At 71.3% G+C, this 57,671-nt stretch carries 47 protein-coding genes (1 of these 47 running past the window's edge); 27 read left to right on the top strand and 20 right to left on the bottom strand.

Features of this window, described 5'->3' with window-relative positions; translation table 11 throughout:
- The 3 genes from NYZ98_RS28785 to NYZ98_RS28775 form a co-directional block, all read left to right on the top strand.
- On the top strand, positions 1-499 hold the 3' portion of the coding sequence (locus NYZ98_RS28785) for a DUF3068 domain-containing protein (protein ID WP_262846700.1). 434 nt of this gene lie to the left of the window's left edge; the window shows 499 of its 933 coding nt (coding positions 435-933); the start codon falls outside the window, past its left edge; its stop codon occupies positions 497-499.
- A 242-nt stretch (positions 500-741) separates the two neighbouring features.
- Positions 742-1,857, top strand: a complete 1,116-nt coding sequence (locus NYZ98_RS28780; protein WP_262846699.1) for an NAD(P)H-dependent flavin oxidoreductase — start codon at positions 742-744, stop codon at positions 1,855-1,857.
- A 70-nt stretch (positions 1,858-1,927) separates the two neighbouring features.
- Complete coding sequence (locus NYZ98_RS28775) at positions 1,928-3,082, top strand: damage-control phosphatase ARMT1 family protein (protein ID WP_262846698.1); 1,155 nt, start codon at positions 1,928-1,930, stop codon at positions 3,080-3,082.
- A gap of 37 nt (positions 3,083-3,119) precedes the next feature.
- Here NYZ98_RS28775 and NYZ98_RS28770 read toward each other — a convergent pair whose 3' ends face one another.
- Positions 3,120-3,935, bottom strand: coding sequence for a crotonase/enoyl-CoA hydratase family protein (locus NYZ98_RS28770; RefSeq protein ID WP_262846697.1), 816 nt, complete (start codon positions 3,933-3,935; stop codon positions 3,120-3,122).
- 231 nt (positions 3,936-4,166) lie between these two features.
- Here NYZ98_RS28770 and NYZ98_RS28765 point away from each other — a divergent pair, with 231 nt between their 5' ends.
- The 5 genes from NYZ98_RS28765 to NYZ98_RS28745 are packed head-to-tail and all read left to right on the top strand — an operon-like array spanning position 4,167 to position 10,450.
- A complete protein-coding gene (locus NYZ98_RS28765; protein WP_262846696.1) occupies positions 4,167-5,711 on the top strand; it encodes an acyl-CoA synthetase in 1,545 nt (514 codons plus the stop codon).
- Positions 5,701-6,603 (top strand): Zn-ribbon domain-containing OB-fold protein, encoded by a 903-nt coding sequence (locus tag NYZ98_RS28760; protein WP_262846695.1) that lies wholly within the window; start codon positions 5,701-5,703, stop codon positions 6,601-6,603. The genes NYZ98_RS28765 and NYZ98_RS28760 overlap by 11 nt, the downstream gene beginning before the upstream one ends.
- Positions 6,604-6,654: 51 nt before the next feature.
- Positions 6,655-7,674, top strand: coding sequence for a thiolase domain-containing protein (locus NYZ98_RS28755; protein WP_262846694.1), 1,020 nt, complete (start codon positions 6,655-6,657; stop codon positions 7,672-7,674).
- A 2-nt stretch (positions 7,675-7,676) separates the two neighbouring features.
- The gene (locus tag NYZ98_RS28750; protein WP_262846693.1) at positions 7,677-8,825 is read left to right on the top strand and encodes a thiolase domain-containing protein; all 1,149 of its coding nucleotides are present in this window, start codon (positions 7,677-7,679) and stop codon (positions 8,823-8,825) included.
- 35 nt (positions 8,826-8,860) lie between these two features.
- Positions 8,861-10,450: an acyl-CoA synthetase gene (locus NYZ98_RS28745; protein WP_262846692.1), complete on the top strand. Its 1,590-nt coding sequence runs from the start codon at positions 8,861-8,863 to the stop codon at positions 10,448-10,450.
- Between the two features lie 65 nt (positions 10,451-10,515).
- Here NYZ98_RS28745 and NYZ98_RS28740 read toward each other — a convergent pair whose 3' ends face one another.
- From NYZ98_RS28740 to NYZ98_RS28725, 4 genes are all read right to left on the bottom strand, one after another.
- The gene (locus NYZ98_RS28740) at positions 10,516-11,643 is read right to left on the bottom strand and encodes a peptidase (RefSeq protein WP_262846691.1); all 1,128 of its coding nucleotides are present in this window, start codon (positions 11,641-11,643) and stop codon (positions 10,516-10,518) included.
- A 35-nt stretch (positions 11,644-11,678) separates the two neighbouring features.
- Positions 11,679-12,209, bottom strand: a complete 531-nt coding sequence (locus NYZ98_RS28735; protein ID WP_262846690.1) for a hypothetical protein — start codon at positions 12,207-12,209, stop codon at positions 11,679-11,681.
- 489 nt (positions 12,210-12,698) lie between these two features.
- Positions 12,699-13,001, bottom strand: a complete 303-nt coding sequence (locus NYZ98_RS28730; protein WP_316249612.1) for a DUF397 domain-containing protein — start codon at positions 12,999-13,001, stop codon at positions 12,699-12,701.
- 7 nt (positions 13,002-13,008) lie between these two features.
- A complete protein-coding gene (locus tag NYZ98_RS28725) occupies positions 13,009-13,221 on the bottom strand; it encodes a DUF397 domain-containing protein (RefSeq protein ID WP_316249611.1) in 213 nt (70 codons plus the stop codon).
- Positions 13,222-13,548: 327 nt separating this feature from the next.
- Here NYZ98_RS28725 and NYZ98_RS28720 point away from each other — a divergent pair, with 327 nt between their 5' ends.
- Positions 13,549-13,899 (top strand): 3'-5' exonuclease, encoded by a 351-nt coding sequence (locus NYZ98_RS28720; protein WP_262846687.1) that lies wholly within the window; start codon positions 13,549-13,551, stop codon positions 13,897-13,899.
- Here the strand turns inward: NYZ98_RS28720 and NYZ98_RS28715 are convergent.
- On the bottom strand, positions 13,896-14,405 hold the full coding sequence (locus NYZ98_RS28715; RefSeq protein ID WP_262846686.1) for an HAD domain-containing protein: 510 nt from the start codon (positions 14,403-14,405) through the stop codon (positions 13,896-13,898). The two genes, NYZ98_RS28720 and NYZ98_RS28715, sit on opposite strands and share 4 nt — an antisense overlap.
- 424 nt (positions 14,406-14,829) lie before the next feature.
- Here NYZ98_RS28715 and NYZ98_RS28710 point away from each other — a divergent pair, with 424 nt between their 5' ends.
- The gene (locus NYZ98_RS28710) at positions 14,830-16,137 is read left to right on the top strand and encodes an MFS transporter (RefSeq protein ID WP_262846685.1); all 1,308 of its coding nucleotides are present in this window, start codon (positions 14,830-14,832) and stop codon (positions 16,135-16,137) included.
- 377 nt (positions 16,138-16,514) lie between these two features.
- Here NYZ98_RS28710 and NYZ98_RS28705 read toward each other — a convergent pair whose 3' ends face one another.
- The gene (locus NYZ98_RS28705) at positions 16,515-17,153 is read right to left on the bottom strand and encodes a LysE family translocator (protein ID WP_262846684.1); all 639 of its coding nucleotides are present in this window, start codon (positions 17,151-17,153) and stop codon (positions 16,515-16,517) included.
- A gap of 64 nt (positions 17,154-17,217) precedes the next feature.
- Positions 17,218-18,090 carry a LysR family transcriptional regulator gene (locus tag NYZ98_RS28700; RefSeq protein ID WP_262846683.1) on the bottom strand — a complete coding sequence of 291 codons (873 nt, stop codon included), beginning with the start codon at positions 18,088-18,090 and terminating at the stop codon, positions 17,218-17,220.
- 76 nt (positions 18,091-18,166) lie between these two features.
- Between NYZ98_RS28700 and NYZ98_RS28695 the strand changes: the two genes are divergently transcribed.
- The 4 genes from NYZ98_RS28695 (at position 18,167) to NYZ98_RS28680 (ending at position 23,350) form a co-directional block, all read left to right on the top strand.
- On the top strand, positions 18,167-19,132 hold the full coding sequence (locus NYZ98_RS28695; RefSeq protein WP_262846682.1) for a threonine ammonia-lyase: 966 nt from the start codon (positions 18,167-18,169) through the stop codon (positions 19,130-19,132).
- Positions 19,133-19,520: 388 nt separating this feature from the next.
- Positions 19,521-20,522 carry a pectate lyase family protein gene (locus NYZ98_RS28690; protein ID WP_262846681.1) on the top strand — a complete coding sequence of 334 codons (1,002 nt, stop codon included), beginning with the start codon at positions 19,521-19,523 and terminating at the stop codon, positions 20,520-20,522.
- Between the two features lie 84 nt (positions 20,523-20,606).
- Entirely contained in the window at positions 20,607-22,043 is a 1,437-nt protein-coding gene (locus NYZ98_RS28685) for a pectate lyase family protein (RefSeq protein ID WP_262846680.1), read from the top strand.
- A 38-nt stretch (positions 22,044-22,081) separates the two neighbouring features.
- Positions 22,082-23,350, top strand: coding sequence for a pectate lyase (locus tag NYZ98_RS28680; protein ID WP_262846679.1), 1,269 nt, complete (start codon positions 22,082-22,084; stop codon positions 23,348-23,350).
- Positions 23,351-23,442: 92 nt separating this feature from the next.
- Here the strand turns inward: NYZ98_RS28680 and NYZ98_RS28675 are convergent, their stop codons facing one another.
- A complete protein-coding gene (locus tag NYZ98_RS28675; RefSeq protein WP_262846678.1) occupies positions 23,443-24,783 on the bottom strand; it encodes a dipeptidase in 1,341 nt (446 codons plus the stop codon).
- Positions 24,784-25,067: 284 nt separating this feature from the next.
- Between NYZ98_RS28675 and NYZ98_RS28670 the strand changes: the two genes are divergently transcribed.
- Together NYZ98_RS28670 and ald are read left to right on the top strand one after the other, a co-directional pair.
- A complete protein-coding gene (locus NYZ98_RS28670; protein WP_262846677.1) occupies positions 25,068-26,459 on the top strand; it encodes an aspartate aminotransferase family protein in 1,392 nt (463 codons plus the stop codon).
- 90 nt (positions 26,460-26,549) lie between these two features.
- The gene (gene ald / locus NYZ98_RS28665; protein ID WP_262846676.1) at positions 26,550-27,662 is read left to right on the top strand and encodes an alanine dehydrogenase; all 1,113 of its coding nucleotides are present in this window, start codon (positions 26,550-26,552) and stop codon (positions 27,660-27,662) included.
- Positions 27,663-27,728: 66 nt separating this feature from the next.
- Here ald and NYZ98_RS28660 read toward each other — a convergent pair whose 3' ends face one another.
- The 4 genes from NYZ98_RS28660 to NYZ98_RS28645 form a co-directional block, all read right to left on the bottom strand.
- Positions 27,729-29,153, bottom strand: coding sequence for a tetratricopeptide repeat protein (locus tag NYZ98_RS28660; RefSeq protein ID WP_262846675.1), 1,425 nt, complete (start codon positions 29,151-29,153; stop codon positions 27,729-27,731).
- A gap of 161 nt (positions 29,154-29,314) precedes the next feature.
- Positions 29,315-30,484, bottom strand: coding sequence for a S8 family peptidase (locus NYZ98_RS28655; protein ID WP_262846674.1), 1,170 nt, complete (start codon positions 30,482-30,484; stop codon positions 29,315-29,317).
- A gap of 210 nt (positions 30,485-30,694) precedes the next feature.
- On the bottom strand, positions 30,695-31,342 hold the full coding sequence (locus NYZ98_RS28650) for a response regulator transcription factor (RefSeq protein WP_262846673.1): 648 nt from the start codon (positions 31,340-31,342) through the stop codon (positions 30,695-30,697).
- Entirely contained in the window at positions 31,339-32,493 is a 1,155-nt protein-coding gene (locus tag NYZ98_RS28645) for a sensor histidine kinase (protein WP_262846711.1), read from the bottom strand. Before NYZ98_RS28645 ends, NYZ98_RS28650 begins: the two co-directional genes overlap by 4 nt.
- Positions 32,494-32,733: 240 nt before the next feature.
- On the opposite strand from NYZ98_RS28645, the gene ggt reads away from it, so the two are divergent.
- On the top strand, positions 32,734-34,602 hold the full coding sequence (ggt, locus tag NYZ98_RS28640; RefSeq protein WP_262846672.1) for a gamma-glutamyltransferase: 1,869 nt from the start codon (positions 32,734-32,736) through the stop codon (positions 34,600-34,602).
- 36 nt (positions 34,603-34,638) lie between these two features.
- Here the strand turns inward: ggt and NYZ98_RS28635 are convergent, their stop codons facing one another.
- Complete coding sequence (locus tag NYZ98_RS28635) at positions 34,639-36,108, bottom strand: flavin-containing monooxygenase (RefSeq protein WP_262846671.1); 1,470 nt, start codon at positions 36,106-36,108, stop codon at positions 34,639-34,641.
- A gap of 215 nt (positions 36,109-36,323) precedes the next feature.
- Complete coding sequence (locus NYZ98_RS28630; protein ID WP_262846670.1) at positions 36,324-36,494, bottom strand: hypothetical protein; 171 nt, start codon at positions 36,492-36,494, stop codon at positions 36,324-36,326.
- Between the two features lie 139 nt (positions 36,495-36,633).
- On the opposite strand from NYZ98_RS28630, the gene NYZ98_RS28625 reads away from it, so the two are divergent.
- Positions 36,634-37,425, top strand: coding sequence for an SURF1 family protein (locus NYZ98_RS28625; RefSeq protein ID WP_262846669.1), 792 nt, complete (start codon positions 36,634-36,636; stop codon positions 37,423-37,425).
- Positions 37,426-37,474: 49 nt separating this feature from the next.
- The gene (locus NYZ98_RS28620) at positions 37,475-37,795 is read left to right on the top strand and encodes a DUF3817 domain-containing protein (protein ID WP_262846668.1); all 321 of its coding nucleotides are present in this window, start codon (positions 37,475-37,477) and stop codon (positions 37,793-37,795) included.
- Positions 37,796-37,906: 111 nt separating this feature from the next.
- Here NYZ98_RS28620 and NYZ98_RS28615 read toward each other — a convergent pair whose 3' ends face one another.
- The 3 genes from NYZ98_RS28615 to NYZ98_RS28605 form a co-directional block, all read right to left on the bottom strand.
- Positions 37,907-38,098: a hypothetical protein gene (locus NYZ98_RS28615; RefSeq protein WP_262846667.1), complete on the bottom strand. Its 192-nt coding sequence runs from the start codon at positions 38,096-38,098 to the stop codon at positions 37,907-37,909.
- A gap of 121 nt (positions 38,099-38,219) precedes the next feature.
- Entirely contained in the window at positions 38,220-39,200 is a 981-nt protein-coding gene (locus NYZ98_RS28610) for an LLM class F420-dependent oxidoreductase (RefSeq protein WP_262846666.1), read from the bottom strand.
- Between the two features lie 165 nt (positions 39,201-39,365).
- Positions 39,366-40,817, bottom strand: coding sequence for a carotenoid oxygenase family protein (locus NYZ98_RS28605; RefSeq protein WP_262846665.1), 1,452 nt, complete (start codon positions 40,815-40,817; stop codon positions 39,366-39,368).
- Between the two features lie 86 nt (positions 40,818-40,903).
- Between NYZ98_RS28605 and NYZ98_RS28600 the strand changes: the two genes are divergently transcribed.
- The 3 genes from NYZ98_RS28600 to NYZ98_RS28590 all read left to right on the top strand — a co-directional run bounded on the left by NYZ98_RS28600 (position 40,904) and on the right by NYZ98_RS28590 (position 45,080).
- A complete protein-coding gene (locus NYZ98_RS28600; RefSeq protein ID WP_262846664.1) occupies positions 40,904-41,884 on the top strand; it encodes a winged helix-turn-helix transcriptional regulator in 981 nt (326 codons plus the stop codon).
- Between the two features lie 117 nt (positions 41,885-42,001).
- On the top strand, positions 42,002-43,648 hold the full coding sequence (locus tag NYZ98_RS28595; protein WP_262846663.1) for a class I adenylate-forming enzyme family protein: 1,647 nt from the start codon (positions 42,002-42,004) through the stop codon (positions 43,646-43,648).
- 187 nt (positions 43,649-43,835) lie between these two features.
- Positions 43,836-45,080 carry a cellulose-binding domain-containing protein gene (locus NYZ98_RS28590; protein ID WP_262846662.1) on the top strand — a complete coding sequence of 415 codons (1,245 nt, stop codon included), beginning with the start codon at positions 43,836-43,838 and terminating at the stop codon, positions 45,078-45,080.
- Between the two features lie 73 nt (positions 45,081-45,153).
- Here the strand turns inward: NYZ98_RS28590 and NYZ98_RS28585 are convergent, their stop codons facing one another.
- Positions 45,154-46,047, bottom strand: coding sequence for an arylamine N-acetyltransferase family protein (locus tag NYZ98_RS28585; RefSeq protein WP_262846661.1), 894 nt, complete (start codon positions 46,045-46,047; stop codon positions 45,154-45,156).
- 81 nt (positions 46,048-46,128) lie between these two features.
- Between NYZ98_RS28585 and NYZ98_RS28580 the strand changes: the two genes are divergently transcribed.
- The 3 genes from NYZ98_RS28580 to NYZ98_RS28570 are packed head-to-tail and all read left to right on the top strand — an operon-like array spanning position 46,129 to position 51,071.
- Entirely contained in the window at positions 46,129-46,812 is a 684-nt protein-coding gene (locus tag NYZ98_RS28580) for a response regulator transcription factor (RefSeq protein WP_262846660.1), read from the top strand.
- 28 nt (positions 46,813-46,840) lie between these two features.
- Complete coding sequence (locus tag NYZ98_RS28575; protein WP_262846659.1) at positions 46,841-49,816, top strand: DUF4153 domain-containing protein; 2,976 nt, start codon at positions 46,841-46,843, stop codon at positions 49,814-49,816.
- Between the two features lie 37 nt (positions 49,817-49,853).
- Positions 49,854-51,071, top strand: coding sequence for a hypothetical protein (locus NYZ98_RS28570; RefSeq protein ID WP_262846658.1), 1,218 nt, complete (start codon positions 49,854-49,856; stop codon positions 51,069-51,071).
- A 70-nt stretch (positions 51,072-51,141) separates the two neighbouring features.
- On the opposite strand, the gene NYZ98_RS28565 is transcribed toward NYZ98_RS28570, so the two are convergent.
- Positions 51,142-52,137 (bottom strand): LacI family DNA-binding transcriptional regulator, encoded by a 996-nt coding sequence (locus NYZ98_RS28565; protein WP_262846657.1) that lies wholly within the window; start codon positions 52,135-52,137, stop codon positions 51,142-51,144.
- Positions 52,138-52,878: 741 nt separating this feature from the next.
- On the opposite strand from NYZ98_RS28565, the gene NYZ98_RS28560 reads away from it, so the two are divergent.
- The gene (locus NYZ98_RS28560; RefSeq protein ID WP_262846656.1) at positions 52,879-55,692 is read left to right on the top strand and encodes a glycosyl hydrolase; all 2,814 of its coding nucleotides are present in this window, start codon (positions 52,879-52,881) and stop codon (positions 55,690-55,692) included.
- Between the two features lie 147 nt (positions 55,693-55,839).
- A complete protein-coding gene (locus NYZ98_RS28555; RefSeq protein ID WP_262846655.1) occupies positions 55,840-57,303 on the top strand; it encodes a glycoside hydrolase family 16 protein in 1,464 nt (487 codons plus the stop codon).
- Positions 57,304-57,671 lie beyond the last annotated feature (368 nt).

Here is a 57,671-nt window from a genome sequence, read left to right as displayed (position 1 = left end):
GACGTACAAGGTCTTCAACTCCTCGACCAAGCAGTCCTACGACACCAAGTTCGTCAGCGAGGACACGGTCAACGGACTGCCCGTCTACAAGTTCCAGCAGACGGTCCCGCCGACCAAGATCGCCACCGTGCAGGCCCCCGCCTCGGCGCTCGGCATGTCGCAGCCCGGTGACGTGCAGGCCGACCGCTTCTACGACGGTGTCGTGACCTTCTGGGTCGAGCCGGTCAGCGGAGCCCCCGTCAAGCAGGAGCAGCAGCGCCACGAGGTGCTGAAGACGCAGGACGGCGTCGAGCGCACCGTGGCCTTCGTGGCCACGGCCAAGATGACGCCGGAGACGATCGACCGGCTGGTCAAGAGCGCGATCGACGGCAAGAGCCAGATCACGCTGCTCAAGACGACCATCCCGCTCACCCTGCTGGTCCTCGGCGTGCTGTTCATCATCGGCGGGTTCTTCCTCGTGCGCACCCGGCGCTCGCGGCAGGACCCCGACGCGGCCTGACCTCATCGGACCCCCCCGCCCTCTCGGGCACGGAAAGGCCACCGGCGCTCCCGCCGGTGGCCTTTCCCCTTTTCGCGGCTTTCGCGGCGGGACGACGCACGGGTGCGGGGCCCTGACTGGAACCTGTTCTCTTGGAGCACCGGACCGGCCCGTCACCGGCAGGTTACCGGCCAGTAGAACCGAGCGAACGTTCTGGCTAGAACGCGTTGCAGTTGAGTTGGCGTGCCCCGTAGATTCGAGCCATGCGCACACGTGTCACCGATATGTTCGGGATCGAGTTGCCGATCTTCGCCTTCAGTCACTGCCGTGACGTCGTCGCCGCGGTCAGCCGCGCCGGCGGCATGGGAGTGCTGGGCGCCCTCTACTTCACCCCCGAAGAGCTCGAAATGGAGCTCAAGTGGATCGACGACCACGTCGACGGCAAGCCGTACGGCGTCGACGTGGTCATGCCCGCGACCTACGCCGGCGCCGACCTCGGCGTGGACTCCCCCGAGGAGCTGGTGGGCCGGCTCCAGGGGATGATCCCCGAAGGGCACCGGGCGTTCGTGGAGAACCTGCTGGCCGAGCACGGGGTGCCGCCGCTGGCGAGCGGGGCCGACGCCGGCCGGGTGCTGCTCGGCTGGACCGACGCGACCGCGCGCCCCCAGGTCGAGACCGCGCTCAAGCACCCGATCGCGCTGCTCGCCAACGCGCTCGGCCCGCCGCCCAAGGACGTCGTCGACCTGGCCCACGCCCAGGGCGTCAAGGTCGCGGCCCTCGCCTCCACGCCACGCCACGCCATCAAGCAGGTCGAGGTCGGCGTGGACGTGGTCGTCGCCCAGGGCACCGAAGCGGGCGGGCACACCGGGGAGATCTCCACGATGGTGCTGATCCCGCAGGTGGTGGACGCGGTGGACGTCCCGGTCCTGGCCGCGGGCGGCATCGGCTCCGGCCGCCAGATGGCGGCGGGCCTCGCCCTCGGCGCCGAGGGCGTCTGGACGGGCTCGCTGTGGCTGACGGTCGAGGAGGCCGACACGCCCGAGCTGGCCCGGCAGAAGATCCTCAAGGCCACCTCCCGCGACACCGTCCGCTCCCGCTCCTGGACCGGCAAGCCGGCGCGGCTGCTGAAGAACGAGTGGACCGACGCGTGGGAGTCGGCCGAGTCGCCGGGCACGCTGCCGATGCCGCTGCAGTTCATGCTCATCTCCGGCGCGCTGCGCAGGATCGCCTCCTCCGACGCCGCCGAGCTGTCGACCTTCCCCGCCGGGCAGATCATCGGCGCGATGAACCAGGTCAAGCCCGCCAAGGAGGTTGTATTCGACCTGGTCTCGGAGTACGTCGAGGCCATCGAACGCCTGGAGCGCCTCACGGGTGACTGATCCACCTCCCGCCGTGCGATTTACTTGCGAGTGAGCGCCGAGCGGGGGAGAGGGACGGATGCCGGAGACGATGGATGCCCCTCCCATCATGGGCAACGTGCCCGGTTCCTACGCCCTCGGGGTGTTCCGGGACCGGCACCCCGCCCTGCTGCGCCAGGTCCGGGAGGCCCTGCCGTACACCCCGGACCGGCACCGCGCCCTCGACCGGCTGGCGGACGAGGTCGCCCGCGACGTGATGGAGCCGCTCGACCCCTCGGCGCACGACTTCGCCGCGTGGGCCGAGTGGGGGCGCGGCATGATCGGCCGCCGGTGGGTCGACGTGCCCTTCCTGTGGGCCGAGAGCTACTTCTACCGCAAGCTCCTGGCGGCCACCGGCTACTTCGAGGACGGCCCGTGGCGGGGGATCGACCCGTTCGGGCCGGTCAAGCAGGCCGAGCTGGGCGGTCCCGAGGTGGACGCCGAGCTGGCCGCCCTCGACCGGGCCGCCGCCTCGCCCCCCGGTGAGCGCGCGGCCGGGCTGCTCCTCGGGTCGCTGTGGGGCAATCGCGCGGACCTGTCGTTCAAGATCACCCAGGGCGACGAGCGCGAGCGCGCGTCCGAGCTGGTGGTGGACGACAGCGACCTGCTGTGGTCGCTGGTCCGCGACCGCGCGCCCGGGAGGATCTGCGTCCTGGCCGACAACGCCGGGCGCGAGCTGCTGCCCGACCTCCTGCTCGCCGACCACCTCCTGGCCGAGGGGCTGGCCACCGACGTGGTCCTGCACGTCAAGCCGCACCCGTACTTCGTGTCCGACGCCACCCCCGCCGACGTGGCCGCCTGCGTGCGCCGGCTGGCCGCCGCGCCGGGGCAGGCGGGCAAGGCCGGCGGGCGCCTGTGGCGGGCGATGGCGGACGGGCGCCTCAGCCCGCGCGCCCATCCCTTCTCCTGCGCCCCGCTGCCGTACCGGGACATGCCGGACGACCTGCGCGCCGAGCTGGCCTCGGCGGCGCTGACGATCACCAAGGGCGACCTGAACTACCGCAGGCTGGTCGGCGACCGGATGTGGCCGGTGGACACGCCGTTCCCCGCCGTCACCGCGTATTTCCCCGGGCCGGTGGCCGCGCTGCGCACCCTGAAGTCGGACGTGCTCACCGGGGTCGACGCGGGCACGGCGGCCCGGCTGGACGCGACGGGCGAGCCGTGGCGCACGTCGGGCACCCACGCCCTGATCCAGGTACGCGCGTGACGGCGCGGTGCGGCGTCCGTGCCGTCGAGGTCCTGGGCTATTCCCCCTGGTAGACGGCCGGGCGCTTCTCGCGGAAGGCGCGGGAGCCCTCCTTGGCGTCCTCGGAGCCGATCACCGGCCAGCCGATCGCGTCGGAGATCTTCAGGGCCTCGGCCTCGGGCATGCCGAGCGTCTCGCGGTAGGTCCGCAGGATGGCCCGCACGGCGAGCGGCCCGCAGGCCGCGACCTGGTCGGCGATCTCGCGGGCGGTCGCCAGCGCCTGGCCGTCCGGTACGACCCGGTTGACCAGGCCCATCGCCAGCGCCTCCTGGGCGGTGACGGCCCTGCCGGTGAGCAGGATGTCCATCGCGAACGCGTAGGGGATCTGGCGCGGTAGCCGGACGGCGCTGCCGCCCATGGGGAACAGCGCCCGCCTGGCCTCGAACAGGCCGAGCGTCGCCGATTCGGCGACGACCCGCAGGTCGGTGCCGACGAGCAGCTCGGTGCCGCCCGCGACCGCGTACCCCTCGACCGCGCAGATGATGGGCTTGCTCGGCAGCGCGTCGGTGTCGCGCAGCAGGCCCTTCCAGTGGAAGTCGGGGATCTCCTGGGCGCGCTTGAGCACCCTGGGGTCGGTGGACGGGGTGCCCATGGCCTTGAGGTCGGCGCCCGCGCAGAAGGTGTCGTCCGCTCCGGTGAGGATGCCGACGCGGACGCCGGGCTCGTCGGAGATGTAGGCCCAGGCGTCGGCCAGCCCGATCAGCATGTCCGAGGAGAGGGCGTTCTTGGCCTCGGGCCGGTCCATCGTCACGATGACGACGTGGCCGTCTCGTTCGACGCGGCAGTGCGGCGTGCTGATGGGCAGGAGCTCCATGGACACCCTCCTCGGTGGTCAGGGGACGTGGGACGGGGTGCGGGCCCCTGGAGATCAAGCGCTTGCTCGGGCCACGCCGGACAGGTTAGTCTGCGGCTGCAAACTAGAACAGATTCTCGTTCCTAACCCTCTCGTAGCGCTAGGCCTTGCCGAGAAAGCAAGAACGTGCTTCACTGCGGCGGGTCCGGGGGACGTCAGGGACATCGAAGCGGACCGGACAAGGGAGTTCCGATGGGCTCGCTCGGCTTCTGGAGGCTCGCGCAGGCGGATCCCGGCTGGATCGCGGCCGTGGACCCCGACGGCACCGAGTACTCGGCGGGAGAGCTGCTGGCCCGCGCCAACCGCCTGGTGCACGGCCTGCGCGCCCTCGGCCTGAAGGCCGGGGATGGCGTCTGCGGCCTGGTGCCCAACGGCGTCGACGGCCTCACGATCTACCTCGCCGCCCTGCAGGCCGGCTGGTACTACACGCCGATCAACTGGCACCTCACCGGGCCGGAGATCGCCTACATCGTCACCGACAGCGAGGCCAAGGCGTTCCTGGTCCACGAGCGGTACGCCACCGAGGGCGCGCGCGGCGCCGAGGCGATCGAGGCGGACCGCCGCTTCTCGTTCGGCGCGATCGACGGCTTCCGGCCGGTGGCCGAGCTCCTGGAGGGGCAGCCCGACACGCCGCCGCAGGACCGCACGGCCGGCGCCACCATGCACTACACCTCCGGCACCACGGGCAAGCCCAAGGGCGTACGGCGCCCGCTGAACGGGCTCGACCCCGACGACGCGGCCGAGCTGATGACGTTCCTGCTCTCGCTGTTCGGCATCACCCCCGGCCGGCCCAACGCGCACCTGGTGACCTCGCCCAACTACCACACCGCGGTCACGCAGTTCGGCGGCACCGCCCTGCACATGGGGCACACCCTGGTCTACATGGACAAGTGGAGCCCCGAGGAGACGCTGCGGCTCTGCGAGAAGTACGGGGTGACCAACTCGCACATGGTCCCCACGCACTTCAAGCGGCTGCTCGCCCTGCCCGACGAGGTCAAGCACAAGTACGACCTGTCCTCGCTGAAGTGGATGATCCACGCCGCGGCCCCGTGCCCGGTCCCGGTCAAGTGGGCGATGCTCGAATGGTGGGGCGACTGCATCTACGAGTACTACGCGGCCACCGAGGGCGGCGGCACCATCGCCACCCCGGAGGGCTGGAAGAAGCACCCGGGCACCGTCGGTTCCGCGTGGCCGATCAGCGAACTGCTCATCGTGGACGACCGGTACGAGCCCGTCCCCACCGGGACCCCCGGCACCATCTACATGAAGATGGCCGGCGTCCGGTTCGAGTACAAGGGCGACCCCGCCAAGACCGAGGAGAACCGCCTCCGCGACCACTTCACCGTCGGCGACATCGGCTACCTCGACGCTGAGGGCTTCCTGTTCCTCTGCGACCGCAAGGCCGACATGATCATCTCGGGCGGGACCAACATCTACCCCGCCGAGATCGAGAACGAGCTGATGGTCCATCCCAAGGTGGCCGACGTCGCCGTGTTCGGCATCCCCGACGAGGAGTGGGGCGAGCAGATCAAGGCCGTCGTCGAGCCCGCCGAGGGCAGCGAACCCGGGCCGGAGCTCGCCGGGGAACTCCTCGCGTCGCTCGAAGGCCGGCTGGCCAGGATGAAGTGGCCGCGCACGATCGACTTCATCCAGGAGATGCCGCGCGAGCCGAACGGCAAGCTCCTCAAGCGCAAGCTCCGTGATCCCTACTGGGAGGGCAGAGACCGTGCCATCTGAACCGCTCGTCGCCCAGCACGTGCTGGAGTTCCCCGGCGGGTACACCCGCACGACCGGACCGGTGATCGGGCGCTTCCTCACGGAGTTACGCGACGGGCGGATCGTCGGGGTGCGCACGGCGGACGACCGCGTGCTGGTGCCGCCCCTGGAGTACGACCCGGGCACGGGCGAGCCGGTGACCGACGACTACGTCGAGGTCGGCCCGGCGGGCACCGTCCAGAGCTGGGCCTGGGTGGAGGAGCCCCGCAAGGGGCACCCGCTCGACCGGCCGTTCGCCTGGGCGCTGGTCAAGCTCGACGGTGCCGACACCTCGCTGGTCCACGCGGTCGACGCCCCCGGCGTCAAGGCGATGCGCCCCGGCCTGCGGGTGCGTCCCCGGTGGAAGCCGGAGAGCGAGCGCGTCGGGCACATCACCGACATCGCGTGCTTCGTCCCCGAGGTCACCACGATGGTGTCGGTCGTCCGCGCCGAGTACAGCATCCAGCCCGGCCGGTCGCTCGCCCGCTTCCTCGAAGGGGTGCGCGACGGCATCTTCATCGCCGGGCGCTGCACCCGCTGCGACAAGGTCTACGTGCCCTTCCGTACCACCTGCCCGCAGTGCGGCTCGGTGATCGGCGAGGAGCTGGAGCTGCCCGACACCGGCACCGTCACCACCTTCGCCATCAACAACCTGCCCGACCCCCGCGCACCCGAGGTGCCGTTCGTCTCCGCCTACATCATGATCGACGGCGCGGACGTCCCGATGATCGCGCTGATGGGCGACGTCCCCGCCCACGAGGTGCGGCAGGGCATGCGCGTCAAGGCCGTCTGGGTGCCCCCCGAGGAGCGCACCCTGTCCATGACCAACATCAGATGGTTCGCCCCCACCGGCGAGCCCGACGTCGAACTGTGAGTGAGCGCACTGTGAGGACCGACGGCACGAGCCGCGTGAGGGGAGTACCGGGTGCGTGAGGTAGCGGTCGTCGCGTTCGCGCAGACCAGGCACACCGACCACGACGAAGGGCTGAACGAGCCCGAACTGATCTCACCGGTGATCAACGAGATCAAGGAGCGTTCGGGGCTTTCCCGCTTCGGGTTCACCTGCTCGGGAAGCTGCGACTACCTGGCCGGGGCGCCGTTCTCGTTCGTCTCCGCCCTGGACGCCATCGGCGCCTGGCCGCCGATCTCCGAGAGCCACGTCGAGATGGACGCCGCCTGGGCCCTGTACGAGGCCTGGGTGCGGCTCCAGCACGGCGACATCGACTCCGCGCTCGTCTACGGGTACGGCAAGTCCTCCCAGGGCGACCTGCGGGAGATCATGACGCTCCAGCTCGACCCGTACTACCTGGCGCCGCTCGGCCTGGACCAGGTCTCCTACGCCGCCCTGCAGGCCAACGCCCTCGGCGCCGACCCCGACGCGCTCCGCGAGATCGTCCGGCGCAGCCGCGCCGACGGCAGGGCGAACCCGTACGCGCTCGACCTGCCCGACCCCGGCGAGGAGGGGTACGAGGTGCGCCCGCTGCGGCCGAGCGACGTCGCGCCCATCACCGACGGCGCGGCGGCCGTGCTGCTCGCCGCAGGTGACCTGGCCAGGGAACTGGCCGAGCACCCTGCGTGGATCACCGGCATCGCCCACCGCATCGAACCCCACTACCTCGGCATACGCGACCTCGCCCGGTCGGCCTCCGCCGCCGACGCCGCGCGCGCGGCCGGCGTGGACAAGGGCCCGGTCGACGTCGCCGAGCTGCACACCCAGTTCAGCCACGAGGAGCTCATCATCCGCGAGGCGCTAGGGCTGCCGCCCGACACCGTCGTCAACCCCTCGGGCGGCCCGCTCGCCGCCAACCCCGTCATGGCCACCGGCCTCATCCGCATCGGCGAGGCGGCCACCCGGATCCTCGACGGAAGCGCCGGCCGCGTCGTCGGCCACGCCTCCTCGGGCCCGTGCCTCCAGCAGAACCTCGTCACCGTGATGGAGGCCTGACCATGGGCAACCGCTGCGCCGTCATCGGGGTCGGCCAGACCAAGTACCAGACCAAGCGGCTGGACGTCTCGATCGCCGGGCTGGTGCGCGAAGCCGCCCTGCGCGCGCTGGAGGACGCCGAGCTGACGTTCAAGGACATCGACGCCGTCGTCATCGGCAAGGCGCCCGACCTGTTCGAGGGCGTCATGATGCCGGAGGCCTACCTCGCCGACGCGCTCGGCGCCGCGGGCAAGCCCATGATGCGCGTCCACACCGCCGGCAGCGTGGGCGGCTCCACCGGCCTGGTCGGGGCCTCGCTCATCCAGGGCGGCGTACACGAGCGGGTGCTCGTCGTCGCGTTCGAGAAGCAGTCGGAGTCCAACGCGACGTGGGCGCTGTCCACCCACCTGCCGTTCAACGCCTCCCTGGTCGTCGGCGCCGGCGGGTACTTCGCCCCGCACATCCGCGAGTACATGCGCCGCTCCGGCGCGCCCGACCACATCGGGACGCTCGTCGCCGTCAAGGACCGGCAGAACGCGCTCAAGAACCCGTACGCGCACCTGCGGATCCCGGGGATCAGCCGCGAGATGGTCGAGTCCACCCCGATGCTCTGGGAGCCGATCCGCTACCTGGAGACCTGCCCGTCCTCCGACGGCGCCTGCGCCATGGTGCTCGCCGCCGAGCACAAGGTGACCGGCACGCCCGCCTGGGTGCACGGCACCGCCATGCGCTCCGAGCCCATCTTCCGCGCCGACCGCGACACCGTGAGCCCGCAGGGCGGCAAGGACTGCGTGGCCGACGTGTACCGCCAGGCCGGCGTCTCCGACCCGCGCCGCGAGATCGACGTCGCCGAGGTGTACGTGCCGTTCTCCTGGTACGAGCCGATGTGGCTGGAGAACCTCGGCTTCGCGGGGGAGGGCGAGGGCTGGAAGCTGACCGAGTCCGGGGCCACCGCCCTCACCGGCGACATCCCCTGGAACGCCTCCGGCGGCGTGCTCAGCGCGAACCCCATCGGGGCGTCCGGGCTGATCCGCTTCGCCGAGGCCGCGCTGCAGGTCAGAGGGCTCGCCGGCGAACACCAGGTCGACGGGGCGCGCCGCGCGCTCGGCCACGCGTACGGCGGGGGCGCCCAGTTCTTCGCCATGTGGATCGTCGGAAGTGAAAAACCGTGAGAGCCGTCCGCCGCGACTCGTGAGGAGAGTCCCCGATGGAGTTCAACCACGCCGACCTGTTCGAGGGATTGGCCGACGCGATCGGGGACCGCGTGGCCGTCATCAGCGGGGACACCCGTCTGACCTACGCCGAGCTGGACGCGCACGCCAGCCGGCTCGCCCACTACCTCAGCGAGCGGGGCGTCGAGCCGGGGCAGCACGTCGGCATCCAGCTGTACAACGGCGTCGAGTACATCGCCGGGCTGCTCGCCACGCTGAAGATCCGGGCGGTGCCGATCAACGTCAACTACCGGTACGTCGAGTCCGAGCTGCTCTACCTGTACACCGACGCCGAGATCGTCGCCCTGCTGTACGACGTCGAGTTCGACGAGCGGGTGGCCGCGACCGCCCCGAAGTGCCCCAAACTGGAGACCCTCGTCGCCGTCGGCGGGCCGTCGGCGGTCGACGGAGCCGTGCCCTACGACCAGGCCCTCGCCGGACGGTCCGGCGGGCGTGAGGGCTTCCCGAGGCGGACGGGCGACGACGTCTACATCATCTACACCGGCGGCACGACCGGCATGCCCAAAGGGGTCATGTGGCGCACCGAGGACCTGTTCATGGCCTTCGGCGGCGGCAACCCGTACGGGGAACCGCACCGCGAGCCCGGACAGGTCATCGAGACCGCGCGCAACTCCGGGCCGATCCTCATGATGCCGGCCGCGCCGCTGATGCACGGCGCCGCGCAGATGGCCACCTTCATCTCGTGGTGGATGGGCGGGACCATCGTCTACACCAGGAAGTTCGACGCCGCTGAAGTGCTGCGCACCGTCGAGCGCGAGAAGGTGCTCACGATCAACATCACCGGCGACGCCATGGCACGTCCCCTCGCCGACGAGGTCGCCGCCGGGACCTACGACCTGTCGTCGCTCGTGGTCCTCAGCTCGACCGGGGCCATCCTGACCGGCGCCGTCCGGGAACGGCTGCAGGAACTGCTGCCCAACGTCATGATCATGGACAGCTTCGGCTCCACGGAGTCCGGGTACACCGCCGCCGCCGTGGCCGGCTCGTCCCCCGAATCCGGGCTGAAGTACCAGCCGAACCCGACCGCCACCCTGGCCGTGCTCAACGACGCCCTGGAACCGGTCGAACCCGGCTCGGGGGAGATGGGGACGGTCGCCAAGGCCGGCAACATCGCCTTCGGCTACTACAACGACCCCGGCAAGACGGCGAGCACCTTCGTCACCGACAAGGAAGGGACGCGCTGGCTGCTCACCGGCGACCTGGCCAAAATCGAGGACGACGGGACGATCCTGGTCTTCGGGCGCGGCTCGCAGTGCATCAACACCGGCGGCGAGAAGGTCTTCCCCGAGGAGATCGAGGCCGTGCTCAAGGGACACCCGGCGGTCTTCGACGCCGTCGTCACCGGGATCCCCGACGACCGGTGGGGCAGCCGGGTCGCGGCGGTGGTCGAACCGAGGGAGGGGACCGCGCCCACGGCCGAGGAACTCGACGCGCACTGCCGGGCGAAGCTGTCGGGGTACAAGGTGCCGCGCACGTACGCGTTCGTCGACCGCATGGTCCGCTCACCCGCGGGCAAGGCCGACTACCGCTGGGCCAAACAGACCGCCCAGTCCGCTCTCACCTGAGCCGGCGGGGCCGGTTTACTGTCGGCTCCTGGCCGGGCGCTTGCTGCCGGGCGGTTCACGAGCGCTCAGGCATCGCCTTGACCTTCCAGCTGGTTCGAAAGGCGCCTTCGCCTGACCAGCAGGAGACCGGCGGCCGTGAGCGCGGACAGGACGGCGGCGACGGCGAGGACGACCACGGGCGGGCCGCCCGGCTCCGCCATCGCCTTGACCGCGTCCGCCGTCCCCGTGGCGGCGGGGAACCGGATGGTCGCCGAGGCGGAGCGTTTCGTCAGGCCGCTCTCCAGCCGGAGGCGGCCGAGCCACGGGCCGTCGGGCACCTGCTCGCCGAGGTTCACGCTGACCGATCCGGCGTCACCGGGGGCGAGCGTCATGCCCGTCTGGACGTCGAACGGGCCCGCGCTCAGGCGGCCGGGGCCGTTCGACAGTCTCAGGTCGCCGCTCAGGTCGACCGCGCGGCCTCCGGTGTTGCGCACCCCCGCGAAGACGGCCTGCCGGCCGTCCGCCATCCGCCGGGCCGTCAGCGAGTCGATGGTGAAGTCCGACGCCGGCGGGTTGCCCCGCCCGACGGACAGATAGATCCGGACCCCGACGCGATTGATCTTCCGCACGCCCCCACCGGGCGGCGGATCCTTGGCCGCCTCCGCCCAGATCACCGCGTAACGCTCACCCGGGGCGGCGTCGTCCGGCACCGCGATGGTCGCCGTGACCATCGTCCGGGTATGCGGGGCCATCTTCAGCGCGGCCCGGCTCAGCGTGGTCCAGCGGGACAGCTCATTGGACGTACGGCCGGGGGCGAACCGGAAGGCCCGGTCACGGATCATCCCCGCGGCCGGGTAGAGCGAGATGTCGAGCGGAATGCCGGTCGTGTTGGACACCTCGACCCGCCGGCGGATGACGGTGCCCGGCGCGAGGTGGTCGACGATGTACCGCCAGGCCCGCGAGTCGGCCCGCGCGCTCACCGGCGCGTCGGCCAGGCTGATCCCGAGGCCGTTCCCGGTCACTCCAGGCGGAGCGGCGGCCGGCGCGAGCGCCCCGGCCGCGAGCAACCCGAGGACCAAGCCGCGAAGACGCAGCCCTGTGATCACGTCGCGGGGACGCAGCCCTGAGATTTCGCTGCTAGGACGCAGCCTGAGGACCACGTTGCGAAGGCGGAGTCCGAGGATCACGTCGCGGGGACGCAGCCTGAGGAGCATGCCGCGAGGACGCACGATCGTCGACGGCTCTCTGCTCAGGCGACCGAGTGGGTGACGGTGCCGGTGTACGTTCCTGAGACCGACGACGCCGGGATCGTCACGGTGAGCGTGGGATTCCAGGTCGCGGAGTTGTTCCCCTGGAGCGCGGTGCCCGTGAACGCGACGCGCGGGACGTTGATGATGCCGCCTGGCCCAGGAGTGAAGGTTCCGATGCCCGTCGTGCTGGTGGCCGGTCCCGGGGCGTAACTGACGTTGGCGACCATGATGGTCTCGGCCGTCGTGCCTCCGCCGGTGGTGAAGTCGGTGCCGGTGACGACCGCCGTCCAGGAACCGTTCAGGGTGCCGCGCAGGTCCGTCACCGTCACCGGGCCGATCGGCCCCGAGATGCTGGTGGTACCCGACGGCACCGAGCCGAGGTTCGCCGAGCTCGGCGCGTTGATCGTCAGGCCGGCGGTCGTGATCGAGAACGTGACGATGGTGTCGTCGGCCATGGCCGGCAGAGCGGCCGTCACCGAAAGGCCCAAGCCGAGGCCGAGAGCTGCGGCGATGGTGCGAGATCTGCGCATATTCGATCCAAATGGTGAGAAGGACGCGAGAGGCGAAACAGACCAAGCTCGGCATCCACCCCAAGAGCCCGAGCACATGGTCACATCATCACGCCTCGTAATGAACGATAACTCTTCGCACCCACCCCCACCCCGAACGACACGACCCCACTCCCCAGCCTTCGCGCACCCGTGCTCGGGCCGTGCCATGTGGGGGCAAGCCCCCACACCCCCGGTGAATGGTCCTCGCCTTCGGCTCGGGCGTTTTTCTGAGCCTGGCGGCCTGGTTCGGTCTCCGGTAAGAGTTCACCGGGCGACCACCGCACAAGGCGCCGATTTCGCCGTCCTCCGTCCCACTGCTTCGGCGCCTGATGGTGAGGCGTCGTGGCGGCGAAAGGGTGGCGTCCCGGCATCTACGATCATGGGGTCGCCGGGCACTAGGCGTTGGCTTCGCTGTACCCAGGCTTGCCGCTTCGGAGCCCGAAGACATATCTGGCAGTGATGAAGCGATTATTCACCGCTTAGGGTGTGAGGAACCGCTGCCGGGGCCGCCGTCTCACCCTGGTCCACCCGCTTCACCTCATGCACGAACGTTCGCCACTCGCGAGCCGATACCTGGAGTCGCATCCCACTCGGCGCCTTACTGTCCCGTACGGCACAACCGCCATCAGGCAGGTCGGCAACCTCGACGCAGTTGTCACCCGACGCGCTGAAACTGCTTTTACGCCAGGCCAAAACTGTGATCTCATCCACGAAGTCGCCTTTCGGAAGTGAAGCCGGTCCATCAGCGAGGTCAGGTAGCGGAAGAGCCATCGAGCATTTACCGCCTCGAAGTCTGGGTTTCTTCAGATGATTCCTCCGCCTTCACCCCGTCGAGGAACACCCGCCACTCCCGAGCCGGAAACGTGAGCCGCGTTCCGTCCAGCGTCTTACTGTCCCGTACGGCACGACCGCCGTCAGGCAGGGATGCAACCTCGACGCAGTTCTCACCCTGGCCGCTTGAAGTGCTCTTGCGCCAAACCAGATGATTCATGCTTTTTTCCATTGATCCATCGCTTCCCTAGCTCTTGAGCAGGCGATCTCTCTCAGCGGCCAGATGGTGTACGGACTCCTCAGCCGTCAGGGCCGCCGCCACAATTCGGTTATAGATCGGCGTGTAGGCCTGTACCCGATCAACCTTCTCCAGCCACAGGACTTTCAGTCACAGTCTTCAGACAGACCGCGCTCGGATCAAGCCCACGAGAAAAGTCCAGGATGGCAAGCTCCCAGCGGTGAAAGGTGCTCCCCCGGCGAACTCGATGCTTGCGTGTCGCCGTCGGCGCCCGCTACGACGATGACTGATCAACCCGGAGGGGTCACTATGCCGAACCAGATGTGGAGCACCGCGCCCCTGGTGGCGTTCGATCTGGAGGGCACCGGAAGTCAGGATCGCGAGAATGAGGCCATCCTGGAGGTCGGAGTCGTCCCGCTGGTCGACGGTAGCCCGGACGTCGCCCACACCTACCACTCGATCGTCAACCCCGGGCGGCGTATCCCGCGCCGTCCCTGGTCCCCGCCTGGACTGACGAGCGACATGCTCGCCCTGGGCCCGACGCTGGACCACATCCTTCCCGAACTGGTGGCCCGCCTTGATGGGGCGTACATCGTCGGCTCAACGGTGAAGCCATGGATGAGTCTGGCCAACTGCCGTTACTGTTCGACTGATCATTAGACGAGTGCCCAGTCCTCCGTGGCGATGAGCATGGGTGGGCGAAGAGCGCCTATCGCGAGCCCTCGGTACGGCTCCACGTGGTGGAGTAGAGCCCGGCCGTTATGGTGCGCGGAGACCCATTCCCTGTCGGCGTCGGTGATCTCATCGTCGACCCAGGCGAATGGGCGTCCACTCGCCCAGTTCACCAGGGTCCGGGTCTTCCAGCAGAGCCCGAACCATTGGTCCTCACGTTCATGCTGGGGGGTTGGCTCCGGCCAGCTCACGACGGGCAGTCGCGGCAGCCCGATTCGGGGTGCTATCACGGCGTTCGCTTCGTCTTCCCAGGTGGTGGCCCAGACGAGTTCGCAGGGCAGTGCCGCCAGCTGACGCCCTATCCCGGCGGTGAGCCGCGCCAAGGGGGAGTCCGGTGCGGTGACCCGCGCTGGGCCTTGCGGGTCCTCGCCGAACGGTAGAAGCGGCCCGTCGACGTCGAGAAAGAGCAGTGGGCGTTCGGTATGGCCGGTCATGCTGCTGTGACCTCCGTTCAAGCGGCAGTGGTGACCTCCATTCGAGCGACAGTACGGTGCAAGGTCCCCAAGTCCCGTCTGGTGCTCGGTCGACGCGCTCCACGCGGTCGCTTTGGTGCGTGACGGAGCCCGCTACGATTCCAGGTCCTCGGCGCTCAAACGATCGGCCCGGCGGACCCGGTCAACCGACGCGATGCCACCATGGTGCTTCAGCACCGTGGAATCGACCCCGGGGGCTTGCCCAGTGCCTGGGAGATCACGCTGATGGAGCTGCGACCACTGCCGTCCGATCGCGCGAACGTGCGGGCCCATGGCACGGGCAGACGGACTCGACGTACCGGCCGCGAGCCTTGACGAGATGTTGGAGTCCAATGAACGTTGTAGCGAATGGCGAGCGTGAACCGAACGTGGAGTTTCCGACGCGGTGAACAGTCAGCCCGAGGTGACGACCGCGACCACACCCGCCGGATGGATTCGGCGCAGCATTCTGGCCCACCAGCAGTTCCGCGCTCTGTACATCGCCAACATCGTTAGTAAGTTCGGCACTCATGTCGGCTACGTCGCGCTGCCTGTGCTGGCCCAGGTCGTGCTACATGCCGGCCCCGTTGAGGTCGGCGTGCTCGCCGCTCTCAGCACGGTCTCGTTCCTGCTGATCGGTTTGCCTGCTGGGGTGTGGGTGGATCGGACTCGCAAGCGCGGCGTCCTTATTGCCGCCGACCTGACCAGGGCCGCGCTGATCGCTTCGATCCCTGCGGCCTGGGCGCTGGGAGCGCTCACGCTCGTCCAGCTCTACGCGGTCGCGCTGCTCGCCGGTATGGCGACGGTGTTCTTCGACATCGCTCACCTCAGTTACCTTCCTCACATTGTGGGGCGTGACCGTCTCACCTCGGCCAACGCGACCCTGAGTGGACTGGACGAGGCCGCCAAGGCGTCGGGGCGAGGACTCGGCGGGTTCGTGGTGCAACTGCTCGGGCCGCCGCTCGCGGTCCTGGTGGACGCCGGGAGCTTCCTCTGGTCGGCGCTGTTCGTCCGGCGGATTCGCGTGCGGGATCCGGCGCCTGAGGCCACCCGCGGACCACTCTGGCGAGATGTGGGCATGGGCTTGCGCTACGTGCTCACCTCCCCGGTGCTGCGCCCTCTGGCAATCAAGGGGGCTGTGGCGAACTTCGCCGAGCAGATCTGCCTGGTCTCGTTCCTCGTGCTGTTCGTCGCCGAACTGCGTCTGCCGACCGGGACTCTCGGCGTGTTGTTGTCCGCCGGCGGGGTCGGCGCGTTCTGCGGGGCGCTGGCCGCGCCGACGATCGGCCGTCGTCTCGGGCTCGGTCGCGGTATCTGGCTGGTCGGAATGTGCACAGCCCCCTTCGCACTGCTGACGGGCCTGATGGAACCCGGCCCGCTGCTGTGGGTGGGCGCCGCCGGATGGGTCATCGCGACCGTGACCTTCGGCGTGGAAAACGTGCTCGCAGTGAGTCTGCGGCAGTCGATCACCTCCGACGGGATGCTCGGCCGGATGAACGCCGGCTTCCGATTCCTGTTCATGGGGTCGATGTCGGCGGGCTCGATCACCGGCGGGCTGATCGGCGCTTATGCCGGAGTGCGGACGGCCATCTGGATCGGTTCATCTGTGCTGGCCCTCGGTTGGCTGATCGCGTTCTTCTCTCCGCTACGTCGGCTACGCCACATCGACGAACTCACCGGCTCCAGCGGAGGACGCGTTGTCCCGACGCTATGACCTCGGGCCGTATCGAGCGGTGCCTGGCCGATCTGCCAGCGGCCGGACTGCTGTCGATGCTCCAGATAGTGGCGCTGGCTCTGAGAGTCGCCCCGGTCGCCCGTCATACCGACTACATGCATGCGCGAAATCGCGCGAGGATCACGATGCACGGTGGGCGGTGCGCGTGAGGGGCCGCTAGGCCGCTCACCGGGGGTGTGGGGGCTTGCCCCCACATGGCACAGCCCGAGCGCGATTGCGCGAAGCGCGGGGACTGCGAGGACCACAACGTGCGGACGGCTGTGAGCACAGCGTGCGCGGAGTGTGGGGTTGTGCGAAAGCCATCCCGTGGCCGCCGGGCTGGTGCCTTGCTTGCGTGCGGTTGTTGTGCCGGTGGGTCAGGTTTTGCGGGGGCCGTCGCCGGTGAGGGCGGCTACCGCGCCGAGGCTGATGTAGACCAGGCCGCTGGCGATGTCCAGGCGGCGGGCGGCGGTGGGGGAGCGGCGCAGGCGGCCGGCGAAGGCGGCGGAGAGCAGGGCGTAGCCGCCGTCGCTGGCCATGCCGAGGACGATCCAGATGGCGCCGAGGACCGTGATCTGCGCCGCGACCGGGCCGCGCGCGGGGTCGACGAACTGCGGCAGGAAGGCCAGGAAGAAGATCGCCGTTTTTGGGTTGAGTACGTTGACCACGAAGCCCTCACCGAACAGCCGTGACCGGGAACTGGGCGCGACCTCCTTGGCCGGGTCACCTGGCCGGGAGAACAGCTTGCGCAGGCCGAGCCAGACGAGGTAGGCCGCGCCGAGGTACTTGACCAGCGTGAAGGCCGTGGCCGAGGCCGCGAGCAGGGCGCTGACGCCGAGGGCGGCGGCCACCACGTGCACGACCGAGCCCGCGTGGATGCCCGCCACCGAGACCAGCCCGGCCGCGCGGCCCTGTGCCACGCTGCGCGTCACGATGTAGACGACGGCGGGCCCGGGGACGAGCAGGAGCGCGAGGGTCGCCGCGGCGAAGACCGCGAGCGTGGTGATGGGAGGCATGCCGCCGATCGTAGGAATTGTCCAGCCACCGCGTCCATTTCATTTCCCCCAGGACGCGGCGCGTTCAGGGCGGGGAGTGGAGGGCTTGGAGGAGGGCTGTGGTGGCGGGGGGGTCGGGGGGTGTGCCGTAGGTGGCGGCGTAGACGCGGCGGGTCGAGCCGCTGAGTTCGGTGACCGTCACGTCGGTGTGCCGATGCGCGGACAGCGCCAGCCCCGGCAGGACGGTCACCCCCAGGTCGGCCGCGACCATCGCCTGCACGGCCACGTAGTCGTCGGTCGTGAACGCGATCGACGGCTCGAAACCGGCACCCGCGCACAGGTCCAGAAGGTGGCTCCGGCACCGGTCGCAGCCCGCGATCCACTTGGCACCGGCGTGCGCCGCGAGGGCGCCGGTCGGCGGCACCGCCGCAGAGGTGACCAGGAAGCTCGGGTCGTCGAACAGCGGGGTCAGCCGCACACCTTCCTCCTCCTCGGGCGGGGTGGTGCCGTAGTGGAAGGTCACCGCCACGTCGGCCTGGCCGGCGCGGAGCATGGCGAGCGCCTCGGGCGGTTCGGCCTCGGCGAGCCGGAGGTCCAGCCCAGGGTGCTCGCGCGCCAGGCGCACGGCCGCCGCCGGGACGAAGGTGCCGAGCGCGGACGGGAACGCGACGAGCCGGACCCGGCCCGCGCGCAGCCCGGTGTGCGCGGCCAGCTCAGCCGACGCGGAGTCGAGCCGTCCCAGGATCTCGGCGGCCCGGTCGGCGAGGAGCCGTCCCGCCTCCGTCAGCCGGATGCCCCGCCCCGCCCGCTGGACGAGCTTGGCCCCCGTCTCCGCCTCCAGCCGGGCCAGGTGGTGGCTGACCGACGGCTGCGAGTAGTGCAGTTCCCGGGCCGCGGCCGTCACCGAACCGTGCCGGGCCACGGCGTCCAGGACGCGTAATCGCAGGACGTCAAGCATTCATCAACCATATCTATGGAACATCAGGCGGTTTGGCATTGGACCTATGGGTGGTCCATGCCCGAGCGTGGGATACGTGCCTACGACCTCGCCGTCCATGACCGACGTCCTCGACGCCGCGCGCCTGATCGCGCCCCACCTGCCGCGGACCCCGATGTGGTCCTACCCGGTGCTCGACGGGCGCCTCGGGGTGCGGACGCTGGTCAAGCACGAGAACACCCAGCCCACCGGCGCGTTCAAGGTGCGCGGCGGGATCAACCTGCTCGCCCGCATGCCGGAGGGCCAGCGGGCGGCCGGCGTGCTGACGTACTCCACCGGCAACCACGCCCAGTCGATCGCGTACGCCGCGCGCCTGTTCGGCGTGCCCTGCACGGTCGTCATGCCGGAGAACCCCAATCCGGCCAAGGTGGCGGCGGTCGAGGCGCTCGGCGCCCTGGTGGAGGTCAAGGGCGCCACGATGGTCGAGGCCGGCGAGTACGCGGCCGGGGTCGCGAAGGACCGGGGGAACCGGCTGGTCAGCCCGGCCGACGACGCCGCCCTGATCTCCGGGGTCGCCACCCTGTATCTGGAGATGCTGTCCGACCACCCGGACCTCGACGCGATCTTCGTGCCGGTGGGGGCGGGTACGGGGGCGGCGGGCGCGTGCCTGGTGGCCAAGGCGGTGGCGCCGCGGTGCCGGGTGATCGGGGTGCAGTCGTCGCAGGCACCGGCCGCGCACGACTCGTGGCGGGCCGGGGAGCTGGTGCGGCGGCCGATGCGGACGGCGGCCGACGGGCTCGCCACCGGTTCGGCGTACCCGCTGCCCCAGGGGATCATGCGGCGTGACCTGGACGGCTTCGCGCTGGTCACCGACGACGAGATCCGCGCCGCCCAGCGGCTCCTGCTCACCGAGGCGCACACGCTCAGCGAACTCGCGGGGGCCGCCGCGCTCGCCGCCCTCGTCGCGGCCAAGGACGAGTTCGCCGGCCGCACGGTGGGCATCGTCTGCTCCGGCGCCAACGCCGGCCCCGCCGAACTCGGCCTCCTGCTGCCTGCCGCCTGACCGGCGTCCGCCCGGAGTGCCGGCCCGGTACAGGCCTGGTAGTGGATTCGCCCGCTTTCGTAGCCGGGCCGCCGCATTTCATGGCGAAACACACGGACACCCCGTACGGCGATTCGGCGCGTCCGAGGCGAGGCGGGGGCGGCGACGGGCGTGGTCGGTGTGAATGTTTCATGTCGTTCACATACATGAAACGTGTCCGCTTATCGGAAAAGGCTGATACCGCAGGTAGGCGCCGCCATGGACTCGGCGTCCGACTTTAAATGTTTCCACGAGGTCACCAGTGGTGTTGACAGGAGTCAGCGCTGTTCTACCTTTAGCGTGTTCGGTCACATGAATGGCGTCCACATACATGAACGAGACGCCGAGTTCGCGAACCGAGGAGATCATCGTGACTCTGATCGTCAGCAGGAAGAGGACGGTCGCCGCCCTCGCTCTCACCGCGGCCGCCGGCGTCGCCCTCGCGGGTGGCGTCCTGAGCGGCGTGACCGCCGCCACCGCGCACGCGTCCGGCACGGCGAAGTTCGCCGACCCCTACGCGCTGGTCGGCTGGGGCACCCAGGGTGGCGGCACCACCGGCGGTGGCAGCACCCCCCCGACGACCGTGAGCAACGCCACGGCGCTGACCAACGCGCTGAAGGCCAGTGGTACCGCGGTGATCCGCGTGTCGGGGACGATCTCCTGCTCGGGCATGCTGAAGGTCGCCTCGAACAAGAGCGTGCTCGGCAACTCCGGCGCGACCCTCGTCGGCTGCGGGCTCAACGTGGCGTCGGCCTCGAACGTGATCATTCGTAACCTGACCTTCCGCGACTGGAACGACGACGCGATCAACGTCCAGTACTCGACGCGGGTGTGGATCGACCACAACACCCTGAGCAACGGCTACGACGGCGCGATCGACGTCAAGCGGGCCAGCGACTACGTCACCATCTCGTGGAACCGGGTCTTCAGCCACAACAAGACCATGCTGCTGGGCCACGACGACGGCAACGCCTCCGAGGACCGCGGCCACCTGCGGGTGACGTACCACCACAACTACTTCCAGGGCACCACGCAGCGCCACCCGCGCGTGCGGTTCGGCAACCCGGTGCACGTCTACAACAACTACTACGCGAGCGTGAGCTCGTACGGCGTCGCCTCGACCAAGGAGGCCGGCGTGCTGGTCGAGGGCAACTACTTCGAGAACACCTCCGACCCGTTCCACCGCGGCGAGGGCGACTCGCCCGCGGGCAATCTGCTCGCCAGGAACAACTACTTCTCCAACTCGGGAAGCGGCGACCAGGGCGGCAGCGTCGCCTCCATCCCCTACGGCTACTCGCTCGACAGCGCCTCCAGCGTCAAGTCGATCGTGACCGGCACCGGCGGCGCGGGCGCGGGCAAGATCACCGTCTGATCCTCTGTCACAACCCCCCTTTCACAATCGCGCGGGACGGTGACGCCCCGTGACCCCGAGGAGTGCCCAGAAATGAGTCCGATCATGAGAAGAAGGAGGGCGGGCACCGTGCTCGCCCTGATGGTGGCCGCCGGCGTCGCGCTGGCGGGCAGCATCGTGAGCGGGGTGTCCGCCGCCTGGGCGGCACCGACCTCCGGCAGCTACACCGTGGTCAACGCGGGCAGCGGCCTGTGCCTGACCGGCAACGGTTCGGCGGGCGCCCAGCTCGTCCAGTCCGGATGCAACTCCGGCGCGAGCGAGACCTGGACCGTCACCTCCGTGAGCGGCGGGGTGACGCTCAAGTCCGGCGGCCTGTGCGCCGGCGTCAGGGACGCCAGCACCTCGGCGGGCAAGGCCATCGAGCTGGAGAGCTGCTCGGGCGCCTCCTCGCAGACCTGGGCGCTGACCGCGTCGGGGTCCAACTACCGCGTGGTCAACGCCAACGGCGGCAAGTGCATGAACATCCTCGACAACTCCACCAGCTCGGGCGCGCTGGTCCAGCAGAACTCCTGCGACTCGGTGGCCACCAAGCAGTGGACGTTCACCCCCTCAGGGTCCACCCCCACCGACCCGCCGACCACCCCGACGCCCACACCGACGACTCCCCCCACCGGTAACCCCAGTGGCCTGGTCGGCTGGGCCACCCAGGGTGGCGGCACCACCGGCGGCGGCAACGCGAGCGCGACGACGGTGACCAGTGCCTCGGCGCTGACCTCGGCCCTGTCCGCCAGCGGCACCGCGGTGATCCGCGTGTCGGGGACGATCTCCTGCTCGGGCATGCTGAAGGTCGCCTCGAACAAGAGCGTGCTCGGCAATTCGGGCGCCACGATCGTCGGCTGCGGTCTCAATGTCGCCAGCGCCTCGAACGTGATCATCCGTAACCTGACGTTCCGCGACTGGAACGACGACGCGATCAACGTCCAGTACTCGACGCGGGTGTGGATCGACCACAACACCCTGAGCAACGGCTACGACGGCGCGATCGACGTCAAGCGGGCCAGCGACTACGTCACCGTGTCGTGGAACCGGGTCTTCAACCACGACAAGACCATGCTGCTCGGCCACGACGACGGCAACGCCTCCGAGGACAACGGGCACCTCCGGGTGACCTACCACCACAACTTCTTCGACGGCACCAACCAGCGCCACCCGCGCGTGCGGTTCGGCAACCCGGTGCACGTCTACAACAACTACTACGCCAGCGTCGGCCAGGGCGGCGGCTACGGCGTGGCGTCCACCGAGGGCGCGGGCGTGCTGGTCGAGGGCAACTACTTCGAGAACACCGAGGACCCGTTCCACCGCGGCGAGGGCGACTCCTCCGCCGGGAACCTCCTCGCCCGCAACAACTGCTTCGTCAACTCCGGAACCGGTGACCAGGGCGGCAGCGTCGCCTCGATCCCCTACTCCTACTCGCTCGACACCGCCTGCAACGTCAAGTCGATCGTGACCAGCGGCGCGGGCGTGGGCAAGGTCAGCGTCTGACCTCCGTTCCCCGCCGCACCGCCGAAGGAGCGCACAACGTGAGTCCGATCATGAGAAGAAGGAGGGCGGGCACCGTGCTCGCCCTGATGGTGGCCGCCGGCGTCGCGCTGGCGGGCGGCATCGTCAGCGGGACGCCGGCCGCCTGGGCGGCGCCCACCTCCGGCAACTACACCCTGGTCAACGCCGGTAGTGGCCTGTGCCTGACCGGCAGCGGCTCCTCGGGCGCCCAGCTCGTGCAGTCCGGGTGCAATTCCGGCGCGAGTCAGACCTGGACCCTCGCCTCCGTGAGCGGCGGGGTGACGCTCAGGTCCGGCGGCCTGTGCGCCGGGGTCAGGGACGCGAGCACCTCGGCGGGCAAGGCCATCGAGCTGGAGAGCTGCTCGGGCGCCTCCTCCCAGGCCTGGGCGCTGACCGCGTCGGGGTCCAACTACCGCGTGGTCAACGCCAACGGCGCCAAGTGCATGAACACCAAGGACAACTCCACCGGCTCCGGCGCCCTGGTCCAGCAGAACTCCTGCGACTCGGTGGCCACCAAGCAGTGGACGCTGAACCCCTCAGGGTCCACTCCCACCGACCCGCCGACCACCCCGACGCCCACACCCACGACCCCGCCCTCCGGATCCTGGCCGACCGCCAACGGCCAGCAGGCCGTGACCAGCACGATCAACGTCTCGGGCACCCTGGACGGCAACTACAAGCGCTACTACGCGAGCGGCGCCATGGGTGACGGCGGGCAGGACGAGAGCCAGGACCCGGTCTTCGAGCTGGCCAACGGGGCCGTGCTGCGGAACGTCATCCTCGGCTCCCCGGCGGCGGACGGCGTCCACTGCATGGGCACCTGCACGCTGCAGAACGTGTGGTGGGAGGACGTGGGCGAGGACGCCGCCACGTTCATGGGCACCTCCTCCTCGCAGACGATGACCATCGACGGCGGCGGGGCGAGGGCCGCGACCGACAAGGTGTTCCAGCACAACGGTCCCGGCACCATGTACATCAGGAACTTCCAGGTCTCCGACTTCGGCAAGCTCTACCGGGCCTGCGGCAACTGCACGAACTCGTACAAGCGCGACGTGGTCCTGTCCAACATCACCGCGACCACGCCGGGCAAGACGCTGGCGGGCATCAACACCAACTGGGGCGACACCGCCAGGTTCTCCAACATCGTCATCAAGAACGACTCCGGCAAGAAGATCGTGATCTGCGAGAAGTACAAGGGCGTGCCGAAGGGCAGCGAGCCCGAGAAGATCGGCAGCGGGGCGGACGGCACCAACTGCCTCTACTCCACCTCCGACATCACCTACCAGTAATCCGGCCTGAACGCCTGAGCCCCCCGCGCCTCGTGCGCGGGGGGCTCAGGTACGTCAGGGCTCGCCCCTCAGGCATGCCGGGGCGCGCGTCCTCAGAGGGTGCCGTAGTCCAGCAGGAACAGCGCCTCGGCGGTGGCCGCGCGCTGGAGCTCGTCCACCACGAGCCGCTCGTTCGGCGCGTGGATCGCCGCGCCGTCGTCCTCGGCCCCGTACAGGAGGATCTCGGCCGCGGGGAACTGCCTGATCAGGGTCGCGACCAGCGGAATGGACCCGCCGGCGCCGATGTCGCGGGGCGCCTTGCCGAACGCGCGCTCCATCGCCCGGTTGAGCGCGGCACGGGCGCGGCCCCCGGTGTCGGCGAGGTAGCCGGAGCCGAGCACCTGGTCGGTCACCTCCACCCGCACACCCCACGGCGCGGCCTGGCGGAGGTGCTCCACGACATCCTTGGCGGCGACGCCCGGGTCGCCGGCCGGCGGGACCCGCACGGTCACGCGGGCCCGGGCCACCGACTGGACGGCGTTGATCGCCCCCTTCACCGTCGGCACGTCCAGGCCGGTGATCGTGATCGCGTACGAGGCCCACAGGCGGTCGGCCAGCGAGCCGGAACCGGTCAGCGCCACCCCGTCGAGCACCCCGGCGACGGCGCGGAACTCCTCGTCGGAGGGGCCCTCGCCGAGGAAGACGCCGCGCGGCAGGCCGGGCACCCGGATGTCGCCGTGCTCGTCGTGCAGCGAGGCGAGCATGCGGATCAGCGCGGCCAGCGCGTCGGGGGCGGGGCCGCCGAACGAGCCGCTGTGCACCGACTCGCTCAGCGAGCGGACCTCGACGGTGAACGCGGCCAGGCCGCGCAGGGAGGTGGTGACGGCCGCGTCGCCCACGCTCGGGTTGCCCGTGTCGGCCACGACGATCGCGTCGGCGCGGAACAGGTCGGGGTTCTTCTCGACGTAGGCCTCGAGGCGCTCCCCGGCGTACTCCTCCTGGCCCTCGACGACGACCTTGATCCCCACGGGGAAGGCGCCCTGGAAGGAGCGCAGCGCCAGGATGTGGGTGAGGACGCCGGACTTGTCGTCGGCCGCGCCCCGCCCGTAGAGCTCCCCGTCGATCAGGGTCGGCTCGAACGGTGGCGTGCGCCACAGCGCCGGGTCGCCGGCGGGCTGCACGTCGTAGTGCGCGTACAGCAGCACGGTCGGCGCGCCGTCGGGCGCGGGCGACTCGCCGTACACGGCCGGGAAGCTGCCCTCGACCGGGATCTGCCGGACCTCCGGCAGCCCGGCGCCGCGCAGCAGCTCCTCGACCATGGCGGCGGCGGCGCGCACCGGCTCCTCCGGGTGACCGGGGAAGGCGACGGACGGGATGGCGACGAGCCGCTTCAGCTCCTCGACCGCCTGCGGCATCTGGGCGCTGACGGCGTTCTCGATCTGCTCAGGTGTCACGACTATCTGTTCCCCGCATCGTCTCTGTTCTGATTCGACACATTGCATCACAGACGGATGGGTCGTGCGTGACCGGTGAACCGCCTGCTGAGCGCCTCCGGGTCCGGTGCGGCCGGGCGTTGAGGTCCGGTGACAACCGCGACACCCCAAACGGATTTCGTTGTTGTTACATAGCGATATCGCGGATTCCGAAGTTCTTGCATAGTGTCGCCACGCAACCAGTTGTAATCCCCGGCGTGGAACATGCACACTGAGGACAGTCGAGATCACTGAGGAAGATAGTTATGACGCGACCTGAAACCGACACGGCCGCCGTCCTGAAGGCAGCGCAGGACAACCTGTGGATGCACTTCACCCGGCACAGCTCCTACGACGCCGGCGAGGTGCCGACGATCGTCAAGGGTGACGGTGCCCACATCTACGACATCCACGGCAAGCGCTACCTGGACGGCCTGTCCGGGCTCTTCGTCGTGCAACTGGGTCACGGGCGCACCGAGCTGGCAGAGGCCGCCGCCAAGCAGGCCCAGGAGCTCGCCTTCTTCCCCCTGTGGTCCTACGCCCACCCCAAGGCCGCCGAGCTGGCCGCGCGGCTGGCCGAGCTGACCCCCGGCGACCTCAACCGGGTGTTCTTCACCACCGGCGGCGGCGAGGCCGTGGAGTCGGCCTGGAAGCTGGCCAAGCAGTACTGGAAGGCCGTCGGCAAGCCGCTGAAGTACAAGGTCGTCAGCCGCGCCATCGCCTACCACGGCACCCCGCAGGGCGCCCTGTCGATCACCGGGATCCCCGCGTTCAAGGAGCAGTTCGAGCCGCTGGTGCCGGGCTCGGTCCGCGTGCCGAACACCAACTACTACCGCGCCGACGAGATCACCGGCTTTCCCGGCCTGTCGCCCGAGCAGTTCGGCCGGTGGGCCGCCGACCAGGTCGGCAAGGCCATCGAGATGGAGGGCCCCGACACCGTCGCGGCCGTCTTCGTCGAGCCGGTGCAGAACGCCGGCGGCTGCTTCCCGCCGCCGCCCGGGTACTTCCAGCGGCTGCGCGAGATCTGCGACCAGTACGACGTGCTGCTGGTCTCGGACGAGGTCATCTGCGCCTTCGGCAGGCTCGGCACGATGTTCGGCGGCCAGAAGTTCGACTACGTCCCCGACATCATCACCTGCGCCAAGGGCCTGACCAGCGGCTACTCGCCGATCGGCGCCATGATCACCTCCGAGCGGCTGTTCGAGCCCTTCAAGTCCGGCGACGCGATGTTCGCCCACGGGTACACCTTCGGCGGGCACCCTGTCTCCTCGGCGGTCGCGCTGGCCAACCTCGACCTGTTCGAGAGCGAGGACATTCTCACCCACGTCCAGAAGAACGAGCCGGTCTTCCGCGCCACCCTGGAGCGGCTCCTGGACCTGCCGATCGTCGGCGACGTCCGAGGCGCCGGGTACTTCTACGGCATCGAGCTCGTCAAGGACAGGGCGACCAAGGAGACCTTCAACGACGAGGAGTCCGAGCGGCTGCTGCGCGGCTTCCTGTCCAAGGCCCTGTACGAGGCCGGCCTGTACTGCCGCGCCGACGACCGGGGCGACCCGGTGATCCAGCTCGCCCCGCCGCTCATCTGCGGCCCCGAGGAGTTCGACCAGTTCGAGTCGATCCTCCGCACCGTCCTCACCGAGGCCGCCAATCGCATCTGACGCCCAGGGCTGGTAGCGCCGTACCCGCGTTTGTGCTGGTAGGGCGGTTGCCGCATACCATCATGCAAGCCATTCTGAAAGGATTTCGCGATGAAGATCGGCGTGCCAGCCGAGGTGAAGAACCACGAGTACCGTGTCGCCGCCACCCCGGCGGGCGTCCACGAGCTCGTCCGCCACGGCCATGACGTCTACGTCCAGCGCGACGCGGGCCTCGGCTCGCAGATCCCGGACGAGGACTACCTCTTCGCCGGTGCCAAGATCCTCGACACCGCGGACCAGGTCTGGGGCGAGGCCGGCCTGATCCTCAAGGTCAAGGAGCCCATCGCCGAGGAGTACCACCGGATGCGCGAGGGGCAGGTGCTGTTCACCTACCTGCACCTGGCCGCGTCCCGCCAGTGCACAGACGCGCTCCTCGACCGCAAGGTCACCGCCATCGCCTACGAGACCGTGCAGACCGGCTCGTCCCTGCCGCTGCTGGCCCCCATGTCGGAGGTGGCCGGCCGGCTGGCGCCGCAGGTGGGCGCGTACAACCTGATGCGCTTCAACGGCGGGCGCGGCGTGCTGCCCGGCGGCGTCCCCGGGGTCGCCCCCGCGAAGATCGTCGTGATCGGCGGCGGGGTGTCCGGCTTGAACGCCGCGCAGATCGCGGTCGGCATGGGCGCCGACGTCACGATCCTCGACGTCAACATCGACCGGCTCCGCCAGATCGACGCGATCTACCAGGGCCGGCTGAGGACGATCGTCTCCACGCGGTACGCCATCGAGCAGGCCGTCGTGGAGGCCGACCTGGTGATCGGCGCGGTGCTGATCCCGGGCGCCAAGGCGCCGACCCTGGTCTCCAACGAGCTCGTCTCGCGCATGAAGCCGGGCTCGGTGCTGGTCGACATCGCCATCGACCAGGGCGGCTGCTTCGAGGACTCCCGCCCCACGACGCACGCCGAGCCGACGTACAAGGTGCACAACTCGGTCTTCTACTGCGTGGCCAACATGCCGGGCTCGGTGGCCAACACCTCGACGTACGCGCTCACCAACGCGACGCTGCCGTACGCGGTGAAGCTGGCCGACCTCGGGTGGCACGAGGCGCTGCGCGCCGACGCCTCCCTGGCGCTCGGCCTGAACGCCCACGACGGGCGGCTCACCTACGCGCCGGTCGCCGACGCCCACGGCCTGCCGTACGTCCAGGTCGCCGACCTGCTGGCCTGAGCCCGAGCGGCCATTCCACGCCGGAAGCCGGTCCCGGCACCAGCCCCCGGCCCCAGGCGGGCCGGGTCAGGACAGGCCGAGGCGCTTGCGCAGTTGCCTGGACGTGGCCAGGACGTGCTCGATCTCGCCCGGCGCCGGCCACGGCGCGGTGCCGGGCCGCAGCAGCGTCGCCCGCACCGAGGCGAGGTGCTCCACGGCGCCCGCGTGCAGGCCGCTCTTCTCGGTGAGCCACACGGCCACGTCGACGGGCTCCCTGAGCCGCCGGGTGAGCAGGTCCCAGGTGCCGAGGATCTCGGTGAGGTCGGTGAGGCGGAGCATGGCGCCGCCCCGCCGGCCCGCCGCCGCCACGGCCAGCTCGGCACGGGCGATCAGCTCGGGCTCCACCGGCCGGTCCCACATCGGCACAGCCTGGTCGGCGTTCCACGGCGCCGGGTCCGGCGCCGGGCCGCCGATGACCGACCGTAGCGTGCCGAGTTCCAGCGCCGCGCCGTGGTGCCCGTGCATGGCGGCCTGCCGGAACCAGTGCTGCCCGCCGCGCAGGTCGTTGTGCTCGGCGATCAGCAGGAGCCCGAAGTTGTACGCCGACTCAGGGTCCCCGCTGGCCGCCGCGCGGCCGAACCAGTGGCTGGCCGCGCCCGGGTCCTCCAGCTCCACGCAGACGAACCCGGCCATGCGCTGGTCCTCGACCCGGCCGAAGTGGGCGGCCCGCTCGAACCAGGCGCGGGCCGTGCGCAGGTCGCGGCGGGCGAGTGCGAGCCTGCCGAGCTGGGAGGACGCGGCCGGGTGGTCGACCTTGGCGGCCAGCCGGTAGAGCGTCTCGGCGCCTTCGGGGTCGCGGTCGGCGTGCAGCAGCCGCCCGAGGTAGTAGGCGGCGTCGGCGTGCCCGCCCCGCGCGGCGTGCTCCCACCAGCCACGGGCCTGTCCCTCCTCGCCCGCCGCGTAGCTCATGAACGCGAGGTCGTGGGCGGAGGCGAGGTCCCCGGCGGAGGCGGCGCGGTGGTGCCAGTCGCGGGCGGCGGCGCCGTCCCCGACGTCCTCGCAGAGCAGGGCCAGCCGCCGCGCCGCCGGGCGCGACCCGGCCCCGGCCGCGGTCTCGAACCAGTGGCGGGCGCCGCGGACGTCCCCCCGCTGCTCCAGCAGCAGGGTGGCCAGGTTGACGGCCGCCTCGGCGTCCCCGGCCCCGGCGGCCACCTCGTACCAGGTGATCGCCTCGTCGGGGCTGCCGTGCTTCTCGTGCCAGATGCCGAGGTTGTAGGAGCTGTCGATGTTCCCGGCTCCCGCAGACCGTTCCCACCAGTGGCGCGCGGCCGACCGGTCGCCGCGCAGGGCGTAGAGGCGGCCGAGCCGGTGGGCGGCGCCCGTGTCACCGGCCTGGGCAGCGCCCAGCAGGTCGTCCTCGCTCGATTCGTCGGGGAACGGCTCAGGGGCACGGGGCATCGGCACGGCGGGCCACGCGACCGCCGCCTCCGGTTCACCATGCCACCACGTCATGGGGGACAGAGTCGCATGTGCTCCAAGGGGACGGAACATAATCGACAGCTTCTTGCCGTCCGGCGGAACGCGTTTGACCCGCTGGTCAGAACCGGTCACGGCGGGCCGGGGGAGGGCCGTCCCGGCGGCGGTCGCCGCCGGGGCGCCGGTGGCCGGCGGGGTCAGAGCCCGCCCGTGTAGAGGAGCTTGTTCGGCGTCTTGTCGGGCACGCTGGACACGACACCGGAGGTGGCCGAGCCGATGAGCCAGGCGAGGACGCTGCTCGTCGGGTACTTGTCGCCGTAGAGCTGCTTGAACAGCGCCCCGACGCCGGTCACGAACGGTGAGGCGAACGAGGTCCCGTTCCCCGAGACGCTGCCGCCGCCCCGTTTGGCCGAGGTGATGTTGACGCCGGGGGCGATCACGTCGACGCAGGCGCCGTAGTTGCTGAACGAGGCGAACGAGTCGCTCTCGGAGGACGCCGCGACCGACAGCACCCTCGGGGCGCTCGCAGGGGAGATGGTGCACGCGTCCTCGGTGCTGTTGCCGGCCGCCACGCTGACGAACACCCCGGAGTCGGCGAGCGCGGTGGCCGCCGCGTTGGCCGCGTCGGACCGGGACCCGCCGAGGGAGGCGTTGGCGACGGCCGGCTTGACGGCGTGCGTGGCCACCCAGTCGAAACCGGCGATGATCCCGGAGAACGCCCCGCTGCCGTCGCATCCGAGGACCCGGACCGGGGAGAGCTTCACATTGCGGGCCACCCCCCAGGTGAGGCCGCCGACGATGCCGGCCACCATGGTCCCGTGCCCCAGGCAGTCGTTGGTGCCCTGGCCGTCCTTGACGGCGTCGTAACCGGTGGTCATCCGGCCGGTGAACTGGGAGTTGGCGCCGTCGATGCCGCTGTCGATGATGTAGGCGGTGACCCCGGTCCCGTTGCGCGAGGTGGTGAAGGTGCCGCTCAGCGGGAGGTTGCGCTGGTCGATGCGGTCGAGCCCCCAGGAGGTCGTCGGCGCCGACGAGCGTCCCTTCCTCGCCGGGAGCGGGTCGAGGGCGTACGCGTAGGCGTCCTCCTCGATCGCGGCGACCTCCGGGCGCAGGCGCATCGAGGCGATCTGGGCGGGGGTCATCTTCGCGGCGAACCCGGAGAACACGTGCTGGTACACCCGCAGGGGCCGGACGCCCACCGGGATCAGCACGTCCGACGGGCTCGCTCCGGGCTTGAGCTGGACGATGTACTGGCCGGGGATGCCGTGGGGGGACCCCGTCGTCACCTTCACCGGCCGCGGCCGGGGGGCGGCCGTCCCGGCCTGCGCCGCCGGAGAGATCGTGACCAGCGCGCTGAGGACGATCAACGTTGCTTGGAGTCCCCGTACGGTTCTCCGCGTTCTGACAATGACCTTCGCTGTGGAGCGGATTCTCATCGCGGCCTTCTCATGATCGGCTGTGCTGGGCGAAGAGGCAGTCACTGACTGCTTGACGTGACTATCGACTACTTAGAGTAATCAATGCAGGTCGTCGCCTTGCCGAACCGACACGGTCAAGATCAGGTCAGTGCCCGGAACTCACAGCCAGCCGGGCTTGACCAGGCCCGACTCGTAGGCGATGACGACGAGCTGGGCGCGGTCGCGGGCCTGGAGCTTCATCATCGCCCGGCTCACATGGGTCTTGGCGGTGGCGGGCGCCATGAACAGGCTCCCCGCGATCTCGTCGTTGGTCATCCCCGCGCCCACCAGCGTCAGCACCTCACGCTCCCGGTCGGTGAGCTGGTCAAGACCGCTGGTGACGTGCGGTTCCTTGGCACGGGAGGCGTACTCGGCGATCAGCCGCCGGGTCACGCTCGGGGACAGCAGCGCCTCGCCCGCCGCGACGACGCGCACGGCCTGGATCAGCTCGGCCGGCTCGGTGTCCTTGACCAGGAAACCGCTGGCCCCGCCCCGGAGCGCCTCGAAGACGTACTCGTCCAGCTCGAAGGTCGTCAGGATGATGACCTTGACCTCGGCGGGCATCTTCCTGGTGGCGGTGAGGCCGTCCATGCCCGGCATGCGGATGTCCATCAGGGCCACGTCCGGCCCGTGCCGCCCGGCCAGCCTGACGGCCTCGGCGCCGTCGGAGGCCTCGGCCACCACCGTCATGCCCTCCTGGGCGTCGAGCAGGGCGCGGAAGCCCGCCCGTACGAGGGCCTGGTCGTCGGCCAGCAGGATCTTGATCACTCGGTGTCCTCGGAGGGCTCGTCGCCCGCCACGGGCGGGATGGGAAGCAGGGCCTCGACGAGGAACCCCGCCGGGAGGGCATGGGCGGTCAGCGAGCCGCCCAGCGCGGCGGCGCGCTCGCGCATCCCGGGGATGCCGTTGCCGCCGTTCTCGTCGGCGAGCGCCCCCGGGCCGGTGGACCCGCCGTCGGCGACGCGGACCGACAGCTCCTCCGCGCCGTAGGTGATCGTCACCGTGGCCCGCGCGCCGGGCGCGTGCTTGGTCACGTTGGTCAGCGACTCCTGGATGATCCGGTACGCCGCCCGCTCGACCCCCGGCGGCAGCGGACGGGGGTCGCCCGCCGTCTCCATGGTGACGTCGGGCCCGGCGCGGGCGACCAGCTCGTCGAGCTGGTCCAGGCCGGCCGTGGGGGAGCGGGGGGCGCCGTCGCGCAGCACGCCGAGCACCGACCGCATTTCGGTGAGCCCGTCCTTGCTGGCCTGCTTGATGGTCGCCAGGGCCGTGCGCGCCTGCTCGGGGTGCTCGTCGATGAGGTGCAGGGCGGTGGACGCCTGCACGTGGATGAGGGAGATGCTGTGCCCGAGCACGTCGTGCAGCTCCTGGGCCATGGTCAGGCGCTCCTCGCTCGCCTGCCGCCTGGCCTCCTCCTCGCCCACCCGCTCGCGCTCGGCGCGCTCCTCGCGGCGGGCGCGGGCCATCTCGGCCGCCGTCAGCACGACCAGGATGATCGCGCCGATGCTCGCCTGGTGCAGCCAGCCCTGGTGCGCGGGCACCAGCCACGTAGTGTAGCAGACGAAGAACAGGTACACCGCGCCCGCGACGCTCCAGGCGGCGCGGCGGTGACCGGTCTGGACCGCGTTGAACAGGGCGATGATGGGGCTGGCGAACACCGGCCCGTAGGAGTACCCGGCGCCGACGTACACGCAGGTCGCCACGGCCGCCACGCACAGGGCCACGACGGGCCGCGTCCTGCGGACCAGCAGCCCGACCGGCCCGGCCGCGAGCAGCGAGAACCCGAGGGCGTCGAGCGGGATCCGGCTGTTCGGGTCGCCGGGGTGGACCTGGGCGTTCTGCGCTCCGGCCGAACCCCACACCTGGACCACGATCACGGCCAGGGGGAGCGTGAAGTCGAACCAGTGGGGTCGTTTCATGCGCACCTACGAAAGGTACGTCAGGGCGCCGGAGTACCGCATCGGCCGAGCGTGGCAGTGGCGCCTACGATGCTCGTCGTATCCGCCTGACCAGGCGGCGGGCACGGTGCGTTACGATCGGTCACTCGCCCCCCGCGCGCGAGCCCCGATGATCTGACCGCATCCGGTCATTTTCCCGGTAATTGACCACTGTTGTGATGCTGTGAGTCAATGCTGGTGCGATCGAGGAATGAGGTCCGCATGAGCTTTCGCCGCCTGACCGTGCCCCTCGCGGGGATCACCGCCTCACTGGCGCTCGTCATACCGCCCGCGACCGCCCAGACGGCCGCTCAGACGGCCGCCGCCCCCGGCGACCAGGAGCGGCCCGTCACCACCCAGGGCCACGGGGGGCCCGCCAAGACCCCCGTCGCCGAGGGGTACGGCGGGGCCGTCGCCACCGTCGACCTCGACGCCAGCAAGGCGGCCCTGTCGGTCCTGCGGCAGGGCGGCAACGCCATGGACGCGGCCGTCGCCGGCGCCGCCACACTGGGCGTGACCGAGCCGTACTCCGCGGGCCTCGCCGGCGGGGGGTTCATCGTCTACTACGACGCCAGGCGCGGGAAGGTCGTCTCCATCGACGGCCGCGAGAAGGCCCCCCGGGCGATGACCGAGACGGCCTTCCAGGAGAACGGCGCCGCTATCCCGTTCAACGACGCCGTCACCAGCGGGCTGTCGGTGGGCGTGCCCGGCAGCGTGGCGCAGTGGGAGCTGGCGCTGCGGCGCTACGGCACCATCTCGCTCAAGAAGGCCCTCCAGCCGGCCATCGACGTCGCCTCAGGCGGCTTCGTCGTCGACAAGACCTTCTACGACCAGACCGACCAGAACGCCGCCCGCTTCGCGGACTTCACCTCCACCGCCGCCCTCTACCTGCCGAACGGCGCACCGCCGCCGATCGGCTCGGTGTTCCGCAACCCCGACCTGGCCGCGACCTACCGCGAGCTCGGCCGGCGCGGCGGCGACTGGCTGTACGACGGCAGGCTCGGGCAGGAGCTGGTGGCCACGGTCAAGGCGCCGCCGCTCAAGCCGGGCTCCACCCGCGTCGCGCGCCCCGGTCTGATGGACGCCGCCGACCTGAAGGCCTACCGCGCGCTGGAACGCGCCCCCGCCAAGACCGGCTACAACGGCATGGACGTGTACGGCATGCCGCCGCCGTCCTCCGGCGGCTCCACGGTCGGGGAGGCGCTCAACATCCTCGAGGCGCTCCCGAAGGTCGGCCGACACGAGTACCTGGAGGCCTCCCGCCTGGCCTTCGCCGACCGCAACGCGTTCGTGGGAGACCCCGCCTACGTGGACGTGCCGCTCGGCGGCCTGCTGTCGGACGGGTTCGCCAAGGAGCGGGCCTGCCTGATCGGCGACGTCGCCATGCCGAACCCGGCCGCGCCCGGCTCGCCCGACGGCTCCTACGACGGGTGCCAGGTCGAGGGCACGCCCCTGACCGGTGACCCGGCCGCCAAGCCCGGCGAGGACGGCGCCGAGAAGCCCGAGGGACCCGAGACCACGCACCTGGTGGTGACCGACCGCTGGGGCGACGTCGCGGCGTACAACATCACGATCGAGCAGACCGGCGGCAGCGGCATCGTCGTCCCCGGGCGCGGGTTCCTGCTGAACAACGAGCTGACCGACTTCACCTTCGGCCCGGCCCCCGGCGACCCCAACCTCCCGGCCCCGGGCAAGCGGCCCCGCTCGTCCATGGCCCCGACGATCGTGCTCAAGAACGGCAAGCCGCTGCTGGCGGTGGGCTCGCCGGGCGGCGCGACGATCATCACGACGGTGCTGCAGATCCTCGTCAACCGCTTCGAGCTCGGCATGTCGCTGCCCGACGCGGTCGCGGCGCCGAGGGCGAGCCAGCGCAACGCCGCCGCCACCCAGGCCGAGCAGGCCTTCATCGACCGCTACGGCGCCGAGCTGACCGCCAAGGGGCACACCTTCGTGATCGCCCCCGGGCCGCCGGTCGGCGAGATCGGCGCGGCCACCGGCCTCGAGTTCCTCGGCAGGGGCAAGGTCCAGGCCGTCGCGGAGCCGGCGCGCCGGGGCGGCGGCAGCGCGCTGGTCCTCTCCTCGCGCCCCTAGAAGATCAGCTCCGCCGGCGGTCAGGCCGTCCCGGCCTCACCGCCGGCGGATCAGCTCGTAGGCCTCCGGCTTCACCGTGCGGGTCCTGGCCCAGAACTCGAAGGTGAAGCCGGGCCACAGAGTGCGGTTCCTGCCCTGGTCGTCGAGGTACCAGCTCACGCAGCCGCCCTCGGACCACACGAGCCGCTCCAGCCGTTCCTGGAGCCGGTCGTTGTACGCCCGCTGGGCCGACGGCAGCACGTCCATGGCCTGCGCCCGCGACGCCGACAGCAGGCGCAGGCAGGACATCACGTACCGCACCTGCGCCTCGATCATGAAGACGACCGAGGTGTGGCCGAGCGCGGTGTTCGGGCCGAGCAGGAAGAACAGGTTGGGGAACCCGGCCGCCGAGGTGCCGAGGTAGGCCTCGACGCCGTCCCGCCAGGCCTCCTGGATCTTCAGGCCGTTCCTGCCGGCGATGTTCCGATCGCCCAGCGCCTCGGTGACCTTGAAGCCGGTGCCGTAGACGATCACGTCCACCGGGTGCTCGCGGCCGGTCGCGTCGACCACCGAGCGCTCGCGGATCTCGGTGATCGCGTCGGTCACCAGCTCGACGTCATCGCACGCGAGCGTCGGGTAGTAGTCGTCGGAGAGCAGGATGCGCTTGCAGCCGATCGTGTATCCGGGGGTGAGCCTGGCGCGCAGGTCCGGGTCGGGCACCTGCGCGGCCAGGTGCCGCTCGGCCATCATCTGGTGCGCCTTCATCAGGCGGGGGTCAACGGTGAAGCCGAGGGCCCGGGTCTCCAGCAGCCAGTAGATCGCGTCGCGCAGCGCGCGTTCCGCCAGCGGCACCGTCTGGAAGATCCTCCGGATCCGCGCGGAGAAGGCGAGGTCGGGCTTGGGCTGGATCCACGGCGGCGTCCGCTGGAAGACGGTCAGGTGCCCGGTCCTGCGGGCGATCTCCGGCACGAACTGGATGGCCGAGGCGCCGGTGCCGATGACCGCGACGCGCTTGCCGGTCAGGTCGCAGGAGTGGTCCCAGGCGGCGGAGTGGAAGGCGGGGCCGGCGAAGGTGTCGCGTCCGGGGATCTCCGGGAGGGAGGGGACGTGCAGGCCGCCCGTGCCGGAGACGACCGCGTTGGTGGTGAACGTGGCACCGTCGCCGGTGCTCACCTGCCAGCGGCCCGGCCCGTCCAGGTACGCGAGCGCGCTGACCTCGGTGCCGAAGCGGAGGTGCGGCGCGAGGCCGTACTTGGCGACGCAGGCGCGCAGGTAGTCCCAGATCTCCCGCTGCGGGGCGAACAGCCGGGTCCAGCGGGGGTTGAGCTCGAACGAGAAGGAGTACAGGGGGGAGGGGACGTCGCAGGCACAGCCGGGGTAGGTGTTGTCGCGCCAGGTGCCGCCGAGGTCGGGCGCCTTCTCCAGGATGACGAAGTCGTGGTAGCCCGCCTGCTTCAGCTTGATCGCCATGCACAGGCCGGCGAAGCCGGAGCCGATGATCGTGATCCCGGGGTCCGCGATCGTCATGGCCTCTCCCACCCGTATTGGACCTGACGTCTAAATTACGGCGCAGCGGACGTTCCGGTCCAGTCCATTCACGAGACATATCACGTTATTTCGGGCATACGAAAGGCACCGGCGGCGTGCGGGCGGCCGGCGCTGGCGCCTTCGAGTGGTCACGCGAAACCGGAGGGCGACGCCACCTGCCGGTGATACCGAGGAGATGCCCTACGGGAGGGGCGTCACCGCAGGAGCAGGAAGACGACCACGGCGACGACGATGACGGCGGCGGCGATCGCGATCCCGGGCACCAGGAAGGACCGCTTCGGGGCGACGGCCTCGGGCTCCTGGCGCTGGGCGAAGGCCTTGAACTGCTGGGTGTTCCCCGCAGGGTCAATCTGAGGTTCGGACATGGCACGACTTTATCGACCTCGGAGGTGACTTGACGCCGTTTATGCCAGTTCGGCCTCGCGGCCTGCCGGGCGGTCCCCGCCATGGCCCGGACCAGGACCGGAAGGCGGGACCGCGGTCCCGGGCGGATAGCGTTAGGGCATGTTCCGGACGCTGTTCTCGCCACGCCTGGTGGGTCTCCACCTGGTGACGATCGGCGTGCTGGTCTCGTTCACGTTTCTCGGGCGGTGGCAACTCGGCGTCTTCGAGGAGTCCGGCCGCCCGCACGCCGCGCTCGACCCGGCCCCGGTGCCGCTGTCCTCGCTCGTCGTCGCCGGGCGGCGGGTGCCGGTGGAGGCCGCGGGACGTCAGGTCACCACCGAAGGCACCTTCGACGCCGCGCGGCAGCTCCTGGTCGCCGAGCGCGCGCCCACCGTCGAGGCGGGCGGTGGTTCCAGCCGGGCCGGCTACTGGCTGCTGACCCCGCTGCGGCTGGCGGGCGGCGAGCTGGTGCCGGTCGTGCGCGGCTGGGTCGCCTCTCCCGGTGACCCGGCGGTTGCGGTGCCCGAGGGCCCGGTGAGCGTATCGGGCCGTCTGCAGCCGTCCGAGCCCACCGACTTCGCCAGGCGGCGCACCGCCCCGCTGCCCGGCGGCCAGGTGGCGACCGTCTCGACGGCGGCGCTGATCAACGTGTGGCAGGGGGTCAGGCTCCAGGACGGGTTCGTCGTGGCGACCCGGCCGGTGCCCGCGACGGCGGCCGTCCGGCTGGTGGACGCGCCCCCGCCGACCCAGGGGGGCGGTTTCACCTGGCGGAACCTCGCCTACGCCGCCCAGTGGTGGATCTTCGCGGCGTTCGCCGTCTTCATGTGGTTCCACTTCGTCAGGGACGCGGTCCGCGCCGCCAGGCCCGGCCCGGCGCCCGCCCCCGACCTCAGCCCGTCCCCCCAGGGCTGACCGCCTCCGCACCGGGATATCGTGTGGTGACCGCTCTCCAAGCGAGGTAATGATCGTCGTGGAATCCGCACTCAAGCCCTTCCGGGTGATGGCCTATGTCGTCGGCTGCATGCTCCTGGCCCTCGTGGCCGCCATGGTGCTGAAGTACGCCTTCGGCAACGCCACCCCCGTCGCCGTGGTCGGCCCCGTGCACGGCTTCGTCTACGCCGTCTACCTGCTCACCGCGCTCAACCTCGGGCTGAAGGCCCGCTGGTCCTGGCCCTACATGCTGGGCGTGCTGCTGGCCGGCACCATCCCGTTCCTGTCGTTCGTGATCGAGCGCAAGGTCACCCAGCGCGTCGCCGAACAGGCCGCCGCCGCCCCCGCCTGACCCGCGCCGGGCCGGCGACCGCGGGGCCGGAGGAACGTCCGGCCGTGACGCGGTCGCCCCGGAGGACGTCCGGGAGGCCGGCCGGAAGCCGGCCGGAAGCCGGCCGGGCGGTCAGCCGCCGATCTGCCGCCGCCGGATGCGCCGGAGCCGGGCGCGCTGCGACTCGTCCAGCATGAAGTACGCCGCCACCGGTCCGGCCAGCACGGCGAGGACGACGATCCAGGAGATCGGGGACGGCACTATGAGAAGCGCGAGGATCGAGACGATCCCCGCGCCCAGGTAGTACTTTGCGACTGGCGACATGGCCGGGCCTCTCTTTTCGCCGAGCGGGGGATGGTCCCCACCGCCCATTCTGCGTCCTTCCTTCAACGCGTGAACGGCCCGGCCGAGTTCCGCCGGAAAACGCCCGCGGCGCCCCCCTCCGTCAGGACGGCGGGTCCTCGCCGCCCGCCGGGGCCGGCCGCTCCGCGAGGGCCTTCAGCGTCCCCTCGCCGCAGGGGTCGGCGTCGGTGCTCGCGGGCACCAGCGCCACCTCGTCCACCCCCGCCTCGGCGTAGGCGTCCAGGCGGTCCATGATCTCGACCGAGTCGCCGATGAGCGCGACGGACTCCAGCAGCGCGTCGGGGATCCTGGCGAGCAGCTCGCGGGGGTGCGGGCGGGTCAGCGCGTACCGCACCACGTCGGCGAACCCGGCCTCCGCGAACATCTCGCCGTATCCCGGCGCCGCCAGGTACGGCACCACGCCGCGCCGGATCTGCTCGATCGCGGCCGGGTCGGGGTCCACGGCGGCGGTCACCCACGCGGCGACCTTGGTGGCCGGGGAGATCAGGCGCAGGTCGGTGATCAGCCGCGCGGCCGAGGCGGGGGTGAGCAGGTTGAGCACCATGCGGTCGGCGAGCGCCGCGGCGCGCACGGCCGAGGGGCCGAACGCGGCTACCGTGAGCTCCGACCGGGGGGCGGGCAGCCGCAGCCGGTACCCGTTGCTGGTGAGCATGGTGCCGGAGAAGGCGGACTTCTCCCCGTCGAGCAGCGGCCGGAGCGCCTGGACGGCCTCGCGCAGCGCCGTGCCCGCGCGGGACCTGGAGCGGCCGTGCCACTCCTCCACGACCACCGGGCTGGAGGTGCCGAGCGCGACGTTCACCTGCCTGCCGGTGAGCTCGGCGACCGAGGCGGCGCCCATCGCGATCATCATGGGATCCCGGACGGTCACCGCCAGCGGCCCGACGGTCAGCGCGATCCTGCGGGTGCGCGCGCCGATCGCCGTGGCGAGTGCGAAGGCGTCGTAGGTCGCCATCTCGCCGACCCACACCTCGGGGTAGCCGTGCTCGTCCGCGATCTGCGCGGTACGCACCGCCTCGCCCGCCGGGCGGTCCTGCCACAGCCCGAGGGAGACGCTGAGCCTCATGTGTAACGCTCCTGCCCTAGCCCGGGGAAGCCGTGGTGCCTTTCGCGGCGTGTTCCCGGAATCGTCCGAGGGGGACGCTCAGTCAACCTCATAGTGGATGTTTCCCACCACTGTCCGTGGGAGACGTTTTAGCGGGCAAACAAGGATTTTCCCGATGGCGAACGTTCATCGGAGCTGGTCGGATCTCACCCACGTCGCGTGGAACCCGAGCGGCACCCGCTGGGGGATCAGGACGCGCGCGACCGGCCCGGCGGCCAGGTCGGACGCGGAGAGGATCTGCACCTCCGAGGTGCCCTCGCGCTCGTCGGTGACGAACGTGACGAGGTAGCCGTCGTCCTCGCCCGCCGACCCGTCGCGGGGGGCGAAGGGGGCCTCGCTGCCGTAGCGGTGCTCGCCGAAGCGGTGCTCCTGCTTGGCCCCGGTCACGTTGTCGTAGCGGACCAGGCCGTCGAACAGGTTGGTCTCGGCGTCCTTCACGGACACGTTGTAGGAGTACCTCGTGGCCCGGCCGGTCCGCCGTGCGTCGATCGAGGGGAACTCGGTGTTGTGGTCCTCGTCCACGAAGCCCTCCGAGGTCCGGCCGGTGCGCAGGTCGAACCGGTACCGGTACATCCGGGCGTCGAGCCTCAGGTACGACAGCATGCGCGCCAGCGGGCCGCCGTCGCCGGCGGGCGCCGGGCGCCCGACCCGGCAGACGTCCATCGTGATCTCGTCCCCGGACTCCCAGGCGTTGACCACGTGGTAGATGTAGCAGGGCTTGGCCTCGAACCAGCGGATCTGGTGGGCCTGGCCCCGGCGCGGGATCACGCCGAAGCGCGCGGGCAGCCCGCGGTCGAAGGTCAGCTTGTACCTGCCCTGCCGCGCCGCGTCGAGGTCCTGGTACAACGGCAGGTCCATCAGCACGGCGTGCTCGTCGGTGATCGCCATGTCGTGCGGCAGTCGCGCCCCGGGAAGCTCCAGCTCCACGCAGTGCTCGACCGTGCCGCCCGCGCCGACCACCCCGTAGCGCAGGTACGGCGCGCGGGGGCCGTAGTCGAACCAGAACAGCTCGCCGGTGCGCTCGTCCACCTTCGGGTGCGCCATGAAGTCGCCGGTCAGCGTGTCGAGGAAGGTCTCGGCGCCGAGCGTCTCCAGCGACAGCGGGTCCAGGGAGTACGGCGAGCCGCACAGGTACCACGTGGCCAGCACCCGGCCCTGGTGGAAGATCACGTCGGTGTTGGCGGAGTCCTTGAGGCGCAGCCCCCTGGCGGTGCCGGGCGGGTTGCCCTTCGGGTTCTCCATGACGCCGGTCCACAGCGACTCCCCGGCCGACGACTCGGCCTCGAAGGCCCGGGTGCGGACGTACCGGTTGCGGTAGCGCGCGCGGCCGTTCTCGAAGTGCATGGCGTGGACCATGCCGTCGCCGTCGAACCAGTGGTAGCGGCCCCGGACCGGGTGGCGGGCGTTCGGGCCGTTGCGCAGGTAGACGCCGTTCAGGTCGCGGGGGATCTCGCCGATGACCTTGAGGTTCTCGGCGGTGATCTGCTCGTGGACCGGGGCGTAGACGCCGAGCAGGTACGGGTTGGCCTCGTCCTGCTCGTCCAGGACCGTGGCGACCGCCATCGGCTTCTCACTCATGCCTGGAAACTACGATAATAAAAGTCAGCGAGTCAACGAGCGGCCGGCGGGCCCGGCCACCGCGCGCCCTGTTTAGAGTTGACGCGGTGAGCACCAAGGAGTTGCCGGTCATGGCCGGTGCGGTCAAGGCCGGGGCGCGAGCCCCTGCCGCCGCGGGGGACGACACCGATCTGAGCGCCATAGGGCGCGCGCTGGGCATCCTCGGGGACCGCTGGGTCCTGCTGATACTCCAAAGAGCGTTCCTGCTGCGCGTCCGCACCTTCGCGGCCTGGCGCGACCAGCTCGGCATCTCCGAGTCCGTGCTCGCGGCGCGGCTGAAGGAACTGGTCAGGCACGGCATCCTGGTCCCGGCCGCCTACCGCGACGGCCGCACCCGCTTCGAGTACCGGCTGACCGAGATGGGATTGCGCCTGTGGGCCTTCCTCGTCGCGATCCACAGCTGGGAGCGCGACTGGGCCGACCGGCCCGGCCTGCTGACGCTGACGCACGACACCTGCGGGCGGCCCACGCGGCCGTACCTGGCGTGCGAGGTCTGCCAGGAGCCGATGAGCGCCCGCGACACCCACACCGATCGCGGGCCGCTCGCCACCTTCTCCCGCATCGGAATGCCGCGCCACCACCGGCGCACCGTGCGCGGCGACCACCGCACCGACTTCCTCGGCTACTGCCCGCACTCCATGGAGATCCTCGGCGACCGCTGGAGCACCACGGTCCTGGCGGCGGCGTTCCTCGGCGTCCGGCGCTTCGTCGACTTCCAGGGCGAGCTCGGCATCGCGCCGTCGGTGCTCACCGACCGGCTGAAGCGGTTCGTCGAGCTGGGCGTGCTGCACACCGACTCCTACCGGCTCTACCGGCTCACCGACAAGGGCCTGGCCTTCTTCGAGGTCTTCGCCTTCCTCACCGACTGGGCCCAGCGGGAGCTGCCGGGCCCCGAGGGGTCCGGCCTCACCATCACCCACAAGCCCTGCGGCGCGGGGCTGCGGCCCGTCCTGCTCTGCCAGGTGTGCGACGGGGCGCTGGAGCGCCGGGAGGTCCACTTCGACATGTCCGCGCACGGTGGCCGGTAGCCGGGCGCGGTGACCCCCGGGCGGTCCGTGGCGGGTTCGCGGACATGATGTGCCCGATCGCCATTGACCAGCTAGCTTCTGTCTTCATAGTGTCGCTCCACCACGATGGGAGTCGCGATGAGGCTGCACGCGAAACAGCACGTCGACCACTTCACCTCAGGTGGATGGTGGACCGGCGACACGGTGGACCGGCTGTTCCAGGACCAGGTCGGCGCGCGGCCCTCGGCGGTCGCGATCGTCGACCCGCTCAACAAGCCCAGCCTGATGGACGGCCCCGCCAGGCGGCTGACCTGGGCCGAGCTGGGCGCTGAGGTCGACAGGGTGGCCGCGGTCCTGCTGGAGGCCGGCGTCGCCCAGGGCGAGGTGGTCGCGGTCCAGCTTCCCAACAGCGTCGAGCTGGCCATCGCCTTCCTCGCGGTGGCCAGGATCGGCGCCGTGGTCACGCCGCTGCCGGTGCAGTACCGCGAGTACGAGCTGGCGCAGGTGATCCCCCTGTCGGGCGCCAAGGTACTGGTGACCGCCGAGCGCGTCGGCGACCGCGACAACGCCGAGATCGTCCGCAGGCTGGAGCTGCCCGCGCCCCCGCTCGTGCTCGCCTGGGGCGACCCGGCGGGGGACCTCGCGACGGCGACCGCCGACCCCGGCCTGCTCGCCGCGCACCTCAAGGGCCTGGAGACCGACCCGAACGACTGCGTGACCATCTGCTGGACCTCCGGCACCGAGGCGACGCCGAAGGGCGTGCCGCGGTGCCACTACGACTGGTTCGCCGTCGAGTCCAACACCACCGCCGCACCCGCGCTGACCGGCGACGACGTGGTGCTGAACCCGTTCCCCATGGTGAACATGGCCGGCATCGGCGGGGTCTTCCTGCCCTGGTTGCGCACCGGCTTCCAGATGGTGCAGCACCACCCGTTCGACCTGCTCGTCTACCTCGACCAGATCACCGAGGAACGCGTCACCTACACCCTGGCCCCGCCGGCGCTGCTCACGATGCTGCTGCAGAAGCCGGAGATGCTCGACCGCTACGACATCTCCTCGCTGACCCGCGTCGGCTCGGGGTCGGCGCCCCTGCCGCCGTGGATGGTCAAGGGCTGGCAGGACCGCTACGGCATCTCCATCATCAACTTCTTCGGCTCCAACGAGGGCATCGCGCTGCTGTCCGACCCGGTGAACATCCCCGACCCCGAGGAGCGGGCGCGCTTCTTCCCGAGGCCGGGCGTCCCCGGCGGCCCGGCGACGCTGGCCGCCACGCGCGTGAAGCTCGTGGACCCCACGACCGGCGAGGAGGTCACCGAGCCGGGACGGCCGGGGGAGCTGCGCCTGTCCGGGCCGACCGTCTTCGCCGGCTACCTCGCCGGCACGGCCGCCGCCGACCCGTTCGACGAGGACGGCTACCTCATGACCGGCGACGTGTTCGAGATCGACGGTCCCGGCGGGCGTTACCTGCGGTACGTCGACCGTGCCAAGGACCTGGTCATCCGGGGCGGCATGAACATCGCGCCCGCCGAGCTGGAGTCGCTGCTGGCCGCGCACCCGTCCGTCGTGGAGGTGGCGGTCATCGGGTACCCCGACGAGGTGCTGGGGGAGAAGGTGTGCGCCGTCGTGGCGCCCCGGGGGGACGTCGACCTCGCCTCGATCGTGGCCTTCCTGCGCGAGAAGGGCATCGCCTCCTACAAGCTGCCCGAGCGGCTGGAGATCGTCGAGGGCCTGCCGCGCAACGCGCTCGGCAAGATCCTCAAGCGGGAGCTGCGCGAGCGGTTCTGAGCCCCGCGAGCTGAAATATTCAGCTCGTTCCCGCGATCCGCGAGGTCGGCGGGCGCGGGACGCCGGTGTCGTTGACACCCGGGCGCGCGGGGGGAACGATCGGCGGTCGAGTGCGGCGAGTGGTCCCGGCCCGACGCGTGGGAGCGCTCCCATCCTTCGAGAGCCTCCGCAGAAAGCGAGCGATCCCATGAGTGCTCCCCCCGACGGCCGCCCGTTCCCGCCGCCCTGGCCGTCGCCGGCGGGGCCGGCCTGGTTCCGGCAGTACACGATGCGGGAGCTCCTCGCCGTCGTGGCCACCCTGCTCGCCGTCGCCGCCGTCCTGATCCCCGCGCGCGCCGCCTCGGCCGCCGACCCCGCCTGCCGGGTGGACTACACCGTGAACCAGTGGGGCGGCGGGTTCACCGCCTCGGTCACCGTGACCGAGCTCGGCCCCGCGGTGTCCGCCTGGGACCTCCGGTGGACCTTCGCCGCCGGCCAGCGGGTCACCTCCGCCTGGAACGCCGCGGTCACCCAGTCCGGCACCTCGGTGAGCGCGGTCAACCTGCCCTACAACGGCTCCCTGCCGACCGGTGGCTCCACCTCCTTCGGCTTCCAGGGCACCTGGACGTCGGCCAACCCGGTCCCCGCGGACTTCTCCCTCAACGGCGTCTCCTGCAACGGCTCCGGCCCGTCCACCCCGCCCGTGACCCCCACCCCCACCCCCACGGTGACCCCGACGCCCACGCCGACGCCCTCGGTGCCGGCGGGCTGCTCGGGGGCCGTGGTCTGCTCGGGGTTCGAGGACCAGGCGGGCGGCACGCCGAGCGGTGACTGGCAGGTCGTCACCCCGAGCTGCCAGGGCACCGGCACCGCCACGATCGACACCGCCACCGTCCACAGCGGCTCCCGTTCGCTCCGGGTGAACGGCGGAGGCGGGTACTGCAACCACGTCTTCGCGGCCACCACCAAGACCGTCTCCTCGACCGGCCCGGTGGTCTACGCGCGCATGTGGGTACGGCACACCACCACGCTCCCCGCCTCGCACGTCACCATGATCACGATGGCCGACGCGGCGAACGGCAACAAGGACCTGCGCGTCGGCGGCCAGAACGGCGCCCTGCAGTGGAACCGCGAGTTCGACGACGCCACCCTGCCCGAGCAGAGCCCGACCGGCGTCGCGCTGAGCACGCCGCTGGCCACCGGCCGCTGGGTCTGCCTGCGGTACCAGATCGACACCACCAAGCAGGCGATGAGCACCTACGTGGACGACCAGGAGGTCGCCGGCCTGCACCTCGACACGACGCCCACCCGCGACGTCGACTCCCAGTGGCTCAGCCGCACCACCCCGCCGCGCCCGGCGACCCTGCGGCTCGGCTGGGAGAGCTACGGGGGCGACGCGGACACGCTGTGGTTCGACGACGTGGCCTTCGGCTCCGCGCCCATCGCCTGCTGAGGCTCCGCCCGTTTTCTGCTGAGGCTCCGCGCGCCGATCACCCCCCGACCGGCCGTGGGCCCCGTGCCCGGCCTCAGGCCGACACCGGCGACGCGGGGCCGGTGAGGTCCGTCCGGGGGGCGGCCGACGCGAGCCACTTCTCGTGCGACTCGCTCAGCCGCCCCCACAGGGCGTCCTTCTCCCCGGGGGTGACGTCGTCCAGGGTCAGGCCGAAGATGTCGGCCAGCGCCTCGAAGTAGTCGCGCCGGCCGGAAAGCACCGACGACCCCTCCGCCGAGCCGATGCGGCTCAGCACCAGGCCGCGGACGCAGTCCACCCCGGCGGCGTCGCGCCGCTGCACGGTCAGCACGTGCCAGAACGCCGTGTCCCGCGACGTCGACAGGTACGTGTGCATGTCCTTGAACTGCGACATCACGGCCGCCTCGGGGCGGAAGTCCATCCGGTGGAAGCTGCCGCGCGGGTCGTGGTCGAAGCGCCAGCCGCCCGGCTCGAGGTCAGAACGCCGCAGCCGGTACTGGAACGGCCCCTGCCGGTAGATGCCCTCGACCAGGGGGAGCGGCTCGTGGATCCCGTCGCCGAGCCCGACGTCGACGAACCAGACGCCGTCCGGGCAGCGGTGCGACGGCAGCCCGGACACGGTCAGCGCGACATGGTGGCCGGTGTGCCCGGCCAGCGACCTCGGCACCCCGTTGTGGCGGGTCACCTGGTAGCCCAGCTCCTCCAGCAGCAGCGCGAAGGCGCCGTTGAGGTGGAAGCAGTAGCCGCCCCGGCCGAGGAAGACCCGCCCGGCCGACTCCACCGGGTCCACCGTCGTGTGCCGGCCCAGCCAGATGTGGAAGAACTCGTACGGCACGCGCTCGACGTGCGCGGTGTGCAGCCGCACCAGCGACTCCACGCTCGGCGGACCGGCGAGACCACCCAGCCCGAGGCGGTTGAGATACGCGGGAACGTCCAGGGATCGTGTCACGGACGAAGCTAATCAAGACTGCATGGGATCTGCACATCTTGCCCGGAAGAGTCTGCACGAGACCGCCCTAACCTTACGTGCGTGACAGACCAGCGGCGCATCCTCGTCGTCGAGGACGACAGCACCATCGCGTCGGCTCTGCGGAGCCGGCTGCTCTCCGAGGGCTTCGAGGTCCGCGTGGCCGGCGACGGCGAGCAGGCCCTCGTGGCCTACGCCAAGGCCGAGCCCGACCTGGTGATCCTCGACCGGCTGCTGCCCGGCCTGGACGGCGTCGAGGTGTGCCGGCGCATGCAGGCCGCCCGGCCCGTCCCGGTGCTGATGCTGACCGCGCTCGGCGAGGAGACCGACCTGCTCGTCGGGCTCGGCGTCGGCGCGGACGACTACCTCACCAAGCCGTTCAGCATGCGCGAGCTGGTCGCCAGGATCCACGCCCTGCTCCGCAGGGTCGAGCGGGCGGTCCAGCTCGCCCACGAGGACACGGTGATCCGCGTCGGCACCGTCGAGATCAACACCGCCGAACGCAGGGTCTTCGTGGGCGGGGCCGAGGCCCGGCTGACCCGCACCGAGTTCGACCTGCTCAGACGCCTCGCGGAACGCCCCGGCCACGTCTTCGAGCGCGAACGGCTGCTCTCCGACATCTGGGGCTTCTCCGAGGCCGCCGCCACCCGCACCGTCGACAGCCACGTCCGCGCGCTGCGCCGCAAGCTCGGCTCGGGGATCGTCCGCACGGTGCACGGCGTCGGCTACGCCCTGGTCAAGCCGTGAGGCGGCCGGGCCGTGCGCGGGCGGCGTCGTGAGGCCGCTCGACTTCCTCGGCCGGATCAAGGTCAAGTTCGGCCTGGTCATCCTGCTGGCCGTCGCCACCGCCTTCGCCCTCAACGAGTACGGGCGCTGGCTCGGCGTCGTCCCGTTCGTGCGCATGGGCCTCGCGGCGCTGCTCAGCCTCGGGGCGGTCCAGCTCCTCGGCCGGGGCATGACCAGGCCGCTGCGCGAGATGGCCGCCGCCGCGCAGACCATCGCCAAGGGCCGCTACGGCATGCGGGTCAGCGCCAGCTCCCGCGACGAGGTGGGCGAGCTGGCGCGGGCCTTCAACGCCATGGCGGCCGACCTCGGCGAGGTGGACCGGCAGCGCCGCGAGCTGGTGGCCAACGTGAGCCACGAGCTGCGTACGCCCATCACCGGGCTGCGCGCGCTGCTGGAGAACCTGGTCGACGGCGTCTCCGAGCCCGACACCGCGACCCTGAGCACGGCACTCGACCAGGCCGAACGCCTCGGCCGCCTGGTGGCCCAGCTTCTGGACCTGTCACGGCTGGACTCCGGCGCCCGGCCCATCGAGCCGGAACCGGTGGACCTGGAGCCGCTGTGCCGCCAGGCCGTACGGGAGGCGGGCCTCGCGCGCGACGACGTGCGGCTGTCGAGCGCGGTGTCGCCCCGGCTCGGGGTCGACGCCGACCCCGCCCTGCTCGGTCAGGTGCTGGCCAACCTGCTGGACAACGGCGTGCGGCACAGCCCGCCCGGCGGGACCGTCCGGCTGGAGGCACGGCCCGAGGGGGCGGGCGTACGGCTCAGCGTGACCGACGAGGGACCCGGCATCCCGGCGCCCGAACGTCCCCGGGTGTTCGAGCGGTTCTCCCGCCTGGACGCCGCGCGGGCGGGCGGCGCGGGGCTGGGCCTGGCCATCGTCAAGGAGATCGTCGAACTGCACGGCGGCTCGATCAGGGTCGCCGACTCCCCGGCCGGCTGCCGAATGGTCGTCGACCTGCCAGGAAGGATGACCGCCATGGACGGCGCACCGGAAGATCCGCTCGGCGAGCCCGAGCCGGCCGAGGCCACCGATCCGCCTCGGGTGGCCCACGAGCCCCCGCCCGAGGAACGGCCAGTCCCCGCCTCGCCGGAGGCCGTCACGCCGCCGCCCGGCCATGCGGCGCCTTCCCGGCTGATGGCGGACGTGCCGTCGTCGCCGGGTACGGCGGCGGACGGTGCGCCGTCGCCGTCGCCGTCTCGTCCGGCGGGTGACGGTGTGCCGTCGCCGTCCCGTCCGGCGGGGGACCGGGTGCTGGTGTCGTCCCCTCCGGCCGGGGACCGTGTGCTGGTGTCGTCCCCTCCGGCCGGGGACCGTGTGCCGGCGTCGTCCTCATCGGCCGGGGACCGGGTGCTGGTGTCGTCCCGTCCGGTGGCGGGCCAGGCTCAGGGGCCGTCCCGTCCGGCGGCGGACCCCGTGCCGTCGTCCCCTCCAGCGGTGGCGGACCGCGTGCCGCCGGCCAGGTCCGGGGCGGGCGGCCCGCCGGGGGACTACGTCCCGCCCGCGCTGTTCCCGAGGCCCGACCTGCCCGAGACGCCGCGCGGCCTGCTGCCGCTGGCGTCGGCGGTCGGCCTGCTGGCGGCGATCGTCCTGCCGTTCGGACCGCCGGGGCTGGCGATCCTGCTCGTGGCCGTGGCCGCAGGTGCCGCCGTGCTCCCCGCCGCGCGCCACCGGCTCACCCCCTGGCCGGTGGCCTTCGGCCTGGTGGCGTACGCGCTGGTGGCCGTCGTCGTGGTCCGGGACTCGATGTGGCTGGCCGCCCCCCTGCTGCTCGCGGGGTTCGGGATCGCGGCCCTGGCGCTGTCGGGAGCCGGACGCGGCTGGCTCGGGGTGATCAGGGGCGGGCTGTCGGTCTGCCTCGCCGTCTTCCCGCTCCCGTGGTTCCTGTCGGCGTCGGTGAAACGGGCCGGCCGGGGCCGCCCCATCGGGCCCATGCTCGGTGGGGCGGCACTGGCGGCGATCCTGATCGTCGTCTTCGGGGTGCTCTTCGCCTCGGCCGACGCCGTCTTCTCTTCGATCGTCGACCGCCTTTTCACCGCACCTGACTGGTTCTCGACCCTGCCGAGCCGGTTGTTCGTCTTCGCGGTGTTCGCCGGGCTGGTGGCGGCGGCGACGCTCGTTGCCCTGCGCCCGCCCGTCGAGCCGGTCCTGCCCGATCTGCGCGGCCGGGTGAACGGCACCCTGTGGATCACCCCGCTGGTCGCGCTGAACCTGCTGTTCGCCCTGTTCGTGGGCGTGCAGATCACCACACTGTTCGGCGGCAACCGCAAGGTCGTGGAGACCGCCGGGCTCACCTACGCGGAGTACGCCAGGTCAGGGTTCTTCGAACTCGTCACGGTCAGCGTCTTCGTCCTGGGCGTCGTCGCCGTTGCCTCCGGCGTGATCGCCCCGAAGGGGCGGCAGCGCCTGCTGCTCGCCGGGCTGCTCGGCCTGCTGTGCGCGTTCACCGTGGTGATCCTCGCCTCGGCCCTGCACCGGCTGGGCCTGTACACCGACGCGTACGGCCTGTCGAGGATGCGGGCCACGGTCGGGGCGGCCATCTGGTGGCTCGGCGCCGTCTTCGCGCTGGTGCTGGCGGCGGGCGGCCTGCGGCTGGCGGGCCGGGGGGCGGCCTGGCTGCCGCGCCTGCTGGTGCTGGTGACCGGGCTGTCGCTGGTGGCCTTCGCCGCCTGGAACCCCGACCTGCGGGTGGCCGAGAACCAGTTGCACGACCGCGGCGTCACGGGCCTCGACGTGGATTACCTCATCGACCTCGGGGCCGAGGCGGTGCCCGCCGTGGACGCGCTGCCGGAACCACTGCGAAGCTGCCTGCTGCGGCGGATGCCCATCGTCGGCGAGCTGGGCGAACCCGAGCCGTGGACCGGGTGGAACCTCGCCCGCCACAACGCCCGCGAACTGCTCCGCGCCAGGCCGCCCGCGGACCCGTCTGCCCTCCGCTGCGAAGATATAGGGTCGCCTGGGACATAGGTCATTGGCGGCGGGCTCGGTGAAAGGCACGGCTGCGTTGGACGGTTCGGTTTACGTCTATGTCGAGGACGTGCGAGACGAGGGCGTCGCCCAGGTCCTCGACCGGATCGCCGGGTACGGGATGCGGGAGATCACGGTCGCCGCGGCCTACCACGCGGCCCGCGACGTGACCCCGCACGGCGCCTCGCGGGTGACGATCCGCTCCGACGGGGTGCACTTCCCGCCGCCCCCCGACCTGTTCGACGGCCTGCGCCTGGTGCCGCCCATGCAGGCCGGCGCCCGCGACGAACCCCTCGCCATCCTGCGCGAGGCCGCCGCCGACCGGCGGATGGCCGTGCACGGGTGGACGGTGTTCCTGCACAACACCACCCTCGGCCTGGCCAACCAGGACGTGACCGTGCAGGACTGCTTCGGCGGGCGCGGCTTCCCCGCCGCCCTGTGCCCGGCCCACCCCGACGTGCGCCTGTACGCCGTGGCGCTGGCCAGGTCGGTGGCCCGCCAGGGCGTGCACAGCGTGGTCGCCGAGTCGCTGCACTTCGGGGCGTTCGCCCAGGGATATCTGAGCGAACGGTGCTTCGTCCCGCTCGGTCCGATGGACGAGTTCCTGTTCGGCCTGTGCTTCTGCCAGTGGTGCATGCGGCGCGCCACCGACCTCGGGGTCAAGGCGGAGGTCGCGCGGGAGGAGTGCGCCCGCATCGTCGGCGGGGTCCTGGACGGCGACCCGCCCGCGCAGGGCGAGGTGACCCGCGCGGCCCTGACGGCCTACGCGGGCCCCGAGGTGGTGGCGTACGCCAGGGCCCGCTCCGAGACCGTGACGTCGCTGGTCAGCGAGGTGGCGTCGGCGGTGTCCATGGAGGGCTCCCGGCTGACGTTCCTGGACGGCACCGGCCACCGCAAGGGGTACGCCGACGGGCTGCCCCCGGCCGGCCTCGCGGCGCACGACGCCTGGCAGCTCGGCGTGGACCTGGTCGCGCTCGGGGACCTGGTGCCGTCGTTCGGCGTCCTCGCCTACGCCAGGGACGCCGCGCGGGTGGCCGACGACGTGGGCGCCTACCGGCGGTCGGTCGGCAACGACCGGGAGCTGCGGGTGGTCCTGCGTCCCGGCCGGCCGGACACCGACTCCGAGGACCGGCTGGCCGCCAAGGTGCGCGCGGTCAAGGCCGCCGGCGGCGACGCCGTCGACTTCCACGCCTACGGGCTGGTGCCGTACAGCGTCCTGAACCGCATCCCCGGGGCCGTCGGCCGCAAACTCTGACCCGCCGCGCGGAGGTTCCACGTGCGACCGGATCTCCCGGCGCCTCAGGCGGACTGGGCGCTGCGCGGGTTCAGGCGGACTCGCGGACGACCAGCTCGCTCGGCAGGATGATGTGATCGCTCACCCTGTCCTTGAGCGGGGTGAGCAGCAGCCGCACCATCGCGGTCGCCTGCTCGTTGATCGGGTGGCGCACGGTGGTGAGCGGCGGGTCGGTGTACCGCGCGGCCTCGATGTCGTCGAAGCCCACCACCGCCACGTCGTCGGGCACCCGGCGCCCGGCCTGCCGCAGGGCCTGGAGCGCGCCGATCGCCATCGGGTCGTTCGCCGCGAACACCGCGTCCAGCGAGGGGTCGTCCTCAAGGAGCTGCCGCATCGCCGCCGCGCCGGACGCGCGGGTGAAGTCGCCGACCGCGACGATGGACCGGCGGTCGGAGTCTCGAAGCGCTTCGCGGTAGCCGGTCAGCCGGTCCTGCCCGCCGATCATGTCCTGCGGTCCGGCGATGGTCGCGATGCGCCGCCGCCCGGTGGCCAGCAGGTGCCGTACGGCCGCCGCCGCCCCGCCGACGTTGTCGTTGTCGACGTAGGGCAGCTCCACCGCGACGGCGGGCCGCCCGTACGACACGACCGGCACGCCCATCCGGTTGAGCGCGGCCGGCAGCGGGTCGGCGCCGTGCATGGACAGCAGCAGCACCCCGTCGACGTGCCTGCCCGAGATGTAACGCTCCACCCTGGCGTGACCGCGCGGGTTGCTGGCCAGCATGAGCACGATCTGCTTGTCGGCGGCCTCCAGCTCGCCGCTGACCGTGCGGACCACGATGGAGAACAGCCGGTCGTCGGAGAAGACCCGCGTCGCCGGCTCGGAGATGACCAGCGCGATCGAGTCGGTGCGCTGGGTGACCAGGCTGCGGGCGGCCGAGTTGGGGACGTACCCCAGCTCGTTCACGGCACGCAGCACCGTGTCCCTGATCTCCGGGGTGACCGTCGCCTGGCCGTTGACGACCCGCGAGACGGTGGCCCGGGAGACGCCCGCGCGCGCGGCGACCGCCTCCAGGGTGGGTCGTTTCATCTCAGAGCCTTGTCTTCCGCGGGTGAGGAGGTCATCGGGTGAGGCCGTTGTTCCGGAATGGCGTTCCGGCACCACAGCCCGCTGTCCTTGGGGAGCCGCCGCTTGGTCTCGGGTCGAGCCTCCGGCGGTACCTATCGTGCCACTCGAAGTCGTCAAGTAGCGACCATACGAGGTACGCCCGAAGATCTTCATCGGCGCGGGCGCGCGGACGGGCCGCGCGACAGGGGAAGGCGGCCGGGACGGGGCGGCCGGGGGAGCGGGATCCGGCCCGTGCGGCGGCATGCGCGCGGAGCGCTCGCCGGGGTCTTTCCCCGTCGCGGAGAGAGCGCTCTCGGATCAGGATGCGGTCGGCGGTCTCGTGCGTCAATACGGGCCCTCATGGCAAGGACTGTTCACTGTCACCTCGGCGATCGCAGTGAGAGGTGCTCTGCTGATGATCGTCCGGCTTTCTCGCTGGTGGGGAGAGCAAGGGTCGCGCGGGCGCCCCCGGCGCGGGCCCGCGATCAATTGGAGAGCGCTCTCATGATCTTCGAGAAACTTTCCCTCGCTGTTGACAGCGATTGTCAGCCCATCTAGCGTCAGCGGCGCCGAGAGCGTTACGCGCACGTTACGCCGACGCGAACACCACGTTCCCAGAGCTGTGCGGGCCACGAACGGCCGTCGGGCCCGCGCCACGGAGTTGTCGCCGCCGCCACCGCCTCCCCGAGGCGGGTCGGTCCCCCCACGACGAAAGCTCGCCGCATGATCTTCGATCTCCGCCAGAACATCCCTTCGAGGCGACGGTCCGCCGCGGTGGCCGTCGCCGCCCTGCTCGCCGGCCTCCTCGTGACCGTCCCCGCCACCCCCGCCGGCGCCGCAACCGTCAGCGTGGGAGCCGGCGGCTACACGACCGACCTGCCGGCCGGAGCCGTCGGCCCGACCAACACCGCCGGAGCCGCCGTCACCCCCAAGGTCACCTCGGCCGTCACCGCCAAGGTGCCGACCAACGACTGGTGGTCCTCGCTGGCCTTCCAGCGCTACGCGGGCAACCCGTACTCCGAGAACATGTACGCCCACCCCCTGGCCTTCCACGCCGTCGCCGGCGGGCTGGAGGTCAGCTACCCGACCAACCCCGCCATCTCGGCCAGCCAGTACGACTACGGCCACGCCCGCGACCTCACCCTCGGCGTGACCGGGCTCAACGCGCCCTCCACCCAGGTCGACGGCTGGTCGGACTGGACCGTCACCCCGTACTGGTCCGACGGCACGCGCACGCTGCGCGCCACCATCGGCCACGGCCTGCCGTTCGTCTACGCCACCCCCTCCGGCGGCAACGGCCAGGTCGGCTTCGTCGCCACGCCCACCATCTGGGCCGACCGGGGCAACGTCCTCGGCGCCACCGTCAACGGGCACGACTACGCCCTCTTCGCGCCGACCGGCACCGACTGGGCCATCTCCGGCACGACGGCGACCGTCGCGCTCGGCGGCAAGAACTACTACTCCGTCGCCGCCCTGCCCGCCCGTGGCGCACTGGACCTGTTCGCCAAGTACGCGTACTCGTTCGTCACCGGCACCAAGGTGAGCTGGTCGTACGACGAGGCCGCCGCGCGGCTGACCACCACCTACACCGCGACGACCACCGCCAAGGAAGGCACCCAGACAGGGACCCTGCTCGCCCTGTACCGGCACCAGTGGCTCACCACCACCGACGCGCTGACCACCTACACCTACGCCTCGCCGCGCGGCACGATGAAGCTGCGCGAAGGCGGCGCGTTCAGCACGCGGCAGACCTTCCACGGCGTCCTGCCCGCCCTGCCCGACCTCGGCGCCTACGACCGCACCCGGCTCGGCGACTTCGTCCGGCAGGAGGCCAACGCCGCCGACCCCTGGAAGGGCGCCGGCGACACGTACTGGACCGGCAAGGCCCTCGGCCGGCTCGCGCAGCTCGTCCCCATCGCCGAGCAACTCGGCGACACCACGTCCCGTGACAAGCTGCTCGGCCTGCTCAAGACCGAGTTGCAGAGCTGGTTCACCGCCGGTGGCGAGCAGTTCCGGTACGACGCCACTTGGGGCATCCTGACCGGCTACCCCGCCTCGTACGGCAGCGACTCCGAGGTCAACGACCACCACTTCCACTACGGCTACTACCTGATGGCCGCCGCCACCGTCGCCCGCTACGACACGGCGTGGGCCGCCGACGGCCAGTGGGGCGGCATGGCCAAGCTCCTGGCCCGCGACGCCAACAACTGGGACCGCACCGACACCCGCTTCCCGTTCCTGCGCAACTTCGACCCGTACGCGGGCAACGGCTGGGCGTCCGGCCACCAGGGCTTCGCCGCCGGGAACAACGAGGAGTCGTCCTCCGAGGGGATGAACTTCGCGGCGGGCGCGCTGCTCCTCGGCGCCGCCACCGGCGACACCGCCCTGCGCGACCTCGGCATCTACCTGTACACCACCCAGGCCGCCACCATCGGGCAGTACTGGTACGACGTGGACAACGCGGTCTTCCCCAGCGGGTTCACCCACGACACCGCCGGAATGGTCTGGGGGGACGGCGCCGCCTACGCGACCTGGTGGACCGGCAACCCCGAGGAGATTCACGGGATCAACTACATGCCCATCACCGGCGGCTCCCTGTACCAGGGCCTCTACCCGGCCAAGATCAGGGCCGGGCTCGCCGAGATGGAGGCCAACAACGGCGGGCCGGCGGTGGAATGGCGCGACCTCATCTGGCAGTACCGCGCCCTGGCCGACCCGGCCGCCGCCAAGGCCAACTGGGACGCCGGATGGAACGCCTACGACCCCGAGTCCGGCGACTCCAAGGCGCACGAATACCACTGGATCTACAACCTGGCCAGGCTCGGCACCGTCGACGCCTCCGTGACCGCCAGCACCCCGACGGCCGCCGTCTTCACCCTGAACGGCACCCGGACCTACGTGGCGCACAACTACGGGACCTCCGCCCGAACCGTCACCTTCTCGGACGGCAGGACGCTGGCGGTGCCGGCCAGGTCGACCGCCACCAGCGCCGGCGGCACCACTAACCCGCCCGACCCGACGCCGACCCCCACCCCGACCCCCACCCCGACGCCCACCCCGCCCGTCGGGTCCCCGACCCTGTACCTGCAGGCCGGCGGCGGCCTGTCCGGCACCGCAGGAACGGCCGGAGCCGACACCGTCACCTCGGCCGGCGGCGGAACCCACGACGGCACCCCGTTCAACCCGATCGTCTACACCGCGAGCGGCCTGACCATGGCCTACACCGGCGGTGCCACCGCGTTCGACCTGTTCCTCGACGCCGGCGCCTCGGTCGGCAACGGCGTCCAGGCCCGCGTCTCGTACGACCTGACGGGCGACGGCACCTACGACCGCGTGGAGACCTACCGGTACTTCGCCACCGACCCGGTCACCGGCTGGGAGCACTCCACCCAGGCGGCGGGCCTGGCCTCCTCCTCCGGAACCCTCGGCAACCTGGCCGGCGGCCGGGTCCGGCTGGAGGTCTGGTCCGCCATCGGCTCCGCCCCCCCCGCCCTGGGCCCCGGCACCCGCCCCCTCATCCCCCGCCCCTACACCTGATCCCCTGACCCCCCCCCGCGGCATGACCCGGCTCGTACCTCGGTACGAGCCGGGTCCCTCCCAACTTCCGCCGCCATCGCCTCTGAGCGCCGATCACGAAATCCCTTAGCCCTCAGCCCTAGAACGTGTGATCTGTCCCCTCCAGAGATGAGGATCATCATGGGCACGTCCACCAACCCGCCCGCGAGAGGCCGCCCCCGGGTCCGCTCCCGGGTCCGCCCCCGGCTCCGTCTCCTGCTGACCGTTCTCGGCGCGGCGCTGATCCCTGTGATCGCGATGACCGTCACCGGTGGCGCGGCCGGCGCGGCCGTACCCGCCACACCCAGCGGCTGGAGCCTGGTGTGGAGCGACGACTTCAACGGCGCGGCGGGATCGCCGCCCTCGTCGGCGAACTGGATCACCGACACCGGCCACGCCTACCCGGGCGGCCCCGGCAACTGGGGGACCGGTGAGATCCAGAACTACACCGCCAGCCCGTCCAACCTCAGCTTGGACGGCGCCGGCAACCTGCGCATCACCCCGATCAAGAGCGCCTCGGGCGAGTGGACCTCCGGGCGCGTCGAGACGCAGCGATCCGACTTCAAGCCGGCCGCGGGACGCATCCTGCGGATCGAGGGCCGCATCCAGATGCCCAACGTCACGGGTGACTCCGCCCTCGGCTACTGGCCGGCGTTCTGGGCGCTCGGCGCGCCGTACCGGGGCAACTACTGGAACTGGCCCTCGACCGGCGAGTTCGACATCATGGAGAACGTCAACGGGATCAACGCCGTGTGGGGCGTCCTGCACTGCGGCGTGAACCCCGGCGGCCCGTGCAACGAGACCACCGGCCTCGGCGCCAACCGCCCCTGCCCCGGCTCGACCTGCCAGGCGGCCATGCACACCTACCGGTTCGAATGGGACCGCGCCGCCAGCCCCAACCAGCTCCGCTGGTACGTGGACGGGCAGCAGTTCCACAGCGTCGCCCAGAACCAGGTGGACGCCACCACCTGGACCAACATGACCGGCCACGCCGGATACTTCATCCTGCTCAACGTCGCCATGGGCGGCGCCTTCCCCAACGCGCTCGGCGGCTCGACGCCCACCGCGGCCACCGTCTCGGGACGGCCCATGGTCGTCGACTACGTCGCGGTCTGGCAGAGCGGCTCCGGCACGCCGACCCCGACCCCGACCCCGACCACGTCGAACCCGCCGGGAGGCGGAGTGGACGCCCGGTCGACCATCCAGGCCGAGGCGTACCAGGCCCAGTCCGGCACCCAGCTCGAGACCACGACCGACAGCGGCGGCGGCCAGAACGTCTCGCACATCGCCAACGGCGACTGGCTCCGCTTCGACGGCGTCAACTTCGGCGGCTCGGCGGCCACACAGTTCAAGGCGCGCGTCGCCTCCGGCGCCGGAGGCGGTGTCAGCGGCCTGATCCAGGTACGCCTCGACAGCCTGACCGCCACCCCCATCGGCGACTTCGCCCTCGGCGACACGGGCGGCTGGCAAAGCTGGCGAACCGTACCCGCCAACATCGCCGGCGTCACCGGCACCCACACCGTCTACATCACCTTCACCAGCGGCCAACCCGCCGACTTCGCCAACCTGAACTGGCTAACCTTCTCCACCTAACCCACCCCTCTCCACCAACCACCCACTGACAACAACCCTTCTCGCCACGTCGGCTCCCGCGATCGGGCGCCGACGCGGCGGGACGATGACCGGCCAAGCCGACGCCCGCTACCACGCCAAGCCCCCCTGAAAATGGTCCTCGCCTTCGGCTCGGGCAGTTTTCCAAAGGCCTAGCGGCCCTACCGATCCCCCACCACATCAAGGACCTACCGGCCCCAATGCTCCAGAGGCCAACCGGCCTAGCCCACCCCCCGTTTCCCGCTCGCGCGCTTACCCCCCCGAGGACCACCACGTGCGCGCTCCCGTCGTTCACACAGCCCACGAGCGCACAGAACTGGGAACCGTCCTTGCCCAGATAACCTCCCCCC

This window comes from Sphaerisporangium corydalis (assembly GCF_025506355.1).
Taxonomy (GTDB): domain Bacteria; phylum Actinomycetota; class Actinomycetes; order Streptosporangiales; family Streptosporangiaceae; genus Sphaerisporangium; species Sphaerisporangium corydalis.
This window is presented reverse-complemented; position numbering and strand designations above follow the sequence as displayed.

Coding starts and splice junctions, on each gene's coding strand:
- NYZ98_RS28590 (WP_262846662.1), top strand. CDS start 43,836: ATGAGTGCTCCCCCCGACGGCCGCCCGTTCCCGCCGCCCTGGCCGTCG.
- NYZ98_RS28610 (WP_262846666.1), bottom strand. CDS start 39,200: ATGAGGCTCAGCGTCTCCCTCGGGCTGTGGCAGGACCGCCCGGCGGGC.
- NYZ98_RS28625 (WP_262846669.1), top strand. CDS start 36,634: ATGTTCCGGACGCTGTTCTCGCCACGCCTGGTGGGTCTCCACCTGGTG.
- NYZ98_RS28685 (WP_262846680.1), top strand. CDS start 20,607: ATGAGAAGAAGGAGGGCGGGCACCGTGCTCGCCCTGATGGTGGCCGCC.
- NYZ98_RS28735 (WP_262846690.1), bottom strand. CDS start 12,209: ATGCGCAGATCTCGCACCATCGCCGCAGCTCTCGGCCTCGGCTTGGGC.
- NYZ98_RS28765 (WP_262846696.1), top strand. CDS start 4,167: ATGGGCTCGCTCGGCTTCTGGAGGCTCGCGCAGGCGGATCCCGGCTGG.
- NYZ98_RS28770 (WP_262846697.1), bottom strand. CDS start 3,935: ATGGAGCTCCTGCCCATCAGCACGCCGCACTGCCGCGTCGAACGAGAC.
- NYZ98_RS28605 (WP_262846665.1), bottom strand. CDS start 40,817: ATGAGTGAGAAGCCGATGGCGGTCGCCACGGTCCTGGACGAGCAGGAC.
- NYZ98_RS28645 (WP_262846711.1), bottom strand. CDS start 32,493: ATGAAACGACCCCACTGGTTCGACTTCACGCTCCCCCTGGCCGTGATC.
- NYZ98_RS28635 (WP_262846671.1), bottom strand. CDS start 36,108: ATGACGATCGCGGACCCCGGGATCACGATCATCGGCTCCGGCTTCGCC.
- NYZ98_RS28745 (WP_262846692.1), top strand. CDS start 8,861: ATGGAGTTCAACCACGCCGACCTGTTCGAGGGATTGGCCGACGCGATC.
- NYZ98_RS28595 (WP_262846663.1), top strand. CDS start 42,002: ATGAGGCTGCACGCGAAACAGCACGTCGACCACTTCACCTCAGGTGGA.
- NYZ98_RS28670 (WP_262846677.1), top strand. CDS start 25,068: ATGACGCGACCTGAAACCGACACGGCCGCCGTCCTGAAGGCAGCGCAG.
- NYZ98_RS28750 (WP_262846693.1), top strand. CDS start 7,677: ATGGGCAACCGCTGCGCCGTCATCGGGGTCGGCCAGACCAAGTACCAG.
- NYZ98_RS28630 (WP_262846670.1), bottom strand. CDS start 36,494: ATGTCCGAACCTCAGATTGACCCTGCGGGGAACACCCAGCAGTTCAAG.
- NYZ98_RS28700 (WP_262846683.1), bottom strand. CDS start 18,090: ATGCTTGACGTCCTGCGATTACGCGTCCTGGACGCCGTGGCCCGGCAC.
- NYZ98_RS28730 (WP_316249612.1), bottom strand. CDS start 13,001: ATGGCTCTTCCGCTACCTGACCTCGCTGATGGACCGGCTTCACTTCCG.
- NYZ98_RS28565 (WP_262846657.1), bottom strand. CDS start 52,137: ATGAAACGACCCACCCTGGAGGCGGTCGCCGCGCGCGCGGGCGTCTCC.
- NYZ98_RS28660 (WP_262846675.1), bottom strand. CDS start 29,153: ATGACGTGGTGGCATGGTGAACCGGAGGCGGCGGTCGCGTGGCCCGCC.
- NYZ98_RS28740 (WP_262846691.1), bottom strand. CDS start 11,643: ATGCTCCTCAGGCTGCGTCCCCGCGACGTGATCCTCGGACTCCGCCTT.
- ald (WP_262846676.1), top strand. CDS start 26,550: ATGAAGATCGGCGTGCCAGCCGAGGTGAAGAACCACGAGTACCGTGTC.
- NYZ98_RS28775 (WP_262846698.1), top strand. CDS start 1,928: ATGGATGCCCCTCCCATCATGGGCAACGTGCCCGGTTCCTACGCCCTC.
- NYZ98_RS28615 (WP_262846667.1), bottom strand. CDS start 38,098: ATGTCGCCAGTCGCAAAGTACTACCTGGGCGCGGGGATCGTCTCGATC.
- NYZ98_RS28560 (WP_262846656.1), top strand. CDS start 52,879: ATGATCTTCGATCTCCGCCAGAACATCCCTTCGAGGCGACGGTCCGCC.
- NYZ98_RS28725 (WP_316249611.1), bottom strand. CDS start 13,221: ATGAATCATCTGGTTTGGCGCAAGAGCACTTCAAGCGGCCAGGGTGAG.
- NYZ98_RS28555 (WP_262846655.1), top strand. CDS start 55,840: ATGAGGATCATCATGGGCACGTCCACCAACCCGCCCGCGAGAGGCCGC.
- NYZ98_RS28720 (WP_262846687.1), top strand. CDS start 13,549: ATGCCGAACCAGATGTGGAGCACCGCGCCCCTGGTGGCGTTCGATCTG.
- NYZ98_RS28780 (WP_262846699.1), top strand. CDS start 742: ATGCGCACACGTGTCACCGATATGTTCGGGATCGAGTTGCCGATCTTC.
- NYZ98_RS28715 (WP_262846686.1), bottom strand. CDS start 14,405: ATGACCGGCCATACCGAACGCCCACTGCTCTTTCTCGACGTCGACGGG.
- NYZ98_RS28620 (WP_262846668.1), top strand. CDS start 37,475: ATGATCGTCGTGGAATCCGCACTCAAGCCCTTCCGGGTGATGGCCTAT.
- NYZ98_RS28705 (WP_262846684.1), bottom strand. CDS start 17,153: ATGCCTCCCATCACCACGCTCGCGGTCTTCGCCGCGGCGACCCTCGCG.
- ggt (WP_262846672.1), top strand. CDS start 32,734: ATGAGCTTTCGCCGCCTGACCGTGCCCCTCGCGGGGATCACCGCCTCA.